This is a genomic window from Gordonia aichiensis NBRC 108223, assembly GCF_000332975.1.
GTDB classification, from domain to species: Bacteria; Actinomycetota; Actinomycetes; order Mycobacteriales; family Mycobacteriaceae; genus Gordonia; species Gordonia aichiensis.
Genome location: NZ_BANR01000004.1, coordinates 1 through 57,671, shown reverse-complemented (window position 1 = coordinate 57,671; position 57,671 = coordinate 1). Strand labels below are relative to the sequence as shown.

51 protein-coding genes, 1 tRNA gene, 1 other RNA gene and 1 pseudogene (1 of these 54 running past the window's edge) are annotated in these 57,671 nt (G+C 65.9%); 20 read left to right on the top strand and 34 right to left on the bottom strand.

Annotation, left to right across the window (positions count from 1 at the left end; all coding sequences use genetic code 11):
* Together GOACH_RS04890 and GOACH_RS04885 are read right to left on the bottom strand one after the other, a co-directional pair.
* Positions 1 to 737, bottom strand: partial view of an aspartate-semialdehyde dehydrogenase gene (locus GOACH_RS04890; RefSeq protein ID WP_005171457.1) — the 5' portion only. It extends 292 nt beyond the left edge of the window; only the first 737 of its 1,029 coding nucleotides appear in the window; the start codon lies at positions 735 to 737; its stop codon lies off the left edge, out of view.
* Positions 738 to 770: 33 nt separating this feature from the next.
* Complete coding sequence (locus GOACH_RS04885) at positions 771 to 2,036, bottom strand: aspartate kinase (RefSeq protein WP_005171455.1); 1,266 nt, start codon at positions 2,034 to 2,036, stop codon at positions 771 to 773.
* 321 nt (positions 2,037 to 2,357) lie between these two features.
* Here GOACH_RS04885 and GOACH_RS04880 point away from each other — a divergent pair, with 321 nt between their 5' ends.
* On the top strand, positions 2,358 to 3,629 hold the full coding sequence (locus GOACH_RS04880; protein WP_373279073.1) for a putative hexosyltransferase: 1,272 nt from the start codon (positions 2,358 to 2,360) through the stop codon (positions 3,627 to 3,629).
* A 541-nt stretch (positions 3,630 to 4,170) separates the two neighbouring features.
* Here the strand turns inward: GOACH_RS04880 and GOACH_RS04875 are convergent.
* Positions 4,171 to 4,845 (bottom strand): TetR/AcrR family transcriptional regulator, encoded by a 675-nt coding sequence (locus GOACH_RS04875; protein WP_005171451.1) that lies wholly within the window; start codon positions 4,843 to 4,845, stop codon positions 4,171 to 4,173.
* A 148-nt stretch (positions 4,846 to 4,993) separates the two neighbouring features.
* Here GOACH_RS04875 and GOACH_RS04870 point away from each other — a divergent pair, with 148 nt between their 5' ends.
* Both GOACH_RS04870 and GOACH_RS04865 read left to right on the top strand, forming a co-directional pair.
* Positions 4,994 to 6,535: an MFS transporter gene (locus GOACH_RS04870; RefSeq protein ID WP_005171448.1), complete on the top strand. Its 1,542-nt coding sequence runs from the start codon at positions 4,994 to 4,996 to the stop codon at positions 6,533 to 6,535.
* Positions 6,536 to 6,553: 18 nt separating this feature from the next.
* Complete coding sequence (locus GOACH_RS04865; RefSeq protein WP_005171445.1) at positions 6,554 to 7,117, top strand: nitroreductase family protein; 564 nt, start codon at positions 6,554 to 6,556, stop codon at positions 7,115 to 7,117.
* Between the two features lie 94 nt (positions 7,118 to 7,211).
* On the opposite strand, the gene GOACH_RS04860 is transcribed toward GOACH_RS04865, so the two are convergent.
* A complete protein-coding gene (locus GOACH_RS04860) occupies positions 7,212 to 7,646 on the bottom strand; it encodes a hypothetical protein (RefSeq protein ID WP_005171443.1) in 435 nt (144 codons plus the stop codon).
* A gap of 274 nt (positions 7,647 to 7,920) precedes the next feature.
* Here GOACH_RS04860 and GOACH_RS04855 point away from each other — a divergent pair, with 274 nt between their 5' ends.
* From GOACH_RS04855 to GOACH_RS04845, 3 genes are all read left to right on the top strand, one after another.
* The gene (locus GOACH_RS04855) at positions 7,921 to 9,531 is read left to right on the top strand and encodes an FUSC family protein (protein ID WP_005171440.1); all 1,611 of its coding nucleotides are present in this window, start codon (positions 7,921 to 7,923) and stop codon (positions 9,529 to 9,531) included.
* A gap of 204 nt (positions 9,532 to 9,735) precedes the next feature.
* Positions 9,736 to 11,586: a 2-isopropylmalate synthase gene (gene leuA / locus GOACH_RS04850; protein WP_040517779.1), complete on the top strand. Its 1,851-nt coding sequence runs from the start codon at positions 9,736 to 9,738 to the stop codon at positions 11,584 to 11,586.
* A 396-nt stretch (positions 11,587 to 11,982) separates the two neighbouring features.
* Entirely contained in the window at positions 11,983 to 13,359 is a 1,377-nt protein-coding gene (locus tag GOACH_RS04845; protein WP_245551820.1) for an FAD-dependent oxidoreductase, read from the top strand.
* 9 nt (positions 13,360 to 13,368) lie between these two features.
* Here the strand turns inward: GOACH_RS04845 and GOACH_RS04840 are convergent, their stop codons facing one another.
* Positions 13,369 to 14,244: a LysR family transcriptional regulator gene (locus tag GOACH_RS04840; protein WP_005171430.1), complete on the bottom strand. Its 876-nt coding sequence runs from the start codon at positions 14,242 to 14,244 to the stop codon at positions 13,369 to 13,371.
* A gap of 64 nt (positions 14,245 to 14,308) precedes the next feature.
* Between GOACH_RS04840 and GOACH_RS04835 the strand changes: the two are divergent.
* Positions 14,309 to 15,564 (top strand): annotated as a pseudogene (locus GOACH_RS04835) (MFS transporter).
* 10 nt (positions 15,565 to 15,574) lie between these two features.
* Here GOACH_RS04835 and GOACH_RS04830 read toward each other — a convergent pair.
* Positions 15,575 to 16,459: a LysR family transcriptional regulator gene (locus GOACH_RS04830; protein ID WP_005171421.1), complete on the bottom strand. Its 885-nt coding sequence runs from the start codon at positions 16,457 to 16,459 to the stop codon at positions 15,575 to 15,577.
* Positions 16,460 to 16,573: 114 nt separating this feature from the next.
* On the opposite strand from GOACH_RS04830, the gene GOACH_RS04825 reads away from it, so the two are divergent.
* Both GOACH_RS04825 and GOACH_RS04820 read left to right on the top strand, forming a co-directional pair.
* Positions 16,574 to 17,596: an LLM class flavin-dependent oxidoreductase gene (locus GOACH_RS04825; RefSeq protein WP_005171418.1), complete on the top strand. Its 1,023-nt coding sequence runs from the start codon at positions 16,574 to 16,576 to the stop codon at positions 17,594 to 17,596.
* A gap of 179 nt (positions 17,597 to 17,775) precedes the next feature.
* A complete protein-coding gene (locus tag GOACH_RS04820) occupies positions 17,776 to 18,765 on the top strand; it encodes an EamA family transporter (protein WP_005171416.1) in 990 nt (329 codons plus the stop codon).
* 23 nt (positions 18,766 to 18,788) lie between these two features.
* Here GOACH_RS04820 and GOACH_RS04815 read toward each other — a convergent pair whose 3' ends face one another.
* Positions 18,789 to 19,226 carry a DUF4333 domain-containing protein gene (locus GOACH_RS04815; RefSeq protein ID WP_005171413.1) on the bottom strand — a complete coding sequence of 146 codons (438 nt, stop codon included), beginning with the start codon at positions 19,224 to 19,226 and terminating at the stop codon, positions 18,789 to 18,791.
* 121 nt (positions 19,227 to 19,347) lie between these two features.
* Between GOACH_RS04815 and GOACH_RS04810 the strand changes: the two genes are divergently transcribed.
* Positions 19,348 to 19,878 (top strand): hypothetical protein, encoded by a 531-nt coding sequence (locus GOACH_RS04810; protein WP_005171410.1) that lies wholly within the window; start codon positions 19,348 to 19,350, stop codon positions 19,876 to 19,878.
* 96 nt (positions 19,879 to 19,974) lie between these two features.
* Entirely contained in the window at positions 19,975 to 21,669 is a 1,695-nt protein-coding gene (locus GOACH_RS04805; protein WP_005171408.1) for a MinD/ParA family ATP-binding protein, read from the top strand.
* 3 nt (positions 21,670 to 21,672) lie between these two features.
* Here the strand turns inward: GOACH_RS04805 and GOACH_RS04800 are convergent, their stop codons facing one another.
* Positions 21,673 to 22,086 carry a DUF732 domain-containing protein gene (locus tag GOACH_RS04800; protein WP_157227550.1) on the bottom strand — a complete coding sequence of 138 codons (414 nt, stop codon included), beginning with the start codon at positions 22,084 to 22,086 and terminating at the stop codon, positions 21,673 to 21,675.
* Positions 22,087 to 22,157: 71 nt separating this feature from the next.
* Entirely contained in the window at positions 22,158 to 23,216 is a 1,059-nt protein-coding gene (locus tag GOACH_RS04795) for an alpha/beta hydrolase (protein ID WP_005171403.1), read from the bottom strand.
* A gap of 81 nt (positions 23,217 to 23,297) precedes the next feature.
* On the opposite strand from GOACH_RS04795, the gene GOACH_RS04790 reads away from it, so the two are divergent.
* The gene (locus GOACH_RS04790) at positions 23,298 to 24,623 is read left to right on the top strand and encodes a MurT ligase domain-containing protein (RefSeq protein ID WP_005171400.1); all 1,326 of its coding nucleotides are present in this window, start codon (positions 23,298 to 23,300) and stop codon (positions 24,621 to 24,623) included.
* Positions 24,620 to 25,342 carry a type 1 glutamine amidotransferase gene (locus GOACH_RS04785; protein ID WP_040517777.1) on the top strand — a complete coding sequence of 241 codons (723 nt, stop codon included), beginning with the start codon at positions 24,620 to 24,622 and terminating at the stop codon, positions 25,340 to 25,342. Before GOACH_RS04790 ends, GOACH_RS04785 begins: the two co-directional genes overlap by 4 nt.
* Before the next feature lie 322 nt (positions 25,343 to 25,664).
* Here GOACH_RS04785 and GOACH_RS04780 read toward each other — a convergent pair whose 3' ends face one another.
* The 8 genes from GOACH_RS04780 to GOACH_RS04745 form a co-directional block, all read right to left on the bottom strand.
* Positions 25,665 to 26,384: a uracil-DNA glycosylase gene (locus GOACH_RS04780; protein WP_005171395.1), complete on the bottom strand. Its 720-nt coding sequence runs from the start codon at positions 26,382 to 26,384 to the stop codon at positions 25,665 to 25,667.
* 18 nt (positions 26,385 to 26,402) lie between these two features.
* A complete protein-coding gene (locus GOACH_RS04775; RefSeq protein ID WP_005171394.1) occupies positions 26,403 to 26,960 on the bottom strand; it encodes a uridine kinase family protein in 558 nt (185 codons plus the stop codon).
* Positions 26,951 to 28,549 carry an alpha/beta fold hydrolase gene (locus tag GOACH_RS04770; RefSeq protein ID WP_005171393.1) on the bottom strand — a complete coding sequence of 533 codons (1,599 nt, stop codon included), beginning with the start codon at positions 28,547 to 28,549 and terminating at the stop codon, positions 26,951 to 26,953. The genes GOACH_RS04775 and GOACH_RS04770 overlap by 10 nt, the downstream gene beginning before the upstream one ends.
* A gap of 69 nt (positions 28,550 to 28,618) precedes the next feature.
* Positions 28,619 to 29,230 (bottom strand): recombination mediator RecR, encoded by a 612-nt coding sequence (gene recR, locus GOACH_RS04765; RefSeq protein WP_005171392.1) that lies wholly within the window; start codon positions 29,228 to 29,230, stop codon positions 28,619 to 28,621.
* A 6-nt stretch (positions 29,231 to 29,236) separates the two neighbouring features.
* Positions 29,237 to 29,605 carry a YbaB/EbfC family nucleoid-associated protein gene (locus tag GOACH_RS04760; RefSeq protein ID WP_040517776.1) on the bottom strand — a complete coding sequence of 123 codons (369 nt, stop codon included), beginning with the start codon at positions 29,603 to 29,605 and terminating at the stop codon, positions 29,237 to 29,239.
* 23 nt (positions 29,606 to 29,628) lie between these two features.
* Positions 29,629 to 30,000 (bottom strand): hypothetical protein, encoded by a 372-nt coding sequence (locus GOACH_RS04755; protein WP_005171388.1) that lies wholly within the window; start codon positions 29,998 to 30,000, stop codon positions 29,629 to 29,631.
* Positions 30,001 to 30,141: 141 nt separating this feature from the next.
* A complete protein-coding gene (locus GOACH_RS04750) occupies positions 30,142 to 31,122 on the bottom strand; it encodes a pseudouridine synthase (RefSeq protein ID WP_005171385.1) in 981 nt (326 codons plus the stop codon).
* 26 nt (positions 31,123 to 31,148) lie between these two features.
* Positions 31,149 to 31,589 carry an SRPBCC family protein gene (locus GOACH_RS04745; protein ID WP_005171381.1) on the bottom strand — a complete coding sequence of 147 codons (441 nt, stop codon included), beginning with the start codon at positions 31,587 to 31,589 and terminating at the stop codon, positions 31,149 to 31,151.
* Positions 31,590 to 31,669: 80 nt separating this feature from the next.
* On the opposite strand from GOACH_RS04745, the gene GOACH_RS04740 reads away from it, so the two are divergent.
* On the top strand, positions 31,670 to 33,061 hold the full coding sequence (locus GOACH_RS04740) for an FAD-binding oxidoreductase (protein WP_005171378.1): 1,392 nt from the start codon (positions 31,670 to 31,672) through the stop codon (positions 33,059 to 33,061).
* On the top strand, positions 33,058 to 34,383 hold the full coding sequence (locus GOACH_RS04735) for a class I SAM-dependent methyltransferase (RefSeq protein WP_005171376.1): 1,326 nt from the start codon (positions 33,058 to 33,060) through the stop codon (positions 34,381 to 34,383). The genes GOACH_RS04740 and GOACH_RS04735 overlap by 4 nt, the downstream gene beginning before the upstream one ends.
* A gap of 121 nt (positions 34,384 to 34,504) precedes the next feature.
* Here the strand turns inward: GOACH_RS04735 and GOACH_RS04730 are convergent, their stop codons facing one another.
* The 8 genes from GOACH_RS04730 to GOACH_RS04700 form a co-directional block, all read right to left on the bottom strand.
* Positions 34,505 to 36,748 carry a DNA polymerase III subunit gamma and tau gene (locus tag GOACH_RS04730; RefSeq protein WP_005171373.1) on the bottom strand — a complete coding sequence of 748 codons (2,244 nt, stop codon included), beginning with the start codon at positions 36,746 to 36,748 and terminating at the stop codon, positions 34,505 to 34,507.
* Between the two features lie 179 nt (positions 36,749 to 36,927).
* Positions 36,928 to 38,496, bottom strand: a complete 1,569-nt coding sequence (locus GOACH_RS04725) for an acyl-CoA synthetase (protein ID WP_005171369.1) — start codon at positions 38,494 to 38,496, stop codon at positions 36,928 to 36,930.
* A 111-nt stretch (positions 38,497 to 38,607) separates the two neighbouring features.
* Positions 38,608 to 39,069 carry a hypothetical protein gene (locus GOACH_RS04720; protein ID WP_005171367.1) on the bottom strand — a complete coding sequence of 154 codons (462 nt, stop codon included), beginning with the start codon at positions 39,067 to 39,069 and terminating at the stop codon, positions 38,608 to 38,610.
* A gap of 82 nt (positions 39,070 to 39,151) precedes the next feature.
* Complete coding sequence (locus tag GOACH_RS04715) at positions 39,152 to 40,453, bottom strand: glycosyltransferase 87 family protein (RefSeq protein WP_005171366.1); 1,302 nt, start codon at positions 40,451 to 40,453, stop codon at positions 39,152 to 39,154.
* 29 nt (positions 40,454 to 40,482) lie between these two features.
* Positions 40,483 to 41,769 (bottom strand): aspartate aminotransferase type Ic, encoded by a 1,287-nt coding sequence (locus GOACH_RS04710; protein ID WP_005171364.1) that lies wholly within the window; start codon positions 41,767 to 41,769, stop codon positions 40,483 to 40,485.
* A 68-nt stretch (positions 41,770 to 41,837) separates the two neighbouring features.
* An RNA gene (ffs, locus tag GOACH_RS23270) (signal recognition particle sRNA small type) lies at positions 41,838 to 41,932 on the bottom strand.
* Positions 41,933 to 42,027: 95 nt separating this feature from the next.
* Positions 42,028 to 42,672 carry a hypothetical protein gene (locus GOACH_RS04705; protein ID WP_005171363.1) on the bottom strand — a complete coding sequence of 215 codons (645 nt, stop codon included), beginning with the start codon at positions 42,670 to 42,672 and terminating at the stop codon, positions 42,028 to 42,030.
* A 221-nt stretch (positions 42,673 to 42,893) separates the two neighbouring features.
* Positions 42,894 to 42,978, bottom strand: a tRNA-Ser gene (locus GOACH_RS04700).
* 112 nt (positions 42,979 to 43,090) lie between these two features.
* Here GOACH_RS04700 and GOACH_RS04695 point away from each other — a divergent pair.
* Positions 43,091 to 43,939, top strand: a complete 849-nt coding sequence (locus GOACH_RS04695; RefSeq protein ID WP_005171361.1) for an NmrA/HSCARG family protein — start codon at positions 43,091 to 43,093, stop codon at positions 43,937 to 43,939.
* A 78-nt stretch (positions 43,940 to 44,017) separates the two neighbouring features.
* Here GOACH_RS04695 and GOACH_RS04690 read toward each other — a convergent pair whose 3' ends face one another.
* The 3 genes from GOACH_RS04690 to GOACH_RS04680 are packed head-to-tail and all read right to left on the bottom strand — an operon-like array spanning position 44,018 to position 47,093.
* Complete coding sequence (locus GOACH_RS04690; protein WP_005171360.1) at positions 44,018 to 44,911, bottom strand: DUF5996 family protein; 894 nt, start codon at positions 44,909 to 44,911, stop codon at positions 44,018 to 44,020.
* Positions 44,912 to 44,950: 39 nt separating this feature from the next.
* Positions 44,951 to 46,036, bottom strand: a complete 1,086-nt coding sequence (locus GOACH_RS04685; protein ID WP_005171358.1) for a DNA polymerase domain-containing protein — start codon at positions 46,034 to 46,036, stop codon at positions 44,951 to 44,953.
* Position 46,037: 1 nt separating this feature from the next.
* Entirely contained in the window at positions 46,038 to 47,093 is a 1,056-nt protein-coding gene (locus tag GOACH_RS04680) for an ATP-dependent DNA ligase (RefSeq protein ID WP_005171357.1), read from the bottom strand.
* A 124-nt stretch (positions 47,094 to 47,217) separates the two neighbouring features.
* On the opposite strand from GOACH_RS04680, the gene gluQRS reads away from it, so the two are divergent.
* On the top strand, positions 47,218 to 48,153 hold the full coding sequence (gene gluQRS / locus GOACH_RS04675; RefSeq protein WP_005171355.1) for a tRNA glutamyl-Q(34) synthetase GluQRS: 936 nt from the start codon (positions 47,218 to 47,220) through the stop codon (positions 48,151 to 48,153).
* A 24-nt stretch (positions 48,154 to 48,177) separates the two neighbouring features.
* Here gluQRS and GOACH_RS04670 read toward each other — a convergent pair whose 3' ends face one another.
* The 3 genes from GOACH_RS04670 to tgt form a co-directional block, all read right to left on the bottom strand.
* Positions 48,178 to 49,203, bottom strand: coding sequence for a hemolysin family protein (locus GOACH_RS04670; protein ID WP_005171353.1), 1,026 nt, complete (start codon positions 49,201 to 49,203; stop codon positions 48,178 to 48,180).
* Positions 49,196 to 50,545, bottom strand: coding sequence for a hemolysin family protein (locus tag GOACH_RS04665; RefSeq protein ID WP_005171351.1), 1,350 nt, complete (start codon positions 50,543 to 50,545; stop codon positions 49,196 to 49,198). The genes GOACH_RS04670 and GOACH_RS04665 overlap by 8 nt, the downstream gene beginning before the upstream one ends.
* 236 nt (positions 50,546 to 50,781) lie before the next feature.
* Positions 50,782 to 52,035 carry a tRNA guanosine(34) transglycosylase Tgt gene (gene tgt, locus GOACH_RS04660; protein WP_040517859.1) on the bottom strand — a complete coding sequence of 418 codons (1,254 nt, stop codon included), beginning with the start codon at positions 52,033 to 52,035 and terminating at the stop codon, positions 50,782 to 50,784.
* 145 nt (positions 52,036 to 52,180) lie between these two features.
* Here tgt and GOACH_RS04655 point away from each other — a divergent pair, with 145 nt between their 5' ends.
* Entirely contained in the window at positions 52,181 to 52,633 is a 453-nt protein-coding gene (locus tag GOACH_RS04655; RefSeq protein ID WP_005171346.1) for a hypothetical protein, read from the top strand.
* Positions 52,634 to 52,683: 50 nt separating this feature from the next.
* Positions 52,684 to 53,466: a MerR family transcriptional regulator gene (locus GOACH_RS04650; RefSeq protein ID WP_005171342.1), complete on the top strand. Its 783-nt coding sequence runs from the start codon at positions 52,684 to 52,686 to the stop codon at positions 53,464 to 53,466.
* Between the two features lie 2 nt (positions 53,467 to 53,468).
* Here the strand turns inward: GOACH_RS04650 and GOACH_RS04645 are convergent, their stop codons facing one another.
* The gene (locus GOACH_RS04645) at positions 53,469 to 54,779 is read right to left on the bottom strand and encodes a UDP-N-acetylmuramoyl-tripeptide--D-alanyl-D-alanine ligase (protein WP_005171340.1); all 1,311 of its coding nucleotides are present in this window, start codon (positions 54,777 to 54,779) and stop codon (positions 53,469 to 53,471) included.
* Positions 54,780 to 54,864: 85 nt separating this feature from the next.
* On the opposite strand from GOACH_RS04645, the gene GOACH_RS04640 reads away from it, so the two are divergent.
* The gene (locus GOACH_RS04640; protein ID WP_005171337.1) at positions 54,865 to 55,941 is read left to right on the top strand and encodes a D-alanine--D-alanine ligase family protein; all 1,077 of its coding nucleotides are present in this window, start codon (positions 54,865 to 54,867) and stop codon (positions 55,939 to 55,941) included.
* Between the two features lie 432 nt (positions 55,942 to 56,373).
* Here the strand turns inward: GOACH_RS04640 and GOACH_RS04635 are convergent, their stop codons facing one another.
* Together GOACH_RS04635 and GOACH_RS23690 are read right to left on the bottom strand one after the other, a co-directional pair.
* Positions 56,374 to 56,889 (bottom strand): hypothetical protein, encoded by a 516-nt coding sequence (locus GOACH_RS04635; protein WP_005171335.1) that lies wholly within the window; start codon positions 56,887 to 56,889, stop codon positions 56,374 to 56,376.
* 7 nt (positions 56,890 to 56,896) lie between these two features.
* A complete protein-coding gene (locus GOACH_RS23690) occupies positions 56,897 to 57,043 on the bottom strand; it encodes a hypothetical protein (protein WP_157227548.1) in 147 nt (48 codons plus the stop codon).
* Positions 57,044 to 57,671: the final 628 nt, after the last annotated feature.

Here is a 57,671-nt window from a genome sequence, read left to right as displayed (position 1 = left end):
CACGTACCGCTGACCAACAGCTCCGGCAGGCCGAGAATCTTCCGAGATTCGTTGCGCAGCTTCTGATCCTCGTCGGTCTCCCCCGACCCGTCGTCGACCAGGGAACCGGCCAGCGGCAGGACGTCGAAGGCAATCGGCGCGACGTACTTGTTCGGCGCGGGGAAATCGACAGACGATCCGTCGTACACCAGCTTCTCGACGTCGTCGATCACCGCGCGCGACTGGCTGGCAAGTTCGTCGACGCCCGCCAGGCCGCTTCCCGACACCGCCTGATACGACGAGACGATCAAGCGCTGCAGGCCTGCGGCGTCGTGCAACGGCTTGAGGACGGGCATGGCTGCCATGGTGGTGCAGTTGGGGTTGGCGATGATGCCCTTCGGCGGGTTGTGCGCCAACTCGCCGTTGACCTCCGAAACCACCAGCGGCACATCGGGATCCTTGCGCCACGCCGACGAGTTGTCGATGACCCGCACGCCTGCGGCGGCGAATCGTGGCGCCTGCTCGCGCGACATCGTGGCACCGGCCGAGAACAGCGCGATGTCGAGTCCGCTCGGATCAGCGGTAGCCGCATCCTCTACGACGATCTCACCATCGCCCCACGGCAGCTTCTTGCCCGCCGACCGCGGCGAGGCGAAGAACCGAACCTCGTCGGCGGGAAAGTTCCGCTGCGCCAACAGAGTTCGCATGACGCCGCCGACCTGCCCGGTGGCTCCGACAACTCCGATACGTACGCCCATCAGTGACATCTCCCGTCGCTTCGCTCGCCCATGTCAGCGCCCCGTTCCTGCGTAGACAACGGCTTCTTCCTCGCCACCGAGATCGAACGCCTCGTGCAGTGCGCGCACGGCGTCGTCGAGCTCGGTATCGCGGCACAACACCGAGATTCGGATCTCCGACGTCGAGATGAGTTCGATGTTGATTCCGACGTTGCTCAGTGCCTCACAGAAGGTGGCCGTGACACCGGGATGACTCTTCATACCGGCTCCCACCAGCGAGACCTTACCGATGTGGTCGTCGTAGAGCACCTCGGTGAAACCGATCTCCTCCTGCAGCTTGGTGAGCTTCTCGACGCCCAGCGGGCCAAGCTCGCGCGGGAGGGTGAAGGTGATGTCGGTCTTGCCGGTCTCGACCTTGGAGATGTTCTGCAGCACCATGTCGATGTTGATCTCGGCGTCGGCGACCGCTCGGAACACCTTGGCGGCGTACCCCGGCTGGTCGTCGAGGCCGACGACGGTGATCTTGGCCTCGCTGCGGTCGTGTGCGACACCGGTGAGAATCGCTTCTTCCACGGGAATGTCCTCCATCGAGCCGGCAACGAGTGTGCCGGGTTTGGTCGAGTACGACGAGCGCACGTGAACGGGAACGTTGTATCTGCGGGCGTATTCCACGCAGCGCAGCATCAAGACCTTGGCGCCGCATGCGGCCATCTCGAGCATCTCCTCGAAAGAGACGGTCTCGAGGCGACGGGCGTCGGGCACGATCCGCGGGTCGGCGGTATAGACGCCGTCAACATCGGTGTAGATCTCGCAGACGTCGGCCTCCAGCGCTGCCGCGAGCGCGACTGCGGTGGTGTCGGAGCCGCCACGTCCGAGCGTGGTGATGTCCTTGGTGTCCTGGGAGACGCCCTGGAATCCGGCGACCAACACGATCTTGCCGTCGTCGAGTGCGCTGCGAACGCGGCCCGGGGTGACGTCGATGATCTTTGCCTTGCCGTGACTGCTGGTGGTGATCACACCCGCCTGCGAGCCGGTGAACGACTGCGCCTGCGCGCCGAGCGAACTGATGGCCATCGCGACGAGGGCGTTGGAGATGCGTTCACCCGAGGTGAGCAGCATGTCCATCTCGCGGGCCGGTGGGGCCGGGTTGACCTGTTGAGCGAGGTCGAGGAGTTCGTCGGTGGTGTCGCCCATCGCGGACACGACCACCACCACGTCGTTCCCCTGCTTCTTGGTCTCGACGATGCGCTCGGCGACACGGCGGATGCGCTCAGCTGTCGCAACCGATGATCCACCGTATTTCTGCACCACGAGTGCCACGTAGATAACCTCCCGGCAGGGTTCGACGTCGGGTTTTCTTCCTTGACTGCCGAGACAACCTTACCGACGGCGTTCCGACCGGCCACGGCGTGGTGGTGCGGGACGCCTCAGCCGTGCTGTAGACCACGCGAGTCACCTAACATCGCTGTGGTGACGAGCGAGACCGACGTCGGAGAGGCGAAGAGCCAACGCCGTGCCAGGAAGGCGGTTGTCGAGTCCCGCGCGACGCGCCGCGGCGGGTCGGCGGGTCGGGCCACGTCTTCGCCCGAGCGGACCACAGGTTCCTCCGCAGACTCGGCCGCCGAGTCGTCGGATCGTCGGATCGTCGAGTCACCCGGTGGGCGGGCGGGTGCGTCGAAGGAGAGTCGGGTCGAGACCGCCGAGCGAAGTCGCCACGACGACTCCCTGCCCTATTGGGTGTCGGCGGTCGGTGTGTTCATCGCGATCCGGATCGTCGGGCTGCTGGTGCTCGGGCGGTTCGCGCAACTGCGCGAGACAAGCGTCGGAAACGCGTTGTCGGCGTGGGATGGCAAGTGGATGCTCGCCATCGCCGAGCACGGCTACGGTGACGTGCCGTACTCGCTCACCGACGCTCGCGGCCTACACACCGCCGACACTGCGTACGCCTTCTTCCCGGGGTACCCGTACCTGGTCGGCTGGATCGCCAAGCTTCCGCTGGTCACTCCGTTCGGTGCGGCGATCTCACTCAACGTCGTGCTCGGCTGCCTGACCGCCGTCGGGGCCGCGCGGCTGGGAGCCGACTGCGTGCGCGCCATGGGCACCCGGTCGCCACTGACCCGCGGGACGGCGGTCGACCCGGAGCGCGTCGGCCTGTATCTCGTCGCGATCCTGGCCGCGACGCCGATGTCCGTCGTGCTCAACATGGCCTACACGGAGGCGTTGTTCTGCGCGCTCACGGTGTGGGCCTTGGTCGGGGTACTCGAACGCAACTGGATGCTCGCGGGAATCGCGGCGTGTCTCGCGGGGACCGTGCGACCGACCGCCGTCGTCATCATCGGCGTCGTCATGCTCGCCGCAGCGATGACGCTCGTGCGCGATCGCGATGCCCGCTCGTGGCGATCCCGTCACGGCAGTGGTGCGTACCTCTGGCTCGCCCTCGTCCTCAGTCCGCTCGGATATCTCGGCTACCTCGCGGTCGTCTGGGCCCATACTGGTTCACCCACCGGCTGGTTCCGCATTCAGACCGAGGGCTGGGACACCAGAATCGACGGCGGCGTCGTCACCTTCAACTTCGTCAACGACGCTCTGGTGAACTCCGGCGAGGTCGCCTCGGTCGCGACGGCGTGGATCATCATCACGACGCTCGTGATGGTCGTCGTTGCCTTCTGGTCCCGACTGCCGTGGCCGGTTCTGCTGTACGGAACATTGATCGTGGCGTCGATCGTGCTCTCGAGCGGGCTGATGATCAGCCGACCACGACTACTGCTCCCCGCGTTCGTCCTGCTGCTGCCGCTCGCCATCGCGCTGGCGCGGCAGAAGACCTCGGTCGCCATGGCCGTCGTCGTTCCGATGGTGATCGGCAGCGCCTGGTTCGGCGCCCACATGCTGACGGTGTACCCGCACGCGATGTGAGGCCGGGGTTCGGGGTTGAGCCGCACGCGGTGTGGCGTCGTAGTTCGGTTCGGGTGGGGGTCCGGGGCGTCGAGTTGTTTCCGCGGGTTTCAGCGGGGCGGGCGGGGCTTCTCCGCGGGTTTCAGCGGCCGTGCGGGGCTTCTCCGCGGGTTTCGGCGGGGCGGGCGGGGCTTCTCCGCGGGTTTCAGCGGGCGGGCGGGACTCTTCCGCGAGATTCAGCGGGCGAGCGGGACTCTTCCGCGAGATTCAGCGGGCGAGCGGGACTCTTCCGCGAGATTCAGCGGGCGAGCGGGACTCTTCCGCGAGATTCAGCGGCCGTGCGAGACTTTTCCCCTGGTATTGGTCATCTCCCCTAAAAACAACCAGCGCAAAGGCACAAAAGCCGCGGAAGAAACCCTTCCCCTACTTTTCGCCGCGCCACGCAGCCCTTCCCCCACTTTTCGCCGCGCCACGCAACCCTTCCCCTACTTTTCGCCGCGCCACGCAGCCCTTCCCCCACTTCCAGCGCCAGCAGGCCGTGCACCCCCGGCGCGGGCACCCGCTACGACGACGCCGCTCTCGCCTCGAAGCCCGCGCACAGGTAGTCGATGCCTGCGTCGAGCAACGCGCGCGGATCGTTCAACCGCGCGGCGTCGGGAGCCTCGGACAACGTCGACAGTCGGGTTAGCCGTGACTCGACTCGCCCGTCGATGAGTTCGGCCAGTCCACTCGAACGCTCGCCGGGTGTCGCATCGAGTAGCTGCTCACTGACCTGCACCAACGCGATTCCGTTGACGTAGTTCCACACTGCGAGCGCCATCTCGGTCGCGGTGGTGATGTCGACGCCGAGGTCGGTGAAACCCGCGGCGAGCCAGTCGAGACCTTCGAGTGCGTCGACGCCGAAGCTGTACCGGGGCGCGGAGTAGGCCAGCACCACCCAGGGATGCCGTCGGTAGAGCTCCCAGTCGACGTCGACCGCGATCGCAACCCGCTCCCGCCACGTCCACGGCCCAGGCTCGTCGACGGGGTACGGAAATCGACGACCGATCTCCTCGGCCATGGCCTCGAGCAGCGCGTCCTTGTCGGCAATGTGCCGGTAGAGCGACATCGCACCCACCCCGAGTTCCTCGGCGATGCGCCGCATCGACAGCGCGGGCAGTCCATCCCGATCGGCGACGTCGATAGCGGTGTCGACGATGACGGCGGACGTGAGCTTGGGCGCTCGATCGTCGGTCACCGTTTCTCCTCGTCTACGGGGAATAACTCACTTGCGTACAGCGTACTCATGACCGTACCGTCGATGCGTACGGCGTACGCGTGTGCCCTCACAGGCCGCTTGCCACGCCACTCGCATCCACCTGAACTGTCGAAGGAGAGCAGTAGTCATGTCCGTCCGCATCCGTCCGTCCGAGAAGCGCACCCGCGAACAACCGGGCGCCGATCGACGCGCGTGGTGGGGACTGGCCGTACTGACCCTCCCGGTCCTGCTGGTGTCGATGGACTTCTCGGTCCTCTACCTCGCGATTCCCGCGATCACCGACGCCCTCGATCCGAGCGCGGCGCAGCAGTTGTGGATCCTCGACATCTACGGCTTCCTCATCGCCGGCCTGCTCATCACGATGGGCAACGTCGGCGACCGCATCGGCCGCAGGCGCATACTGCTGGCTGGTGCCGGGCTGTTCGGTATCGCCTCGGTGATCGCCGCATTCGCCCCCACCGCAGGCATCCTGATCGCGGCGCGTGCCCTGATGGGCGTCGGCGGTGCGACGCTGATGCCGTCGAGCCTGTCACTGATCGCCAACATGTTCCCCGACGCCAAGTCCCGCGGTCGGGCGATCGGCGTGTGGACCGCGGCGTTCGCGGGCGGCTCTGCCATCGGACCGGTCGTCGGAGGCGTTCTGCTGCACCACTTCTGGTGGGGCGTCGTCTTCCTGATCAATGTGCCGGTGCTCGCCGTGCTGTTCCTGCTCGCGCCCAAACTCATTCCGGAGTATCGCGCAGGGACAGGTGACCCGTTCGACTTCGTCGGTGTCGGTCTCTCCCTGCTCGCGATCCTGCCGGTGGTGTACTCCATCAAGACCATGGCGTCCGAAGGCGTCACCGCTCCCGTTGCTGCCATCGGCGTTGTCGGCGTCGTGATGTTCGCGATCTTCCTCGTCCACCAGCGCAGCATCGCCGCACCGCTACTCGACCTCAAACTGTTCAAGAACGTGCAGTTCAGTGCAGCGGTGTCGGTGGCACTGGTCGGAATGATGGCGCTCGGCGGCATGTCGTATCTGACGGGCGTCTACCTGCAATCCGTGCGTGATTTCGACGTCCTCGACGCCGCTCTAGCCGGACTCCCGATGGCGATCGCCGTCGCGGTGTTCTCCATCGGGGCCACGCGGATCGCCGGCCGCGTCGGGATGCGCACCGCATTCGTCGGGTCTGTCGCACTGGGCGTTGTCGGCAACCTGGGGCTGCTCTGGTTGACGACGTCGAGTCCGCTCTGGGTCTACCTCGTGTTCACCTCGATCGCGGGTATCGGCTACGGCATTCAGTTCTCGCTGGTGTCCGACGTCGTCGTCGGATCGGTACCCGCGGAGCGCTCAGGTGCGGCGTCGGGCATCTCGGAGACCAGCTTCGAGCTCGGTACGGCGCTGGGGCTGGCACTGCTGGGCTCGCTCGCGACCCTGATGTTCCGCGAGCACAACGACGGCTGGTCATTCGGCGACACACTCGGCGAGACCTTGCACCGCTCGCACGACATGGGGCCTGCGGGCGCCGAACTGGCCGACGCCGCCAAGGAGGCGTTCGTCAGCGGTATCCATGCGGCGTCGCTCGCCGCGGTGATCGCACTCGGAGTACTCGGCGTGATCCTCGCGATGGTCATGCGCACACCACGAACCGTCAACCAGCTCGAACAGACGCAGTCACCGTCTGCCTGACGCAGTACCGTCGGCACGGTGCATGAACTGATCAGTCAACGCTGGAGCGCCCGAGGCTACGACCCGAACGCAACCGTGTCGGCCGACGAGGTCCGCGAGATCCTCGAGGCCGGCCGGTGGGCGCCCACCTGGGGCAGGATGCAGCCGGTGCGATTCGTCGTCGGACTACGTGGCGACGCGACGTTCGACGCCTTGACCGCCACACTCAACCGCGGCAACACAACGTGGGCCCCGACCGCGGGAGCCCTGATCCTGTTGTGCACCACCAACGATCCGTCGGATCCGAAACCCGACCTCTACGGCGGCGTCGACCTCGGCCTGGCGTTGGCGCAGATGATCCTGCAGTGTGGGGCACTCGGCCTCAACGGCCATCCGCTTGCCGGGTTCGACAAGGAGTCAGCGACAACAGCTTTCGACATCCCGGCCGACAAGAAGCCACTGGCGATGCTCGCCGTCGGCCATCTCGCCGACCCGTCGACGCTGGCTGCCGAGATCCGCGAGCGCGACGAGCGGCCACGCGAGCGGCTGCCCCTCGAGGAGATCGCGTTCAGCCGACGCTGGGGCGAGCCGTTCGAAGGCTGACGGATCGCGGTGGATACACGCGCTTCTGACAGATGCGCGCGGAGCTTTCCGTGCACGTGTCAGATGCACGTGTATCCACTCACCGTTCGCCGATTTAGCCGGAGCAGGTCTCCAACGCCTTCTTGATCGCGGCGCGATGCGCGACACGGTCCTTCTTGGCAAGGCCATGGTCGCGGAGGAAGTTCTTGATCTGCGCGCGCTCGGGATGCCTTTTGTGCATTTCCTCGCGGCGCTGCTTGCGCTGCTGCGGGGTCAGCACGATCGTCTTCTCGAACCGCTCCTTGGCACGCGGATGCGACTCGATGTCCTTCCACAGCGCCGGGTCCTCCTTGGCCAATGCCTTCTCCACTCCGGCGAGCGTGCACTTGGTACCGGGAACCGGCGTCGTCTGCGCCGGCGCCGGCTTGGCGGGATGAGCAGCAGGAGCAGCGTTGGCCACTCCGCCCGTGGCGATCGCGCCGGCGACGCCCACACCGGCCAACGCCAGGGTGATCCGACGCGTCGTCGCTCCGGTGAACAAACGTGACATGTGTCTCTACCTTTCTCGGCACCCACTCGCTATCGAGCGCGACGGCCGACGTTCCGACGGCCCCTCGAAGCAAACCCCCAAAAGCTAAGCGGTACCTGAGAATTCGCAGTGCGAACACCCAGTAATGCTCAGGCAAAGAGACTTTCAGCCGACGCCAAAGTACTATTTGCGCCCCTGCGATCCGACAGAACGGGCAGAACCCCCGTCGCCGAGTCGGTCGCCCGGCAAGGTGCGGCCACTCGCCCGCCCGCACACTCCGACCTACTGTTGAGCGGTGCACGTCCCGCAGCCGCCACCACGACCCCGGGCCACCCGCATACTCTTCGCGATCCCCGACATTCGCGGACGCTGGCCCGCGGCCATCCGAGCGGGTCTCGCGTTCGCGATACCGGCATGCGCCCTACTGGCAGCGGGCTACGAGCGTGACGCCCTACTCGCGGCACTCGGCGCATTCGCGGTCCTCTACGGCGAGAAGCGTCCTTACCGTGTGCGGTGGCGGGTGATCACGCTCGCAGCCCTCGTGTTGATCGCCGCCGCTGCCGCCTTCGGACTGCTCGGACACTTCGCGGGCCCCCGACCGGGCGCAGTGGTCTCGCTGCTGGTGGTCGTTGCTCTCGTGGCCTGGGCGTCGGCGTCGGTGTTCGCCGTCAACGCCATGCGTCTCGGGCCGCCGGGACCATTCTTCTTCGTACTCACAGCGTGCATCTCGTCGGTGGTGACCAGACACGGCGTCGACGTCGACGCGCTGGTCGTCGCGACCTGCGCGGGTGCGCTGGGCTCACTCGTTGTCGGCATGGCCCCCGCACTGTGGCGTCCGGACGGCCCGCAGACCGCGGCAACGCTCGCCGCAATCGAGACGATCGACGCCTACCTCGCCGACAATCAGTCCACCGACCCTGCGCGTCGGCACGGTGTGGCCATGTCGACACTCAATGCGTGGACCGTCCTGCACGACGCCGCTGCCACCGACACCCCTCTGGCACAACGACTCTGGACATCGCTGCATCAGTTCCACGTCGCGCCGCCGGGTCCGCTCTCGCCACCGATGCGACGGCCGCCGGTACGGCATCGCCTGGCCGCCGCGCTCCACCGCTACAGCCATGCACGCGTCACCACCACTCGCGTCGCGATCACAGCCTTTGTCGCGGGAGCGGCGTCGCTCGCCATCGGCCTGTCGCGGCCCGACTGGGCGATCCTCGGCACTGTGCTTGTCCTGCAACTGGGCCCCGACCGCATCCGCGGCGTGGTCCGTGCCACCCACCGGCTGGCCGGGACAATCGTCGGCCTGGTGATCTTCGTCGGACTCCACCACCTCGGTCTCACCACGGTGTGGCTCGTCGTGGTGATCACGGCGCTCAACGTCCTCATCGAACTGACAATCGTCGGCAGCTACGGCATCGCAGTCTCGTTCATCACCCCGCTTGCCATGCTGATGGGCACCCCCGACTCCGACATCACCATCCCCGTCCGAGATCGATTCCTGGAGACGCTGCTCGGCGTCGGACTGGCTGTCGCGGCTTTGCTGTGGCTGCTTCCCCGCGCGCATCGTCACACATGGGCGCGTGCCGACGCCGACGTCCTCGACAACGTCGACCATCTTCTCGACGACTCAGCCCACTCTCCGATCGGCTCCGACCACATGCTCGCCGTACGGCGCGATCTGCAGTGGTCACTGCTCGAAGCCGAGATGAGCGCAACCGACAGCGCCGGTGACGAACCCGAGTGGGCCGCGCAACGGTGGCCGCGGCACATTGCGCTCTGTCGCGTCGGCTACGAGGCCCTGGACTGGTGTTACCGCACCGATCCGTCATCACCGATCGCGCCGGGAATCCGCAGCACCCTGCGTACGCACCGCGCCGTCGTCCATGCCCCCGAGGACCCCTGACATGCGGGTTCACCGACTACTGCAGTCCGTCGGCCGATCGGACCACATTTGATCGACGCCGGACCCGGGGAGTACATTCACCTACATGCAGCGTGCACTCCTTCTCGGTTGCCGCGGCGGGGTCTGACGACCGGCCCTCCGTCGCGGGGCCCCATCACGCGCCGGTCACTCCCCACTCGAGACCTACTTCGGAGATTGACCACCATGGCACCAGCAGACACTTTCACCTCGGGCGCAAGCCGCATCGTAGAACCGGCGGGCCCGATCCCCGCAGGACAACCCTCGTGGAACCCGCAACGCAGTTCCGCGATGCCCGTCCACCGCTACCGGCAGTTCGCCGACGAGGTGGAGAAGATCTCGATCCCCGACCGCACCTGGCCCGACAAGGTCATCACCACGGCACCGATGTGGTGTGCCGTCGATCTGCGCGACGGTAACCAGGCCCTGATCGATCCCATGAGCCCCGCCCGCAAGCGCCGGATGTTCGAGCTGCTCGTCCGCATGGGCTACAAGGAGATCGAGGTCGGCTTCCCCTCGGCGAGCCAGACCGATTACGACTTCGTCCGCGAGATCATCGAGGACGGAGCCATTCCCGACGATGTCACCATCCAGGTACTCACCCAGTGCCGCGACGAACTGATCGAGCGCACCTTCGAGGCGTGCCGTGGGGCGTCGAATGTGATTGTGCACTTCTACAATTCGACGTCGGTACTCCAGCGGCGCGTGGTGTTCCGTGCCGACAAGTCGAAGATCACCGAGATCGCGACGCACGCAGCGCACAGGGTGCTCGAGGAGCAGCAGAAGTACCCCGACACCAATTGGCGCTACGAGTACTCGCCGGAGTCCTACACCGGCACCGAGTTGAGCTACGCCAAGGAGGTGTGCGACGCGGTCAGCGAGATCATCGCTCCCACACCGGAAAAGCCACTCATCATCAACCTGCCGGCCACCGTCGAGATGGCCACCCCCAACGTCTACGCCGACTCGATCGAGTGGATGAGCCGCAACCTCGAGCGTCGCGACTCGATCATCCTGAGCCTGCATCCGCACAACGATCGCGGAACTGCTGTTGCCGCAGCAGAACTCGGCTACCAGGCGGGTGCCGACCGCATCGAGGGATGCCTGTTCGGCAACGGTGAGCGCACCGGCAACGTCTGCCTGGTCACCCTGGGCATGAACATGTTCAGCCGCGGCGTCGATCCGCAGATCTCGTTCTCCGACATCGACGAGATCCGACGCACCGTCGAGTACTGCAATCAGCTCGGTGTTCCCGAGCGTCACCCCTACGGCGGCGACCTGGTCTACACCGCGTTCTCGGGCAGCCACCAGGATGCGATCAACAAGGGCCTCGACGCGATGAAGGTCGACGCCGACGCCGCCGACTCCGATGTCGACGACATCCTCTGGCAGGTGCCATACCTGCCGATCGATCCCAAGGACGTCGGGCGCAACTACGAGGCCGTCATTCGCGTCAACAGCCAGTCGGGCAAGGGTGGCGTCGCCTACATCATGAAGGCCGACCACGGCATGGACCTGCCGCGACGCCTGCAGATCGAGTTCAGCCGCGAGATCCAGAAGATCACTGACGGCGAGGGCGGCGAGGTCTCGCCCAAGGAGATGTGGGACGTCTTCGCCGACGAGTACCTGCACCCGATTCGCCCGCTCGAGCGCATGCGTCAGAAGGTCGACGCGTCCGAGGTCGACGGCGGCGACGACCACATCACGGCCGTGGTGAAGGTCGACGGCGCCGAGAAGGAGATCTCGGGAAGCGGCAACGGACCGCTTGCCGCGTTCGTCGACGCGCTCTCGACCGTCGGGTTCGATGTCCGCGTGCTCGACTACGCCGAGCACGCTCTGACCGCCGGTGGAGACGCGAGTGCTGCGGCCTACGTCGAGACCGAGGTCAACGGCGAAACCGTGTGGGGTGTCGGCGTCGCGTCGTCGATCACCACCGCGAGCCTTCGTGCCGTGGTCTCGGCGGTCAACCGCGCCTACCGCGTGACCGCACCCGCGCCCGAGGAAACCGACGCCGCGCCGCGTACCTGGGCACCGTAACCTCCCTCTCTCACCGATGAACTCACGGAGACGGTGGGTAACCCCCGCCGTCGACCGTGCCCGGCATGGGCCGGAACCCCTTGTGCGAACGGGCGATCCTCGTCTCGCGCGGGTTCCGGCCCATTCCGTCATTCGCGACGAATTCGCGGAGATCCCACCGAGAATGCGTCGCCCGTACCATTTGTGAAGCTCGCTACGTTAGGCCTGGTCAGCGCGACGTCGTGCGCGAACGAGCGGAGCATGGGAGGTATGCAGACAGTAGTTCTCCTGGTCTCTGTGCTCGTCGCTCTGCCGCTCATGGTTGCGGGGATCGGGATTGTCGTCGGTAAGGCCGTGTGCACCGACCACTGACCTCCCACGAGCGTCGGCTGACGCAGCGCGGGTAGCGTGACGCACGTGGAACGCATCGTCGTGGTCGGGGCGGACGCCGCCGGAATGAGCGCCGCTCACCAGGCGCTTCGAACAGCAGAGGTGACCGGCCGCGCCATCGAGGTGGTCGCGCTCGAGCAGACGTCGGACACCTCGTACTCGGCCTGCGGTATCCCCTACCTCGTCGGCGGCCTCGTCGATTCGGCCACCGACCTCATCGCACGGAGCGCGCAGCAGCACCGAGAGCTCGGCGTCGATCTCCGTATGGGGATGACGGTCACCGCCATCGATCGTCAGCGGAAGGTCGTCTCGGCGACGTCGGAGTTCGACGAATCGTCCGAGATCTCCTACGACCAACTCGTGTTGTGCACCGGCGCGCAGGCCATCATTCCCGCGTGGGCTCGCGACAGCACCGGCGCGTTGATCGAGGGCGTCCACCCGGCCAAAACCCTTGACGACGCACGCTATTGGCTCGACCTGATCGCTGGTTCAGGTCGTCGAGGAGTGGTGATCGGCGGCGGTTATATCGGCGTTGAAATGGCGGAAGCATTGGCCGAGCGTGGCTTCGACACGACCCTCGCCACGCGTACCAGGGTGATGAGCAAGCTCGACCCGGAGATGAGTGATCGCATCGAGGACGGCATGCGAGCCGCAGGCGTCACGGTCTTGACCGACACAGTCATCGCAAGCGCCGAATCCTCGAGCGGCCGGATTCGCTCTGTCACAACGGTTTCCGGGGAGAAGATCGACGCCGACGTCGTGGTGCTGGCACTGGGCGTCCGATCGACGACGGCGCTGGGTGCTGCTGCGGGATTACCGATCGGAGTCCACGGCGGATACCTTCCCGACGACCATCAACGCCTTGCCGACGGTGTTTGGGCAGCGGGCGATTGTTGCGAGTCGGTCGACAGGATGACCGGCGAGCGGATCTTCGCGCCGCTGGGCACACACGCCAACAAGCAGGGGCGGGTGTGCGGTTTCAATCTGGGCGGCGACGAGACCAAGCGCTTCGCCGGGGTCCTGGCAACGGCGATCACCCGATTCTCGACGGGCCCAACCTATCTGGAGATCTCGCGCACGGGCATGAACACCGAGGTCGCCGCACGATTCGGGCATGACGCCCTCACGCTCATCACGCACAGCGACACCGCAAGCGGCTACATGTCCGAGGCCACACCGATCACCGTGCTGCTCACCGCAGACGCCACGACTCGACGCATCCTGGGTGCGCAGATCGTCGGCGGAGCGCAATCAGGTAAGCGCATCGACACCATCGCGGCAGCGCTGTGGGGCGAGATGACCGTCGACGATCTCGCCGAGATGGATCTCGCCTATGCACCGCCGTTCGCGACGGTCTGGGAGGCAGTGCAATTGGCCGCCCGCCGGGTTGCCGAGCGGATGTGACACTGTACTTCACACCTCGACGGCACCGAGCGCCACGACGAAGTCACGGAACCGCGACGATACGTCGCTCAGTGGTCGACCACGAAACCAGGTCAGTCCGATCTCACGCGATTCTCCTGCGAGCGGGATGAGCTCGACGCCGGGGTGTCGCGCCGACTCCTCGACGGGAACCACCCCGACGCCGAGGCCCGCGGCGACAAGCCCGGACACCGTCGCCAGTTCCGACGACTCGAACGCGATCGACGGGGTGAGATCGTTTGCCGCACAGATCTCGTCGAAGATCCGTCGCATGCCGTAGCCGTGCTGCATCACGACGAACTCCTCGTCGGCAGCCTCGACGATGCCGATCTGATCACGTCCTGCGAAGCGGTGCTCGCGCGGAACAACCAGTGCAAGCTTCTGCTCCGCGACGCGCGCCCACGCCATATCGGTCCGCATCGGCCGGGGCGCGACGACAGCGAGATCGGCCTCGCCGTCGACGACGTGCCCGACGACCGTCGCCGCGGCATCCTGGGTCAGCGTGAATCGAGCTTCCGGATTCTCGCTACGGAAGCCGCTGATGAGTTCGGGCACCAGTCCGAGCCCGAAGGAGTGCAGGAACGCCAGCCGCACGGCGCCGCGTGCCGGGGCGCGCATGTCGTCGAGCTCGCGTCGCCCGGCCTCCAACTGCGACGCCGCACGCCGCGCGCGATCGAGGTAGGCCCGGCCGAATCGGTTGAGGACGAGTCGTCGACCATCACGATCGAAGAGCGCGACGCCGAGGTCGCGTTCGAGCCGGCCGAGGAACCGCGAGAGCGTCGGCTGCGAGGAATGCACGCGATCGGCTGCCGCGGTGAGGTTCTGCGTCTCGGCGATCGCGATGAACCAGCGGAGATCGTCATACATAGAAAGCACTCTACCTGCCGCTATTCATTTATGAATTAGTTAGTGCTGAAACATTCATTTCCACATAGCTGCTGCATCGGCAACAGTGGATTCAGTGACAACCACCGCCCTCCGCTCCGCAGCCACCGAGCCCGTCAAACACGTTCCCGGCTCCCCCGGTTATCGACGCGCGACGCTGTCGCTGTTCGCGGCGGGCATGACCACCTTCATGGCCCTGTACTACGTCCAAGGGCTGCTACCGCAGCTGTCGTCGCACTTCCACGTGTCCCCGACGACCTCGGCGCTCGCGGTCTCCCTGACGACCGGCCTGCTTGCCGTCGCGATCATCCCTGCGAGTGCGCTGTCGGAGCGGTATGGCCGGGTCCGGCTGATGGTCGGGTCCGCAGTCGCGGCGTCGGTCATCGGACTACTGCTCCCGTGGGCGCCGTCGATGGAGTTCCTTCTCGCCGGTCGCGCGCTGCAGGGCCTGCTGTGTGCCGGAGTACCCGCGGTGGCCATGGCGTATCTCGCCGAGGAGGTCGACGGCGGCTCGCTCGGTGGGGCGATGGGTAAGTATGTGGCGGGCACGACGATCGGCGGACTGGTCGGGCGCCTCATTCCAGGCTTTGCAGTCGACGTGGTGTCGTGGCAGTGGGCGCTGGAGGTCGCGGCAATCGTCTCGCTCGTGTTCGCCATCGCGTTCTGGCGCATGGTCCCTCGTTCGCAGTTCTTCACTCCGCAGCCCGTCTCGCTGCGCGCCACAGGACGCAACCTCGTTGGGCATCTGCGTGATCCGGGACTTGTGTCGTTGTTCGCACTGGCCTCGTGCTCATGGGCGGTTTCGTCACCGTCTACAACTTCGTCGGATACCGGTTGCTCGGTGCGCCTTTCGGACTCCCCGCGGGCGTCGTCGCGGCGATCTTCCTGATGTACCTCGCCGGGACCGTGTCATCGGCCTGGGGTGGCCGCCTCGCCGACCGCCTCGGACGACGTCGCGTACTGGTGTCTTCGACGTCGATGATGTTGGTTGGCTTGCTGATCACACTTCCCGACCACCTCTGGTCAGTGGTGATCGGGCTGTTCTTTTTCACCGCAGGGTTCTTCGCCGCACATTCCGTGGCAAGCGGTTGGGTGTCGGCGCGGGCGACCGAGCACCGCGCAGAGGCGTCGTCGCTGTATCTCTTCCACTACTACCTCGGCAGCTCGGTAGTCGGAGCGCTCGGCGGGCTTACCTACTCGGCCTTCGGCTGGGCCGGGATCACCGCCTATGTCGGGATACTGGCAGCCCTCGGCGTCCTGCTCGCAGCGATGCCTCGACGGCGCCGGGCTACCACGGCCTGACCCCGGAGGCTCACTCCGCAAGGTCGGCTGCCGCGTCCGCCAGGGCACCGACCACCGCCGCGACCGCTCGACGCGGTCGAGGTCTTGTCAGCGCTTCATAGACTCGTGCCGCTCGAACACCCTCCAGAACAAGTGGTTTCACACCGGGGTGCCGCGAGGCGTGCCGAGGCATCAACGCAATGCCGTGCCCCGCCGCGACGAGAGCCTCGATGGTGGTGAAGTCGAGCATCCGTTGCGTCACCCGCGGAGCCACGCCCGTGACCGCCGAGATCGAGAGCAGTACGTCGTCGACCGGGAATCCTCCCTCGACACTGATCCAGTCGTGATCGGCCAACTCCGCGACCGACACCGAATCCCGCTGTGCAAGAGACGACGTACGGGGGACGACGACATCGAGTGGCTCGCGCATGAGTTCCGTGACGCGCACCCGCGGCGAGGCCACCGCGGCCGTACGTTCGTCACGGTGCGTGACCACGACGTCGAAATCGGCCAGCGCGGGTGGCGCGTCCGGATAGCCGACGTCGAGGTGCGACGCATCGACCTCGATCTCGGTGGCGGCAGCACGGTCGAGGACCGCGGGCAGTAGCAGCGTCGAACCGGATGGGAACATCGCGAGCCGCACCCTCGACCGACCGGAGCGGTACGTGGCCATTTCCTCCTGCGCACGCTCAACCGCGGCAATCACCTCGTCGGCGCGCAGGACGAGCGCCTGTCCCGCGGCGGTCAGCCGTACCCGCCTGCCGTCCGCCTCCAGCAGTTCGACACCCGCTTCTTTGGTCAGGACCTTGAACTGCTGCGAAACCGCCGACGGCGTCATGTGCATCGCGTCAGCGACCGCGCCCACCGAACCACGGTCGGCAAACTCACGCAGCAACCGCAGGCGCTTGACATCCATGAAGCGATGCTACGACGACCGAGACAATCACCGACTCATGACTTAACGGTGCGCTGAGCGTCGACCACCCTGCCCTCAACGGAATAATCGGACCGCAGTCCGGTTGTATATCACATGACCAAGAAAATCGGCTTCCTGTCCTTTGGGCACTGGTCGGCGTCTCCTGGCTCGCAGGCCCAGACGGCGTCAGATGTCTTGCATCAATCCATCGACCTCGCCGTGGCCGCCGAAGAGCTCGGCGCCGACGGTGCGTACTTCCGCGTGCACCACTTCGCACGCCAACTCGGGTCACCGTTCCCGCTGCTCGCGGCGGTCGGCGCACGAACGAACAGCATCGAGATCGGCACCGGGGTGATCGACATGCGCTACGAGAACCCCATGTACATGGCGGAGGACGCCGGCGCCGCCGACCTCATCTCCGACGGCCGACTCCAACTCGGCATCAGCCGGGGATCCCCCGAGCAGGTGATCGAGGGCTACAAGTACTTCGGCTACGTCCCCGCCGAAGGTGAGACCGACGCCGACATGGCGCGTGCGCACACCGACGTGTTCTTGAAGGTGATCGAAGGAACCGCGTTCGCACAGCCCAACCCGCGGCCGATGTTTCCCAACCCGCCGGGATTGCTCCGCATCGAGCCGTACTCCGAGGGACTTCGCGACCGCATCTGGTGGGGCGCCGGTAGTCGCGCCACCGCCGAATGGACTGCCGAGAAGGGCATGAACCTCATGAGTTCGACGCTGCTGACCGAGGACACGGGCATCCCGTTCCACAAGTTGCAGGCCGAGCAGATCCAACGTTTCCGTGACGCGTGGGAGAAGGCAGGACATGACCGAGAACCACGGGTTTCGGTGAGCCGCAGCATCTTCCCGCTGACCACCGACATGGATCGCGCCTACTTCGGACATGATCGCGACGATCAGGACCAGGTCGGCCACCTCGAGGGCGGACTCGCCAGGTTCGGCCGCAGCTACGCGGCCGAGCCCGACAAGCTCATCGAGGAACTGCGCGAGGACGAGGCCATCGCCGCCGCCGACACGCTGCTGTTGACCATCCCGAACCAGCTCGGCGTCGACTACAACGCTCACGTGATGGAGTCGATTCTCAACGACGTCGCTCCTGAGCTCGGCTGGCGCTGACACATCGCTCGCTGACAGCACCACAGTTATCGTCGACGGCACCGACCCTCGGTGCCGTCGACGCTTTTCTGATTCCGTCTGCAACCCCGGCGCTGTCAGCGTGACAATGTAGCTCTGCTACATGCTCATATCAGTTAATTTCGATTGTTCTTCACGGATGTGCCGTTGACGATAGATGCATGACAACGCGTGATCGCTTGCTGGCACTGACTGTCGTGGTGTTGTGGGGATTGAACTTTATCGCGATCCGCCTCGGCCTCGACCACTTCCCGCCGTTCTTCTTCGCCGCGCTCCGCTTCGCCGTGATGGCGGTTCCGGTGGTGCTGTTCGTCCGTTTCCCCCGGATGCAGATCAAGTGGTTCCTGTTGTACGCGTTCGGGTTCGGCGTCGGGCAGTTCGCGTTTCTCTTTCTCGCGATGAACATCGGCATGCCGACCGGCCTGGCATCACTCGTGCTCCAGACATCGGCACCGTTCACGGTGCTGCTCGGCGTCGTGTTCCTGCGGGAGCGCCTCGTTCCCGTGCAAGTCATCGGCATTGTCATCGCAGTCGCAGGAATCGTGCTCATCGGTGTCGACAGAGCGGGCCACAGCACGCTCGGCATCGGAGTCGTGGTGCCGATCGTGCTCACCGTCCTGGCCGGACTCTCGTGGGCGTTCGGCAACATCGGGAATCGACTGGCACTGCCACCGAATTCGGGCGACGCACTGCGTATGACTTTGTGGATGACGGTGGTGCCGCCCATCCCGTTGTATCTGCTGAGTCTGGCCGTCGAGGGCCCCGCGGCGGGCTGGCACTCGATTGCAACCGTTGGTTCGGCATCGGGGCTCGTAGCACTGGGGGGTCTCGCGTATGTGGTGCTACTCGGAACCATCGCAGGGTCGGGCCTCTGGACATCGCTGATGCAGCGCTATCCGGCCAGCCGCGTCGCGCCGATGTCACTGCTGGTTCCGGTCGTCGGAATCACCGCTGCGTGGCTCTTCCTCGGTGAGCAACCCACCTACGTCGAACTCGGTGGGGCCGCCCTCGTCATTGCCGGGTGCGCGGCCGGTGTGCTGGCGACACCTCGATCACGCGCGCGCATTGCGCCGTCTCGCGCCTCCAGCGAGCCAGGCGCCACACCACTGCCACGAGCCCAGCTCACTGCCAGCGTGTCGGACATCGACTGACACCGGCGCGACGCCAAGGCGATTCAGTACGCCGGCTCGGGGATCGGGCTCTTTCCGACGCTCGCGGTGAACTCGACCTCACCGTTGCCCTGCACGTTGGTGGCTGTCACGTTGACCGGAAGCCAGCTGCTCCCGGCGCGCAGGGCACACGTCTGCGTTGCGCCCGGCTCGGCGACCAGCATTCCCTCGCATCGGACCTCATCTGGGGTGCGCCCGGTGCTCTTCGTGAGTTCTTCGGACACCGACTGCGCGAGGAGCTGCTTGCTCATCCCCGACTTACCGTCCACGTTTCCCTCCGGAGCAGTAGATGAGCTACCAGTGGTGCCGATCTGCGACGCGCTGGCCGTCGTGGTTGGCTCGGCCGTCGACGAATCGTCCGACGAGGAGCACCCCACCATCGATACGCACGCCACAGCGCAGAATCCCGTCAGGACTCCGACCTTCATTCCACCCTTGCGCATTCGTTCAATCCTCACCTTCTTGTATCTACACAGTCACCGGTAGTGGCTCCGGCCGCCGGCGATCGCTGGCCGGGCACACGCCTCGGGCTCCGGCACCGCGCCGAGACGCGGGGACAATACGATGTCCCGCGTGGACACACCCGAGAACTCATCGGCAGCCATCCAGCGACTGCTCAGCACTCAGCACGGGACACCGGGTGTCACCATCGAGCAGCTTGCCATCAACGAGATCGCGGCCCGCGTCAACGACGAAAGTGCGCTCATCACCTTCGACGACGACAGTCATCAGTTCACCATCTCCGATTTCGACGGCCTCGTCCAACGCGTCACCGGTGTCGGGGACGACTTCGCGGGCGGCTACAACCGAGTCGGCGACTTCGGCTTCGCACGCTCAGTCATCCTCGCCGGGCACGGAACCCAACTGTCCACAGCCATCGTGCGAGAGCCCGCCACCGGCAGGTGGGAGATCCAACCCACTGGGCCCCTCTCGCAGTACTTCTACGACAACCTCGTCCTCCGCGGGTGGCACCTGCACTCCGAGAACCACCCCGCACGCACGCTCAAACTCGTCATCGGCATCTGGGCCGCCATCATGGTCGGCGGGTCGCTGCTGGTGGCCGGCATTCTGAGCATAGTTCTGCTGGCGTCCTAGCCGACTGCGACGACACCACGGCGACCCGCCACGCGAGACGCCCTACTATCAGTGGGTCGAACCGCACACGCACGTCTTCGGACACCCGAGGGGATGATGAACGAGATGTCGCATGCCGAACACTCGCAACCGGCGTCGTTGCCGGCAAGCGACAACACCGATCATCGGATCGACCCCAGCATCGGCGGAAACCGTGACAAGGCCGAACAACAGCCCGGGGACACCGCTCAACCCGTTGTCGACAACCGGCTCGCGCCGCCCTGGACAACCCCGCAGCCTCCGGTGGCCGGGCCATCATCCTCGCCAGAGCCACAGTCGACGCCGCAACCACCTGCCGAGCGTGACTGGTATACGGGCAAGACCGGGGGAATCCAGCAGTCTCCAGGTGCTCATCCTGCAGGCATCGGCCAGTACACCACACCGCAGCAGCCACCATCCGGCCCTTCCGTCGCCGACCCGTACCAGTCGGGATTCGCAGCCCCGTACCCGCCCGGATCAGTGAACCCGCGGGCCGGTTATCCGGCACAGGGGCACTTCGGCACGCAACCACCTTCTGGCCAGTACCCGATCGCCGGGTCACAGCCCGCCGGGGGGTACCCGGGGCCGGCCGCACCTGGATACCCGCGTTCCGCACCGCCCATACCTTTCTCCGCACGCAGAGCCGGATGGCGTCGAGCGCTCAGCACGGTGTCGGGCGGTCTGATCAACCTGGGTCAGAGCAAGTCGCAGCAACAACTCGACGACATGATCGCGCGCATCCGCCGACCGATCGCGGGCGACTTCCGTCTGGCCGTACTCTCGCTGAAGGGTGGCGTCGGAAAGACCACCACCACAGTCGGACTCGGGTCGGCGTTCGCATCGCTACGCGGCGACCACGTGATCGCGGTCGACGCAAATCCCGACTTCGGCACTCTCGGGCGCCGCGTACCGCAGCAAACCGGCTCGACGGTCCGCTCGCTGCTCAATGATCCCAACATCGCGCGGTACGCCGACGTGCGGCGCCACACCTCGCAGTCCGCCAGCCACCTGGAAGTACTTGCGTCCGAACGTGATCCGGCTGTGTCCGAATCGTTCAGCGCCGATGACTACCTCAAGGTCATCGGAATCCTGGAGAACTACTACAACATCATCATGACCGACTGCGGAACCGGACTGATGCATTCGGCCATGGAAGGCGTCCTGAGTTCGGCAACCGCCATCGTCCTTGTCACGTCACCCGCAGTCGATGGGGCCGAAAGTGCTGCGGCCACACTTGATTGGCTCAACGCTCACGGTTACCAGCGACTCGTCCAGCAAGCCGTGGTGGTGATCTCGGCGTCGAAGCCGGGCAGCGCACCCATCGACCTGGACATGCTGACCCAGCACTTCCTGGGTCGTACACGCGCGGTTCAGATCATCCCGTTCGACGACCATCTCGCATCCGGCGCACAGATCGATCTCGATGAGATGAATCGCGATACCCGAAACGCTTTCCTGGAACTCGCTGCGACGGTGTCGGATTCGTTCAATCCGGGACAGCCCGGTCCCGGATTCCCCGGGTTCCAGGGGCCACCGCCAGAGTATCAACAGGGGCCGCCACCCGGCTACCAGGGACCGCCACCCGGATTCCAGGGGCCACCCCCGGGGTATCAAGGGCCGCCACCGGGCTACCAGGAGCAGCCGCCCGCGCCGCAGGGATATCCGGCGACGGGCCAGCCCGACGCGCGGCCCCCCCAGTATCCCGCTGTGCCGCAACACAATGATGAACCTGTGCCGCCGGGGGCCATCCCTCCGGCCGACTACCGATTCTAGAACTCAGTTGCTCGGCGTGACGCCGCTGAGTTTTCCGATCTGGTCCGGGCAGTAGGTCTGCGTCGCGAGTCCGACGACCTTGCCGGACTCGGTCTCGTCGAGGCCGTTGCCCACCTTGCCGATGGCATCGGTAAGGCCGTCGCCCGCAGTCAGGTTTGTGCAGACCTGCTTGCCCGCGCGGACCGCCGCTGCGTCACTGGGGAACTGCACGTTGAGTTGCTTGAGCCCCGCCAGGTAGAGCTGATCACCCTGGAGCGGGGCCGCAGCCGCAGTGTCAGGCGCGGACGGACTCGACTGCGTCGAATCCGGATCACTGCCGCCACCACATCCCGCGAGTCCGACGATCACCGCGGCCACCGCGGGAATCATCGCCCATCCCGTCGTCACGCTCACGCGCCCGTACTTCGACCTCGTCATGCCATCCCCCAAACGTCACCGTGTGCTCGGACCCCGAGCCCTCGACCACCTTACTGAGGTACGACGTCACGTCAGGCCAGGGTGTCGGACACCACGCTCGTGAACCGCGAGATCGCCTGATCCGCAACCGGACTGAACCCGGCCATGTTCGCGAAACCGTGGATCAGTGCGCCCTCTCGCTGCAACGTGACAGGCACTCGGGCAGCGCCGAGCGCATCGGCGTAGGCGATGCCCTCGTCACGCAGCGGATCGAACCCGGCAACCACCACGTGCGCCGGCGGCAGACCCGAGAGGTCAGATGCCAGTAGCGGAGAGACACGCGGATCGGCCAACTGCGACTGATCGGGTACGTAAGCCCCCGTGAACTGATCGATGCGCTCGGCCGTCAAGAAGTAGCCCTTGGCGAACTCGCGGACCGACGGGTACTCATTAACGGAATCGACCTTCGGATACAGCAGTAGCTGCAACGCGGGCGTGACCTCCTCACCACGAACCTGCTGGGACACGACCGCCGCGAGATTGCCACCCGCACTGTCCCCGGCCACGACGATCCGATCGCTCGATACCCCCCATCCCGGCGCGGCGTCGACGACACCCCTCCACGCCGCCAGAGCGTCGTCGACGGCAGCGGGAAACGGGTTCTCCGGCGCGAGTCGATACTCGACGGAGACGACGTCGGCGCCGGTGTCGACGGCGATCCTGCGCGCGAGGGCGTCATGGCTCGCGCGGCTCCCGGTGGTGAACCCTCCTCCGTGGAAGAACAGGACCAATCCCCGGGTGTCGACGCCCGCACGATAGCGCGTCACCGGAAGCGGGCCCGCCGGGCCGTCGAACTCCAGATCCTCCTCGACGGCGAGTACCGACGGCTTCTCGGCAACCAGCGCGCTGACCCGCTCGAGTCCGGCGCGTGCGCTGCCGATGGTCGCTCCGCCCATGTCGGCGTTGGGGAGTACCGCCGTAACCATCGCCGCTGCCAACATCTCGACACTGACGTGCTCGCCGTCGGCGTTGACCGGGCACCATCGGGACACCGCGCGCAACATCTGCGGTGGTACGTGGCCGAACGTCCGCAACAGCGACCGGACGGGACGTAGCGGCAGGAACAGGCTGGGATTGGTGGCGCGACTCACGGCCGCGAGACTACCCGCACGCGGGTCACTGCCGATCCGGGCGTCGAGGCGAGGTGGTGGCTGCTGTGACAGACTCTCCCCATGCCCGACCGCATACCCGCTCCGGGTGGTTCGACCACCCGTGTCCCTCTCCGTACGTCGCTGGCCCTGTCGGCTGCGTCGGCAGCCCGCTGGGCGTCGCGCGCCGCCGGGCGCGGCAAGGGATCGATGATCGGCGGATTGGTCGCCGAGAAGATCGACCCGAACATCATGGGACGTCTCGCAGCGGGAAAGCGGACCGCGCTCATCACCGGTACGAACGGTAAATCAACCACCACGCGTATGACCGCGGCTGCCCTCGCCGAACTCGGCGAGGTGGCCACCCAGGCCGACGGCGCCAACATGGATGCGGGAATCATCGCGACGCTGAGTCTGCAACGCTCGGCACCGGTCGCCGCGCTCGAGGTCGACGAACTGCACGTGCCGCACGTGAGCGATGCCGTCGACCCCGAGGTCGTCGTGATGCTCAACCTGTCGCGGGACCAACTCGACCGCGTCGGCGAGATCAACATGATCGAACGACGACTCCGCGAGGGCGTCGCGCGCCATCCCGAGACCGTCGTGATCGCCAACTGCGACGACGTTCTGGTCACCTCCGCCGCATTCGACGCCCCACACGTCGTCTGGGTGGCGGCCGGGGCGAGTTGGGTGGGCGACTCGGTGAGTTGTCCACGCACCGGCGAACCGATCGCTCGTAGCACGGGCGACCCCACGGATCCGTCGATCCAGAGCGGCGTCGACTGGTATTCGACCGGCGATCCCGACTTCCGTCGACCGACACCGCAGTGGTGGGTCGACGATGAAAAGATCTATGGCCCCGACGGATTCGAGGCACCCATGACGCTGAGCGTGCCCGGACGTGCCAACCGAGGCAACGCCGCCCAGGCCGTGGCAGCCGCGGTCGCGATGGGCGCCGACCCTGGCAAGGCTGTCGCCGCTGTCAGCACCGTCGGCGAGGTGGCCGGGCGCTATGGCATTCATCAGGTCGGCAGCCACTCCGTTCGCACTCTCCTGGCCAAGAACCCGGCGGGATGGCAGGAGGCGCTGTCGATGATCGACCAGGATGCCGACGGGCTCGTCATCGCCGTCAACGGGCAGGTCCCCGACGGAGAAGACCTCTCATGGCTGTGGGATGTGCGGTTCGAGGCGTTCGAGACGATGCAGGTCGTCGCTGCCGGCGAACGCGCTGCAGATCTCTCGGTACGGCTGCTCTATGCGGGCGCCGAACACACCACAATTCCCGACCCGATGAAGGCCATCGAGTCATGTCCGCCCGGCCGCGTCGAAGTGCTGGCCAACTACACGGCCTTCCGCGATCTCAATGTCGCGATCGAACGCGCCGAGCGTGCACGGAAGGGACAGCAATGAGCACCTCGACGCTGCGCATCGGCCTGGTGCTGCCCGACGTCATGGGGACCTACGGCGACGGCGGCAACGCGCTGATCCTCCGGCAGCGAGCACGTATGCGCGGCATCGACGCCGAGATCGTGCAGATCACCCTCGACGACGAGGTGCCCGACTCGCTCGACGTGTACACGCTCGGCGGCGCCGAAGACTATGCACAGCGACTCGCCACCCGCCACCTCACGCGGTACCCGGGTCTGCAGCGTGCCGCCGCCGCTGGCAAGCCCGTCCTGGCCATCTGCGCCGCGATCCAGGTGCTCGGGCACTGGTACGAGACGTCGGCGGGCGAACGTGTCGACGGCATCTCGCTGTTCGACCTGACCACGTCACCGCAGGCCACCCGCAGCATCGGCGAGGTCGTCACCCAACCGGTGATGGCCGGGCTGACCGACCAGCTCACCGGATTCGAGAACCACCGCGGCGGTAGCACGCTGGGATCCGACGCCGCTCCGCTCGCCAAGGTCACGCACGGCGTCGGCAACGGGGTCGGTGACGGCACCGAGGGCGTGGTACAGGGTTCGGTGATCGGCACCTACATGCACGGACCCGCACTGGCGCGTAACCCGCAGCTCGCCGACCTGCTCCTCGCGCGTGCGATGGGCGTCGAGGAGTTGGCACCGCTGGAGTTGCCTGAGGTGGACCGGCTACGGCGGGAACGCCTCGCCGCGGGCCGTCGGGGCTGAATGGCTCGTCGGGCCGACGTCGCTGATCGAGCCTACGTTGCTGGTCGAGACAGCCACGCCCGCCGGAATCGCGGGCACTTCTCGGGTCCGCAGAGAGCGCAGTCGGTGCCTGACCGGAAGTGCTCGTGCGCCGCACGGGGGTGGCCGCAACGACACTGCGAATCAGGGGCACGCCCGGCGACACGTCGTATCAGGTCGCTCATGGAGGCCGTCACTTCCGTTCTGCAGCACGCCGCTTCGTCGCGGACACGGTTGTTCAGGCAGATCGTATCCGTAAGTCAACGCGGCGCGAAACCAAGGCTGACCTCAGTGGCACACCAGGTCAGTCGCCGTCGACCACCGGCAGCCCCGCGTGGTGTCCCGCTGCGCGAAGTACCTCGCGCAGCATCGCGGGCGTCAACCTGCCGGTGAACGTATTGTGTTGACTCACGTGGTAACTCGCGAAGAGTGTCAGTTCACGGTTCCCTCGTCGAATCACGGCCTGCGCGCCGTGGCCGAACTTCGGCCTTGGGCGTGGCACCTGCCACCCGAGATCGGCGAATCCGGTCAGCGCCGCCCGCCACCCGAATGCGCCGAGCACGAAGACAGAGCGCAAAGTCGGTGCGAGCAGGTCGATTTCGTTGTGAAGCCAATGCGCACATCGGTCGCGCTCGGCCGGTGTCGGCTTGTTCTGCGGAGGCGCGCAATGCACGGGCGCGGTGATCCGCACACCGGTCAGTTCCAGGCCGTCATCGATCGAGACCGCGGTCGGCCTGTTGGCCAGCCCCACGTCGTAGAGCGCGCGATAGAGCACGTCGCCACTCTGGTCGCCGGTGAACATGCGGCCTGTGCGATTCGCGCCGTGCGCTGCCGGGGCGAGGCCGAGAATGAGCATCGACGCGTCAGCCGGGCCGAATCCCGGAATCGGCCTACCCCAGTAGGTTTGGTCGGCAAATGCTGCGCGCTTCTCGCGCGCCACCTGTTCGCGCCAGGCCACCAGTCGTGGACACGCCCGACACTCGATCAGTGCGGCATCGAGGGCTGCGATGCTCCGATAGGCCATGGGTTCACGCTACGCGCCTCAGTCCAACACCCGACACCGCTCGCGCGTCCGGTCGACGGCGAACCAGCCGCGCTCGAACTGCTGCCACTTTTCCAGGTGACGTCGGGATGCCTCGCCGTCGCGCGCAACCGCACGATCGAGTCGCTCGTCGGGATCGCCGCCGTCGAGCCACAGCGAGTATGTCAGCCGGTCGGCTATTCGACGTCGCGCCGCCGACACCCCTTCGATGATGAGCAGCGGCTCCCAGCGATACCAGACCCGCTTACCGATCCTCGGCTCGCCGTCGACCCACTCACGTGGACGATACCGATAATCGCGCCGCCGGGTAAAAGCATGCAGCACATCGGTTTCCATCTCTGGCCACCACGCGACCGGGTCGTCCCAGGTGGCGAAATCGTCGGTGCGGACCAAGACCACACCTGTGCTGCGGGCGCGCAGTTTCTCGACCAGGGCGTCGGCCACCGTCGTCTTTCCCGACCCTGACGGTCCGTCTATCGCAACGATTCCCGAGACCATTTCCGACGCGAGTTCGTCGAGCTGGGCGTCGAGCTCAGCAGTCAACGCACTCACGACCATGAACCCTGTACGCCCGCCGCGGTCCGAGCGCCCTGCGGCGGCAGGAGAGGAGTCACGATGGGCGCCTGCGGTGCGCTGCGCAGCCCAGTAGTCCCGGTGCTCAGGTATTCGACGATCGCGTCGTCGAGCGGCTTGTTCTTCCGACCGAACTGGCCGTGGTCTCCGCCGCCGACGGTGATCAGGTGACTGCGCATCGCGCGCTGCATGACCAACGCGCCGCCGTAGGGCGTCTGCGGGTCGTCGACGCTGTCGATCTGCAGAGGCTGTACGGCGAGACCCTTGTTGGCGACCTTTACCGGCCTCGTCACCGGAGGTGCACCCGCACAGGCCAATCCGGACTGGTAGAGAAGTCCGGCGCCGCTGAACAGGTCCGCGACGACGAGGTTGGCGTAGAGCGCCGCAGGTGTCAGCGCCGGTTGGGGAGCAACTTGGTTCTCGTTGCAGAGGATCAGCGACTGAAGATTCTGTCCGTTGGCGAGGATCTTCTCGTAAGTTTTCGGGGGTGTCTGCGGCTTTCGTAGTCCAGCGGTGAGCGCTGCCACATAGGGCCACGAATTGCGGTCTGGGGCAGCCTGCCGGGTCAACGAATACAACACCGATTTCGCCTGCAATCCGTTCGGAACAAGCAGCGTGGCAATAAGATTGGCAGCCTGCGCCCGAGCCTTGGCCGTCAGGTTCACGCCGTCGATGTACTGCCGGGCGAAAGCCTTGATGCCGGGTGGTACATCACCCACCTGCGCGGGCGGTCCGGCGAGCGACGGCGGGACACCCGCTTCACGAGTAACGCGATCGCTCCATTTCGTGTACACCGCCAACGGCGTCGATCCGAGGTGATAAACGTTGTCGTGCTGTGCAATCCACGCCATCATGGCGTTCACGCGAGCCTTGTAATGCGGCGTCTGCTCGGCAATGACGTCATTCCAGACCCAATCCGGATTCATCGACGAATCCAAGACCAGGCGATCGGTGCGGTCCGGAAACAGTGTCGCGTATGTACTCATCAGGAACGTCCCGTAGGACAGCCCATACAAGCTCACCTTGTTGACGCCCAGAGCTTTTCGCGTCTCTTCGATGTCGCGCGCAGTGGCCTCGGTCGTCAACGTTCTCGTGTACCCGGGCGCCTGTTTCTCACACCGATCTCGGATCGACTTGCCGTAACTGAGCACCGCCTCCAGCGACGTGTCCAGTCCACATTCGACGGGAGTTGCACCGAGCAGACCACGCGGCTGTACAGCGATCAGATCCCAGTTGTCACGCAGCGCTGCGGGCGGCGCGAGTGCGGTGAACAGGCCGATGGCATCGCCGCCAGGGCCGCCGGGATTACCGAACAGCACACCGCGCTTGTTCGCCTGATCCCGCGCAGGCAATCTGCTCACCGTGATCGCTATGGTCGGACCGCCAGGATTCGCATAGTCGCGGGGGACCCGGATCGTCGCGCACTGGGTTTCTTTCGACGCCCCGTGAATTGGGTCGCAGGCGCCCCATACGAGAGGCGCTGCGGCAGCAGGTGGCGCGGTGACCGACGCGAGCAGCCCTAACCCGAGGCTCGCGGCCACACAGATGGCGCCGAATATCCGCAGGCGCGACATGAAGCCGGACGATCGCTGTGCCAACGCTTCGCAAGCTCTCACGCCCCTATGTGTAGCAGAGGAGCCACGTCAGGCCAGTACTCGCCGCCCCGACAGTGCCCGGCCGAGCGTGAGCTCGTCGGCGAACTCTAGGTCGCCACCCATCGGGAGACCCGAAGCCAAGCGCGTCACCGACAACCCCGGGAAATCCTTGAGCATGCGCAGCAGGTAGGTCGCGGTGGCCTCGCCCTCGGTGTTGGGATCGGTGGCAACGATCACCTCGGTGACGTCGACGCCGTCCTCCTGATTGGCCAGACGTCGGAGCAACTCACGAATACGCAGCTGATCAGGCCCGATCCCCGACAGCGGGTCCAGCGCGCCGCCGAGCACGTGATAGCGGCCGTGGAACTCCTTGGTCCGCTCGATCGCGTGGACGTCCTTCGGCTCCTCCACGACGCAGATCTTGGTGGCGTCGCGACGGGCGTCGGCGCAGATGCGGCACAGCCGTTCGGCCGAGACGTTGCCGCATTCGGCACAGAACGTGACGTCGTCGCGGACGTGACCGAGCGCCGCGATGAGGCGGTCGATGTCCGACTTCTCGCCGGCGAGGAGATGGAAAGCGATGCGCTGCGCACCCTTCGGACCGAGTCCTGGCTGCTTGGCCAGCTCGTCGATCAGATCCTGGATGGGGCCCTCGTACATGAATCCTCAGCCGAGGCCCGGAAGTCCGCCGCCGAGGCCGCCTGCCAGCGGACCCATCTTGTCGCTCGTGAGCGCGTCACGCTTGGACGCGAGGTCCGACAGTGCCCCGAGGACCAGATCCTGCAGGGTGTCGACGTCGTCGGGGTCGACGACCTTGGGATCGATGGTCACCGCGGTGACCTCGCCGGTACCCTTGCCCGTCACCGTGACAAGCCCGTTGCCCGCCGAACCGGTGAGCTCGGTTGCCGCGATCTCCTCCTGCGCCGCAAGCAGCTTCTCCTGCATCTGCTGCGCCTGGGCGAGCAAACCCGCCATCGGATTCTCGCCGCCGTCACCGCCGCCGAACAGGGAACTGGGGTCAAAAGGTTGAGTCACGTTAACCAGGGTAGTCGGTGCGCTCACCGCAGCAGTCGCTCGACATGCTCGATGATCTCGTCGACGCTCTCGTCACCGACCGGCGCGAACTGGAAGGAGAGCACGTTGTCGCCGAACAGCCTGCCCGCCTTCGGGGTTAGGGCGAATTCGATCCGATCGTCGTCGACGCGACGCCACTCGACCACCCCGCCATAGACGGGCGCGCTGGCTCCCGTGGTGACGCAATAGCCTTCACGACCAGAGCTTCCACCGCCAGAGCTTCCACGGCCACCCGCTTCGGCGTCGACAACCAGGTCGCGCTGAATCTGGAAGCAGCCCATCGATTCGTCGTCGATGAAGACGACGGCCTCGCACCCGAGATCGGGATGTCGCTCGTAGGAGGCGTGGATGGTCACAAATCTCAGGGTAGCGGTGCATTCGCGGCCGATCGAGCCCGTGTCCGGCCGCTGCTACGTACACAACTCGTACCTGAGCGAGGGGCCGCGACAATAATTTCGATGGCTCCCCGCTGACGTCATGATTGTGTACGCGCTCGCTCACTCAGTCCGGATGGGCGCGTGTTCCGGCTGTCTACCGCTGACGAATCTGCGCGGCTCACCGGTCAGCGGATCGTCGAACTCCAAGCTGTGCGCGAGTAGGCGCAGCGGCCGGGTGAAGTCGCCACGATCAGGCAATTCGGCCAGGTCGGGGCGTACGTCGGGGTAGAGCGGATCGTCGACGATGGGCACACCGAGCAGGGCCATATGCAGGCGCAGTTGATGGGTGCGTCCGGTGTGCGGGCGCAGTCTGTAGAGGCCGTGGCCAGACCCGGCAGCCTCGAGGAGCTCGACGTCGCTGACCGCGTTGACCTCGCCGTCGACGACGAGTGCGCGCAGATCACCGGCGGTTTTCTCGATCCGGTTGGTCACCGTGACCGGGGTTCGCAGAGCGAGGTCGAGCGGCGCTATAGCGCGATACTCCTTGCGTGCCAGACGCGCAGCGAACAGATCCTGATACGCCGCGCGGACCTGCGGGCGGGCTGTGAACAACAGCACGCCGGACGTCAGCCGGTCGAGCCGGTGAGCGGGCGCGAGCGCGTCGTTGCCGAGTTCACGCCGCAGCCGCACCAACGCGGTCTGGGTGACGTGCCGCCCGCGCGGCATGGTCGCGAGGAACGGTGGTTTGTCGACGACGACGATGTTCTCGTCGCGGTACAGGATCGGAAGGTCGATGGGGATCTCGATCTCGTCGGGCAGATCCCGATACAGGTAGTACGACGTGTTGGCGCGGGCAGGAGCATCGAGGTCGGCGCGGTTGCCGTCTGCGTCGACGACGTCACCGGCGGCAGTCCGCCCCCGCAGGTCGTCGAGCGTCAGGTCGGCCAGCGACGGGCTGGCCAGCAGCGACTCCCCGACGGTCAGCTCCTCGCCATGGCGCACCACGACGCGCGTCGCGTCGACGCCGTCGCGCGGAGGGAGCGGTGAGGGCCGAGCGCGGCCGCGACGTCGTGGTGTCCGGGGATCGTCCTGCGGACTCATCGTGCGAGCCGGTCCGCAGAGCTGGGCTACTTCTCGACCCGCGCCTTGAGATTCGCGAGCAGCTGTGCCTGAATTCTTGCGAGACCCTTCGGCGCAAACGTCTTTTCGAAGAATCCGCCGATGCCGCTGGCGTTGGAGTTCCACGTGGTCGTGGTGGTCACCTTCGACCCGCTACCGGCAGGGGTGACCTTGTATGTCGTCACCATCGACGAGTTCTCGTCACGTTCGGTGATGGTGTCCGGGACCACGGTGACCGTCGCCTTGACGTCGCGCTGACGCTTGGAGGTCGCCTGCAGAATCCAGTGCACGACAGTGCCGTCGCCCTGACCACCACTGATCACGCGATAGTCGCGGTACTGCTCGGGAAGGATCGCCGGACGCGCGTCGACATAGTCGGCGAGCACTCCGATCACCTGGTCGGCACTTGCGGCGATGTCGATCGACTGACTGGCGGAAATCTCACCCACGACGGGCACTCCTTCATGGCAGGTTGGCGGGCGTGCAATTCAGGTCCTAGGCTAGCCAAGTGACTTCTGGACAGTTGGAGATGGGGGCACAGGCTTTCGACGACGGGGTTGCCACCCTTCTGGCCAGCTATCGGGCGATTCCGCCAGGAGCAACGGTCCGTCTGGCGAAAAAGACGTCGAACCTGTTTCGTGCGCGTGCAAAGAATCCACATCCAGGGCTTGATGTGTCGGGTCTCGACCGCGTCATTTCCGTCGATCCCGTGGCCAGGACCGCCGACGTCGCGGGCATGTGCACGTACGAAAATCTGGTCGCAGCGACGTTGCCCTACGGGCTCGCGCCCCTCGTGGTGCCGCAACTCAAGACGATCACACTCGGCGGGGCCGTCACGGGGCTGGGGATTGAGAGCACCTCCTTCCGCAACGGCCTTCCACACGAATCGGTTCTCGAGATCGACGTCCTCACCGGCGACGGCGAGATCATCACCGCCACACCCACCAACGAGAATGCCGACCTCTTCTTCGGATTCCCCAATTCCTATGGAACACTCGGGTATTCGGTTCGACTCAAGATCGAGCTCGAAGAGGTTCAGCCGTATGTGGCGTTGCGCCACATACGCTTTCACGATCTCCACACGTTGCAGACCACGATGAACACCATCGTCGACGAACGCAGCCATGACGGCGAGCGAGTCGATTACCTCGACGGTACGGTCTTCACGTCCGACGAGGCCTACCTGACCCTCGGACGACAGACCGACGAGTCGGGTCCGGTCAGCGACTACACCGGCATGGATATCTATTACCGGTCCATCCAGCACGAGTCGGGCATCAAGCGCGACCGCCTCACCATCCACGACTACCTCTGGCGGTGGGACACGGACTGGTTCTGGTGTTCGCGTGCGTTCGGCGCACAGAACCCGAAGGTTCGACGCGTCTGGCCCAAGAAGCTGTTGCGCAGCAGTTTCTACTGGAAGCTCATCGGATACGACCAGCGTTTCGACGTCGCCGACCGCCTCAACAAGCGCAAGGGATTACCCGCCAACGAGCGGGTGGTGCAAGACATCGAGGTGCCGATCGAGAACACCACCGCGTATCTCGACTGGTTCCTCGAGAACATCCCGATCGAGCCGGTGTGGTTATGCCCCTTGCGGTTACGCGAACCTGCACTACCCGTCGCCGACGTCAACCGTCCGTGGCCGCTGTACCCGCTCGAACCGCACCGCACCTACGTCAACGTCGGCTTCTGGTCGGCGGTGCCGGTCACGCCGGGCGACCCCGGCCACGCAAACAAGCTCATCGAGCGTAAGGTGGCCGATCTCGATGGCCACAAGTCCCTGTATTCGGAATCCTTCTACTCCCCCGACGAGTTCGACGAACTCTACGGCGGCGAACACTATCGACTCCTGAAGAAGCGATACGACCCCCGTGGCCGGCTTCTCGACCTCTATGCGAAAGCGGTGAAACGGCAATGACCACGTTCAAGGACAACGCGCCCGCATCTTCTCCCGACACGTCGCAGGGCAAGATGAGCCTCGCGCAGATCTTCGAGTCGCTCGTCGGCGGCAATCTCAGCATCCGGATCACCGCCTACGACGGCAGCTCGGCAGGGCCCGCCGACGCCGAGTACGGGCTGAATCTCAAGAATTCGCGCGGCACAACCTATCTCGTCACCGCGCCCGGCGACCTCGGTCTCGCGCGTGCTTACGTGTCAGGCGATCTGGAGCTGATCGGCGCCCACCCCGGCGATCCCTACGAGGCACTTCGCGCGCTGGCCGCCGACCTCGAATTCAAGCGACCGTCCCCCCTGACTCTGGCGCAGGTGGCCCGCTCGCTCGGGATCGAGCATTTCAAGCCGATCGCACCCCCGCCGCAGGAAGCGCTTCCGCGGTGGCGTCGATTCGCAGAGGGGTTGCGGCACAGCAAGTCCCGTGACGCCGAGGTCATCCATCACCACTACGACGTGTCGAACACCTTCTACGAGTGGGTCCTCGGGCCGTCGATGACCTACACCTGCGCGGTCTATCCCGACCTCGAGGCATCGTTGGAGACGGCCCAGGAGAACAAGTACCGCCTGATCTTCGACAAGCTGCGTCTCAATCCGGGCGATCGCCTGCTCGACATCGGTTGCGGCTGGGGCGGAATGGTGCGCTACGCAGCGTCGCGCGGGGTCAAGGCACTCGGTGTCACACTCTCCGCAGAACAGGCCGAGTGGGCCCAGAAGAAGATCGTCGACGAGGGACTCAGCGATCTCGCCGAGGTGCGGTTCAGCGATTACCGCGACGTGACCGAGAGCGACTTCGACGCCGTCTCGTCGATCGGACTCACCGAGCACATCGGCGTCCACAACTACCCGGCGTACTTCACCTTCATCCGCGACAAGCTCCGGGTCGGCGGAATGATGCTGAACCACTGCATCACCCGCCCCGACAACTTCAAGAACGCGCGCGCCGGGTCGTTCATCGACCGCTACGTCTTCCCCGACGGCGAACTCACCGGCTCGGGCAAGATCATCTCCAAGATCCAGGACATCGGCGGTCTCGAGGTGCTGCACGAGGAGGATTTCCGCCCGCACTACGCCATGACGCTGCGCGACTGGAACCGCAACCTCGTCGAGCATTGGGACGAGGCTGTCGACGAGGTCACCGAGGGCACCGCGCGGCTGTGGGGCCTGTACATGGCCGGATGTCGAATCGGATTCGAGCGCAACATCGTCCAGCTGCACCACGTGCTCGCCACGAAGCTCGACGACAAGGGCACCAGCGACCTCCCGCTGCGCCCGTGGTGGGACGCGTAGGCGCTACATCTCACCCCCCCGCCGGCGGCTATCCCGCTGCCGTCTGCGGTGAACACGGTGCCCTCGCACGGTGGTCCCGGCGGCGTCGACGACCATCCCGGCGGTGTCGGCGACTCTCGGCTCACTCCAGCGGACGGGCACCGAGTTCGGTCTGTAGTAACTCCATCGCCACCTTGTTCGGGTCGAATCGTCCCTCGGGAGCCGCGTTCTGGACTTCGGCGACCATCTCGGCGCGCTCGGACTCGGGAATGTCGTCGTCTTGACGGGGCGGCTCGGGCTCCTCTGGTTCGGGCGGAACGTCTTGTGTGGCGGCCGCTTGCGCCTGACCGTCGGATCCCGATCGCGCGCGGCTCGGTCGCGAGAAGGTCTGGGTTCGACGCTGCTGCCTATCGGATTGCGGCGCAGCACTCTTCGTCGATGCGTTGAGGTCGACAACCTTGTGTACTGTCGCGACGTCGAGTTCTGTCCCGAATACCTCGGCGAACGCCTCACGCATGATGCCGACCGCGTGCGGGGCCGACAACCGACCCACGAGTACCTCGATCGGATGCGCGAGCACGACGGTGTTGTCGCGGATCTCGTCGATCACCGCATTCGACAACATCGGTTCGAGGCTCTTCGAACGCTCGCGGACTGCGGCGCGTACCTCCTGGAACCGCTTACGTGCCGACTCGACGTCGAGGCCCGACGGAGGCTCGGGTTCTGGGTGCGGTTCGGGTTCGACGACCCGCGGTGCCGACGGACGGCCGTCGTCGGGAATGGGGGCCTCGAACTCGTCGACCGGCTCGTCCGGCAGCGGGATCTCGTCGTCGACGAACGCCGCCGACGGTGCAGACTCCTGCTCCGGTGCAGCTGGCCGTTCGGGCGCGGCCGCCGCGTTGGACACAGGCTCCGGCGTCTCGGGTGGGGCCGGGGTAGCCGCCTCCTCACGCTTGGGCATCGGACGCGTCGGCTCGGCCGGAGCATCGACGACGGGGCGCTCCTGCGCTGCCGGCGGGGGCGTCGGAGCAGTGGCGGGGACTGGAGGTGCCGATGGCGCGGAGGCGGTCGGGGCCGCGGACTGAACGGTCGGCGCCTCGTCGGCTGCTTTCCGCTGCGAGGGGCGCACGTACTTCGGCGGGTCGACCGGCGGGGGGGCGGGCGCTGCCGTGGGGGCACCCTCGGCTCGCGCAGACGCCGAAGGCGTTGCACCCCCGGCGTTTCCACCGGCCGGAGCCACACCCGACTCGAGCCGCTCCAACCGTTGGAGCAGCGCGGCATCGTCGGCCGAGACCGCGGGCAGCAACATCCGCGCGCACATCACCTCGAGGAGCAGCCGCGGTGACGTGGTGCCGCGCATCTCGCCGAGCGCCTCGTGCACGATCTCTGCGAACCGGGTGAGGCCACCGGGCCCGAGATGTTCGATCTGGCCCTGCATTCGCGCAAGCTGGTCGCCGGGCGCCTCGACCAGGCCACGCTCGGCGGCATCGGGAACCGCCTGCAGCAGAATGAGATCGCGGAGTCGTTCGAGGAGGTCGACGGCGAAGCGCCGGGGATCGTGGCCGGCGTCGACGACTTTCTCGACCGTAGCGAACAGCGCAGAGCCGTCGGAGGCGGCGAGTGCGTCGATGGCGTCGTCGATGAGGGCGATGTCGGTGACGCCGAGGAGCGCGAGGGCGCGGTCGTAGGTGACGCCGTCGTCGGATGCTCCGGCGAGCAACTGGTCGAGGATCGACAGCGAGTCACGGGGCGAGCCGCCGCCCGCACGGATGACCAGCGGGTAGACGTCGGGCGCGACGACGACGCCCTCTTTGGCACAGATGTCCTCGAGCAGCCCACGCATGACGGGCGGCGCGAGCAGGCGGAACGGGTAGTGGTGTGTGCGCGAGCGGATGGTCGGCAGGACCTTCTCCGGCTCGGTGGTGGCGAACACGAAGATCAGGTGCTCCGGCGGCTCCTCGACGATCTTGAGCAGCGCGTTGAAGCCCGCGTTGGTGACCATGTGCGCCTCGTCGACGATGAACACGCGGTAGCGCGACTCGGATGGGGCGTAGAAGGCGCGGTCGCGCAGCTCACGGGTGTCGTCGACGCCGCCGTGACTCGCGGCGTCGAGCTCGATGACGTCGAGGTTGCCCGGTCCGCCCGGCGCGAGTGCGACACACGAGGAGCAGACACCACACGGCGTCGACGTCGGGCCCTGCTCGCAGTTGAGCGAGCGCGCCAGGATGCGAGCCGACGACGTCTTGCCACACCCGCGCGGCCCGGAGAACAGGTACGCGTGGTTGATGCGGTTGCCGTCGAGAGCACGGCTCAGCGGATCGGTGACGTGCTCCTGACCGACGACTTCGGCGAAGGTTGCCGGACGATAGGTGCGATACAGAGCCACGCGTCGAGACTACCGGCGGACACCGACAGCGCGACCCGCTCCCCCACCCCTGTGCACAGCCCGCGCACATGCCGCGTTCGGCGCGGCGCTCCGGAGTCCGCGGACACCTGCGGCGCGCACGTACCACTACAGGTCACGGGCCCCACAGCCGTCACTGTCGGCGCGTGCGCCCCGCTGGCTCAGATGACCGGGGAGGCGGACGCGCTTTCTGCGCCCAGCTCGTCGCGCAGCTGGAACTTCAGCACCTTGCCGGACGGATTGCGCGGCAGGGCGTCGACGAACTCCAGGCGCAGCGGAAGCTTGTAGCGGGCCAGACGGTCGGCCGCGAACTCGCGCAGCTCCTCAAGCGTCACGGTCTCGCCGGGTGCCGTGGCGATGACAGCGGTCACCGCCTCGCCCCACTTGGCGTCGGGCAGTCCGACGATAGCGACCTCCGCGACCGCGGGATGGCTGTAGAGCACGCTCTCGACCTCAGCGGGATAGACGTTCTCGCCACCGCTGATCACCATGTCCTTGACCCTGTCGACGACGTAGACGTAGCCGTCGTCGTCTTCACGCCCGACGTCGCCGGTGTGGAACCAACCGTCGTCGTCGATTGCGGCGTCGGTGGCGCCCGGGTTGTTCCAGTAGCCGACCATCACTTGCGGGCCGCGGACGCAGATCTCGCCCGGCTGCCCCGCCGCGACCTCGGTGTTGGTGGCGTCGACAAGGCGGACATCCGACAGCGGCAACACCTTGTTGCCTGCCGCACCGATCTTCTTCTCCGATTCGTCGATGCCCATCACGAGGGCCAGTGGTGCTGTCTCGGTGAGACCGTAGCCCTGGGCGAAGGTGACGCCCCGGTCGGCATAGGCACGCATCAGCGGTTCGGGTACCGGCGCGCCCCCGCAGATGAAATACCGCAGCGACGACAGATCAGCGGTGGCGAAGGCAGGCACCTGGCTCATGAACAGGAACATCGCCGGCACACCGAACATCGTTGTGACGCGATACTTTTCGATGTCGGAGAGTGCCTGCGTCGGATCGAAAGCTCCCGACAGGATGACGTGGCCGCCCTTCTGAAGCGTCACGAGCGTCGTCACATTGAGGCCGCCGATGTGAAACAGCGGCGCTGCGGTGTAGGTGACGTCGGAGGAGACCGTGTCGAAACTCAGGAGCGCATTGATGTTGTTCCAGAACAGATTCCCGTGTGTCAGCATCGCCCCCTTCGGCCGACCGGTGGTGCCCGAGGTGTACATGATGACGGCGACGTCCTCGGGGGCGGCGAGCACCGGCTCCGCGATCGGCGTGCCGGCGGCGAGGAGCTCGTCGAAGCTCTCCCATCCCGATGCCTCCCCCACCGCGACGTACCGAGCGACCGACAGGTCGGAGCGCACCTCGTCGACGACGCTGGTGAGCGTGGCGTCGGCGATCAGCGTCGCCGCACCGCAGTCGTCGAGAATGTAGGCCAGTTCGGGCCCGGTGAGCCGGAAGTTGAGCGGGACGAATGTCGCACCTGCCCGCGCACAGGCGAACAGCGAGATCAAAAAGGCCGAGTGATTCGGTCCGAGGTAGGCCACCCGATCTCCCGACTCCACACCGCCGGCGACCAATCGGTCAGCGAGACAATCGATTCGGCGCTGAAACTGTGCGTAACTGAGCGTCTCGTCACCGTAGGTCACCGCCGGATGATCAGGTCCGATCGCGGCGCGTCGTGCCGTCCACGAGCCGAGATCCATCGAATCGGGTACCGCCACTCGTCCGGCCATCACAGACTCCCACCGTCGGTGCGGAGGCACGGTGCACTCCGCCGAGAATGGCATCAGCGTAGGACGACGACGTGTCCGAGTTCAGTGAATTGGCAATAACCGAAAAATCGACTACTTCAGGTCGGTCACGGCAGAGCATTCCGGCGCACGCAGAGTGAGCAGTCCGTGGTCGACGGCGTTGATGGTGATCTTCACCTTGCCCCGGCCCGGGATGCCGGAGATCTGGTAGCCGCTGTTGTCGCCGATCGAGTGGGTCCAGTGCCGGTAGTAGGTGTGCGTCGGCCCGCTCGGCAATTGCGTGACGGTGATCCTCGTGTCCGACGCGTACGGGAACAAGCTCTTGCTGTCCCCGAAAAGCCAGAACGTGTTGTCGCCTGCGTCCCGCTGCACGTTGACGCCGTGAAAAGACGGGAAGTCGAGGATATTGGGGTTGAGGCTGTAGCAGCGCATTCCGAGCTGGTCGTAGACCGTCTGGTCCGCTGCGGCAGTTCCCGCTGCGATCGTGCTGGCGGCGAGTGCCCCCGCACCGACGAATCCTGCGATCAGTCTGCGAAGCGTCAAACGTCGAATCATCGTGATCCCCTGGCGTCGGGCGGCCCCGGGCTGGGGTCCGCTACAGGTGACGTCGACGACGGCGAAGCGTCTGTTAGCTCAGCTAGCCAACCGTGTCCCGCACGTTATCGGACTCGGGCGCAACGGACACGCGAGGTCTCCGGTAGATGACGATGGTTGCGATGGCGGTACAGAGGAAAACCGCGTTGTAGGGGTAGACGGTGAACCATTCGAGCCAGACGATGCCGTGTTTGAAGAACAGTCCGATGAGATACGCGTCGGGAACCGTCCTGTTGACGAACCAGATCGGGTGCGCGAGGTAGGTTCGCCACGAGAAAGACACCAGGACGAGGCACACCAATGCCACGCACGCCATGACGCGGCGGAGCGGTGAGAGGTCGGTACGCAACACGAGATTCACGCAGATCACCATGATCGGCACGAACCACACCCAGTGGTGTCCCCACGACATCGGTGAGATCGCGCAGGCTGTCATTCCGACGATGCTCAACGCGAGCAGTTCCTGGCCGTTGCGATGCGCGAGGACCGCCGCATACATGCCGAGCGCGAGCGCAGCGACAGCGAGCACCAGCCACAGCAACGAGTTGGGCGCATCGGTGTGAATGAGGTTGGCGAGCCACCCACGGATCGACTGGTTGCCGACGGTCTGCGGTGCCCCAACCCGGTTCGAATCGAAGATCTTGTCGGTCCAGTACGCCCGGGACTCGTGGGGCAACACGAGAAATCCGAGGACGATGGTGCCGAGGAAGCCCGCAATGACCCCGAACATCGCCCGCCACCGACGCAGCACCGCGAGATACAGAATGAAGATCAACGGGGTCAGCTTGATGCCGGCGGCGATTCCGGTACCAATCCCCATGCCGCGACTGGCGTCGCCCCGAGGCCGGTCGATCCGCAGCAGATCGGCCAAGATGATGAGCAGCAGGAAGACGTTGATCTGGCCGTACCAGACCGTCGTGCGCACTGGTTCGAGCAGTAGCGCGACGGCGACCAACGACAGCGCGATGACGCGCAGCGGCCAACTCGCCTGTCTCCCCAGCGAGCGGAAGCACAACATGATCACCAGGTACAGCGCGACGAAAATCCCTGCGGTCCAGACGATTCGGGCCGTCTCGAACGACATCAGCGCGAACGGGATGAAGATGATGGCCGAGATGGGTGCGTAGGTATAGTCCATCTGCCCGAGGAGCTTGGCGTCGTACAGACTGCCGCCGTCGAGCACCGTCTGGGTTCCCGCGCGGTACACATCAAGGTCGAGCTGATTGTCGAAGAGTCCCCAGAACGGCGTGGTGAAGGGAACGATCACGTCCTGCAGCCACACAGCAAGCGCGGCGACAAGCAGGAAGCCGATGGCCACGGCCCAGCGCCGTGACACCCTCACCATGGCCGAACTGTCACGCGCGCGCCAACTCGTCAGGATTCGACGTCGGCGAGGAGCTTCTCCGTCGCGGCGAGCAGGACACAGGTGGCGACGCCATCCATCGCGACACGCAGGTCGTCGGTGCTGGGAAAGGTCGGCGCCAACCGGATGTTGCGGTCGTGGGGATCATGCTTGTACGGGTACGTCGACCCAGCGGCGGTCAGCGCGATTCCGGCCTGCTTCGCGAGCTCGATGGTTCGCTTGGCAGCGCCGTCGAGAACGTCGAGGCTGATGAAGTAACCACCCTCCGGCTCCGACCACGCCGCAACCTTCGGCTCTGCCAACCGGTCTTCGAGGATCTCGAGCACCAACCGGAACTTCGGCGCGAGGATCTCGCGGTGCTTGGCCATGTGCGCCCGCACGCCGTCGGCGTCGCGGAAGAAGCGGAGATGACGCAGCTGATTGACCTTGTCCGGGCCGATGGTCGTGAAGGCGAGGTTGTCGGTCATCCACGTGATGTTGGCCGCCGACGACCCGAAGAAGGCAACGCCAGCGCCCGCGAACGTGATCTTCGACGTCGAGCCGAACACGTACACCCGATTCGGGTGGCCCTCTTCGGCTGCGATGTCGACGATCGGCAGCGGCGTCGGCGGGGCGTCGACGAGCGTGTGCACCGCGTACGCGTTGTCCCAGAACACGCGGAAGTCGGGGGCTGCAGGCATCGCCATCAGGCGACGCGCCACCTCTTCGGTGTACGTCGCGCCCGTCGGGTTGGAGTACGTGGGCACCGCCCACAAGCCCTTGATCGAGGGATCGTCGGCCACCATCTGCGCGCACACGTCGACGTCGGGACCGTCGGGGAGCATCGGCACCGGGATCATCTCGATGCCGTAGTGCTCGGTGATCGCGAAGTGACGGTCGTATCCGGGCGCCGGGCACAGGAATTTGATGGTCTCGCCCGTCGTCGACCAAGGCTCCGGCGAGTCGGGGGTGCCTTTGAGCAGGGACGTCACCACTGCCTGGTGCATCAGGTCGAGGCTGGCATTGCCGAACGCGATCAGGTTGTCGGCGTCGACGGCGAGGAGCTCGGCAAAGATCGCACGTAGTTCGGGCAGGCCGGTGACCCCGCCGTAGTTGCGGCAATCGGTTCCGTCGGCATCGCGGTAGTCATCGGCGCCGGGCAGCGACAGCAACTCGTTGGAGAGGTCGAGCTGTTCCGGCGACGGCTTGCCGCGGGTCAGATCCAACGTGAGACCGGCCGACTGCAAGCCCTCATAGAGCTTCTTCAGGTCGTCCTGGGTGGCGCGAAGTTCGTCTGCACTCATCGAGTGGTAGTTCAACGGAAACCTCTCGCCGAACCGACGCCAGGCTCGATGGCGGCTTTCGGCACGCTTGCGGATCTGAACAATTAAGAGGACCCCGCGCACCCGAGAGAGCCCGTTGACCCTTGCTGCCTTCCGGCCCTGGGGGAGTTCACAGGATGCACGCCGCGCGGGATCCGTCGTCAATTGTAGCGACCCGTCGCGACAGTGCGACAGCGGGTCGATCAGCGCAGGAGCCGCGGCACCAGCGCGAGTCGCGCCGCGGTTCCCCCGCGATCAGCGCACCAGCCGCGGCACCAGCGCGAGTCGCGCCGCGTAGTCACGGGGAAGGTAGGCGGCGCGGTTGCGTGTCCAGTCCTGACCCGACTGCGGGTCGTAGGTCGACGGCATGGCGATGTCCGCGGGTGCGTAGGCGTCGAGTCCGTTGACACGCGTCGTGTAAACCGCGCGCCAGAGGTGGTCGGAGAACGCCACGACGCCCGCGACGTCCGTGTGTGCAGACCGTCCGCGCAGCGCAGCGACCTTGGCTGCGACACCATCGGTGGACAGGTAGACGAGGGTGCCGTCGGGCTTGCGGTCCGGCGGGATCTCGACGACGCCCGTCGCGTGGTACTTCGAGGTCAGTACCCGGGCAATGTTGGTCTGCGCGTAGATCGGAATGGTGCGGTTGCCGCGCGTGCGGACAACGGCCTCGGCGAGCGCCTCATTGACAGGTCCGGGTTCGCCAACGGTGCGGGTCGGGTCGACACCCGCCGCGATCCGGTTGCCGAAGCTATAGGCGATCACCACAGTGAAGTCGGTCGCCGCTCGGGTCGGTGTGTGCACGGGATCTATTCCACGCTGCGGCGGCGACGCGTGGGCCGGGGCGAAAGACATCACCGACGCCAGCACGAGAAGCAGTAGAGACATCACGACGCGCATCGAATGTCGCCTGCTCGGCTGACTCGGACGATGCGGACGCGGGCGGGACGGTTCCGGCCTGGTGAGGCGCGCTGCCATGAGATTCACTCCATCTCGTCGTCGGTACTCGGCGCGAGACACACTGCCCCCTGCAGGTGTCCGCCCGGTGAACGGGCGACGATCGGGGGCAGACGACACGAGCCCGATGCGCAATGATCTGTGCACCGGGCTCGTGTCTGCTGCGGAGGATGGGGGATTCGAACCCCCGAGGGCGTTAACCCAACCCGCGTTCCAGGCGAGCGCCATAGGCCACTAGGCGAATCCTCCAGGCTTGGCGATGATAACGGTCCCGCGACGGCATACCCAAATCTGAGGCCGACGCCGCGCAATGGCGCAGTAGCGTCGAAGGTGCCCCCACTTCACGGAAAGGCCAACCGACATGCCCTCACCAGAATCCCCCTACGTCGTACTCGGCGCGACCGGTAACCAGGGAAGTGCCGTCCTGCACGCCCTGCAGGATGCGGGCAAACCCGTCCGCGCGGTCGTCCGGTTCACCGACTCCGACAGATCACTGGAACTCGCCGACCGTGGCATCCCGCTGGCCGTCGCCGACATCGCCACCGGGAAGGGCCTCGACGACGCCTTTGCCGACGCTGCCGGTGTCTTCGCGTTGACGACGCCGTTCGAATCGGGCGCCGACGCCGAGGTCGGTCAGGGCGACAACATCATCGCCGCGGCGATGATCACAGGCGTGCCGCATCTGGTGTTCTCGTCGGTCGCCAGCGCGGACCGCAACACCGGCGTTCCGCACTTCGACTCCAAGTACGAGGTGGAGAAGAAGCTCGCGGCGTCGAGCATCCCGCACACGATCGTCGGACCCACCTACTTCTACGACAACCTGCTCGGCGGCCTCGACGCACTCAAGGCGGGCGTGATCCCGATGGGCATGCCCGCCGAGAAGCCGCTGCAACAACTCTCTCGCAGAGACCTGGGACGGTTCGTCGCAATGATCTTCGACGCTCCCGCCGACTTCGCAGGTCGACGCATCGACCTCGCCTCCGACGAGATCACCCCGGACGGAATGGCCGAGGCAGTCAGTGCGGCCACAGGTGAGCGTGTGCACGCCGAATCCTTTGATCCCGAACGTATCTCGTCGCCTGACATGCGCGCCATGTTCACCTTCCTCGCCACCGAGGGATACAGCGTCGACGTCGCAGCACTGCACGCCGCGTACCCGCAGATCGGGTGGGAATCGTTCTCCGACTGGGCGCAGCACGCGCTGGGCTGACGAGAATGTGGGTCTGATCGAAAGATGTGGCTGCTGCAGCACACACATTCAGAGAGTCGACCCACATTCACGCACCCTCTACGGCCACTCCCCCAGACGGGCTTCGGCGTCGAAGGTGGACTGCAGGAACTCGCGCAGGTGGGCGTCGGGATCGGCGGCAGTGCGAACCGCAGTGTAGGGCAGCAGGTATTCACCGAGCGCGGCGTCGTAGCCTGCGCCCTCGGGGCGGACAGGCGCATCGGCGGATCCGTCATACACCGGGTAGGAGTACGAGTAGAACGACCCCTCGTCGGCCCCGCCCGGCCAGAACCCGGCAGAAGACACCTCCTCGCAATACGACTCGATCATCACGTGCGCCGGGCAATTCGGCACCGCCCCGGAGAACTGCGGCGCAGGCCGTCCGGAGAAGCGCGTGACCGCGAGATCGAATGAGCCCCAGAAGAAGTGAACCGGACTGCACTTGCCGCGCCATTTACCACGGAACTCCGCGAACACTCGCGCGGTGCTCACCAGCTGCGTCCAGAATGCGTGGACGGCATCTGCGTCATAGGACGCATGCGTCGTGTCCTCCGGGAACGGGATCGCTTCGGCCACTTCGACAGGCCGATCGTAGATCGGGACATCGATACCGAGCGAGGTCAGTTGCGCCACATAGTCGGCGTAGAAGTCGGCGGTCGTGCGCGGTTCCAGACGCACCTGCCGTCGTTCTCCCTTAGTCGTGGTGATGTTCAGGACATGGTCGACGAAGTCGAAGACGACCTCGACGCCGTAGCCGTCGTACGGCATCAGGGAGGTGGTCAGTCCCACCGAGTTGACGTAGAGCGCGATGTTCCACCAGTGGTTCTCCGGCGGCGCCAGCGCGAGTCGCGTCTTGCCGACGATCTGGCTCCACATGTGCAGGGTGTCGCGCGTCTGCTCCCAGTCGGCGACCCGCAGCTCCGGCCACGACTCGAAGGTGGTGCGTGTTGTCATGTGCTACTCATTTCCTGTGTGCGGCGCCATCGTCGACGCTCAGGGCGGACCGATCCTGTTCCCCTCCTCGTCCCAGTGGGCTCCCACCTTCTTGCTGGGCTGCACCCGCGGCGGCTCACCCGGCATCTTCGGGTAGCTCGGCGGGTACGGCATGTCCCCCAGACCTTGTGCGTCATCCCGTTCGACCATCTCCAACAGTGGTTCGAGACCTCGACGGTGCGCTGCGATGTCTGCCATCGGATCACCGCGTCGCGCAACCAGTTCCGGGACCGTGGCGATTGTGCAGTCGTCCGGGTCGACGTCGGCGAGTTCGGTCCAGGTCACCGGAGTCGACACGCGTGCGATGGCGTTGCGTCGTACCGAATAGGGTGCTGCCATCGTGCGGTCACGCGCGTTCTGGTTGAAGTCGATGAAGATCCGTTCGCCGCGATCCTCCTTCCACCAGGAGGTGGTCACCGCGTCGGGGTCACGACGTTCGAGTTCGCGTGCGAGCGCGATGCCGCAGCGGCGGGTGGCGATGAAGTCCCAGCGCGGCTCGATGGGGACGAACACGTGAATTCCCCTGCCCCCCGAGGTTTTCGGGTAGCCGACATAGCCCAGTTCCTCGAGTAACGGCGCGAGGAGTTCGACGGCAACGCGTCGAACGTCGTCGTAGTCGGTACCGGGCTGTGGGTCGAGGTCGATCCGCAGCTGGTCGGGGTGGTCGTTGTCGGAGGCGATGGTCGGCCAGCTGTGGAACGTCACGGTCCCCAGATTGGCCGCCCACACGATCGACGCCGCGCTCGTCGGACACAGTGCGTCACCGGTGCGGCCCGACGGAAAGGTGATCCGCGTCGATCCGACGAAGTCGGGCCGCTTCTTCGGAAGGTGCTTCTGGTAGATCTCGTCGCCGTCGATGCCGTCGGGAAAGCGCTGCAGGAACGTCGGACGGTCACGTAGGGCGGTCAGGATCGCCCCGTCGGAGCCGTCGTCACGCATCTGGGCCATGCGCTGGTAGTAGCCCACGAGATCCCTCTTGCGGCCACCGTTCTCGCCCAGCTCGGGGAAGTAGATCTTGTCGGGATTGCTCATCCGGACGGCTACGCCGTCGACGTCGAGTTCCTCTGCGGGCGAGCGCGATGCCATCTCAGCTCTCCCCCTCGAGCACGTCGTGGAGATCGTAGGTCAGCGGAACCTCGAGTTGGTCGTACCCGCAGCTCTGCGGGTCCCGGTCGGGGCGCCAGCGCAGAAACTTCACGGTGTGCCGGAAACGATGGTTCTCCATCTGGTCGTAGGCGACCTCGGCAACCAACTCGGGCCGGATCGGAATCCACTCGCCAGACTTCTCCGACCTCCACCGCGTCGGCTCGCCCGGTGCGGGCTTGTCGGGATCGGTGCGCATCGGCGAGAACATCTCTTCGAGTTCGAGGCGCTTCTTGTCCGTGAACGCTCCCGCACCACCAACCATGTGAAGGTCTCCCGAATCGTTGTAGAGGCCCAACAGCATCGAGCCGAGCCCGGTGCCGCTCTTGTGTACCCGGTAGCCGATGACCACGCAGTCGGCGGTCCGTTTGTGCTTGATCTTCAGCATCTCGCGCTTGCCCTGCAGATAGTGGGCGTCGAGGCGTTTGGCGACCACACCGTCGAGTCCCGCGCCCTCGAACGCCGAGAACCAGGTGCGTGCGGTCTCAGCGTCGGTGGTGACACGGCTGACATGGAATCGACGATCGGCGCCACTCGGTCCGACAGCCTTGACGAGGGTCTCGCGCCGAAGCGCGAACGGTTCGTCGACGACGCCGGTGTCGCCCAATGCAAGCGCGTCGAATCCGATGAAGATCGCCGGTGTCTTCTCGGCAAGCATCTGCACACGTGAATCAGCGGGATGAATGCGCTGCGCGAGGGAGTCCCAGTCGAGGCGGTGAACCCCGTCGATGACGGAGGGGACACCGATCTCGCCGTCGAGCACCACCTTCTCGGGCAGCTCGGCACGCGCGGCGTCGACGATCTCCGGGAAGTACCGGGCGAGGTCTTTGCCGCCGCGAGAACCGATGTAGACCTCGTCGCCGTCACGAAAGACCAACGCGCGAAAGCCATCCCACTTGGGTTCGTATGACCACGTCGGCTCGTCGTCTGGTTGTTCCGGCACGGCTGTGACAGCCTTGGCGAGCATCGGCGCGACGGGAGGCATGACCGGTAGGTCCACGTCCCCATACTCCCTATTCCGCGACGATCCCGCAATGATGATGCGCCGCCGACCCGGCCACTCCCTGACTCGACGAAGACCGGATCGATCGACCCGTCGACCATCGGCGGTAGTGTCGTCGTCGATGTCAGCGCACCAGTCCCCCGTCGACCCGGCGCTTCCGGCCGGGCGGTATGCGCCGTCGCCGTCGGGCGATCTGCATGTGGGGAATCTACGCACCGCTGTCCTCGCGTGGCTGTTCGCGCGCACCTCCCAGCGCCGGTTTCTGCTCCGGATGGAGAATCTGGACCGCACCGCGGTCGGCTCCGACCAACGACAGATCGACGATCTGCACGCACTCGGGATCGACTGGGATCCGCCGGTCGTCTACCAGTCTGACCGCGTGCAGCGATACCAATCGGTGATCGACGAACTGACAGCACGCGGTCAGACCTTCGAGTGCTTCTGCACGAGACGGGAGATCCTCGAGGCGCCGTCCGCGCCGCATTCACCGCCGGGTGCGTACCCGGGAACCTGTCGACACCTCACCGACGCGCAGCGCGATGAGAAGCGGGCGTCCGGGCGCCCGCCCGCGATCCGGATCATCGCGGATGTCGACGAGTTCAGCGTGCTCGATGTCCTGCACGGTGAATACACCGGAGCCGTCGACGATTTCGTCATCCAGCGCGGCGACGGCACCCCGGCCTACAACCTCGCAGCGGTCGTCGACGACGCCGAGCAGGGCGTCGACCAGGTGGTGCGGGGCGACGATCTCCTGTCGTCGGCGCCCCGCCAGGCCTATCTGACGACACTCCTCGGGCATGCTCCCCCGGTGTATGCACATGTTCCGATGGTGCTCAACGACAAGAACATTCGACTGTCGAAGCGCGACGGAGCCGTGACACTCGCCGACCTCGCGACCCGTGGGATCGACACCGCCACGGTTCTCGACCACATCGCGGTGTCGCTGAACCTGGCCGATCCCGGCGAGCGGGTCACCCTCGTCGACCTGGCGCGACGATTCGACCCGACCCGGCTGCCGACAGAGCCCTGGATTCTCACCGACGACGAATGGCGTTGACTACCCGTCGACTTCGCGTGGCCCTCAGGACGCGGAGACCAGCAGCCTCGCGAGCAGATCGTCGAGCGTCAGGACACCGAGGACCTCGTCGTCGGCGGAGACCAGCGCGATGTGTGACCGGCGGTCTCGCATCCGCGCCATACCCTCGTAGGCCGGCAACCCAGCCGGCAGGATCAGTATGTCGCGTGCGAGATCGGCGGCCGTGACATCGGCGGCGGCGTCGAGGCTGTCGCGGACGTGGACCACTCCGATCACAGAGCCGGTGGTGAGGTTTTCATCGACGCCACCGCGCACGACGAGGAGTCGGGAGTGTCCGGTCCGACGCGAAACCTGCTGGATGCCAGCGGGAGACGCCTCCGCTGACACTGCGTCGAGCGCGCTGTCGCCGACGACGTCGCCGACGGTGAGTGCCTCGGTCGCGAGTGCCGCACTGAGCCGATGGTGATACTCGTCGTCGAGCATCCCGGTCTCGGCGGAATGGTCGACGAGCTGTCGCAACGTCGCGGAGTCCTGTCCCGACGACATCTGATCGACCGGCTCAACACCCACTCTGCGCAGACACCAGTTGGCCAGTCGGTTCAACATGACCAGCACCGGCCGCACCGCCCACATGAAGGCGCGCATCGGAATCGCGAGCAGTACCGCAGACTTCTCTGGATGCGCAATGGCCCACGACTTGGGCGCCATCTCGCCGACCACGAGGTGCAAGAAGGTCACGATGATGAGCGCCAGCACGAATCCGACGACATCGGCGATCCACAGCGGCGCGCCGAGCGCTTCGATTCCGGGAGTGATCCAGTGGTGCACAGCAGGTTTGGTGACCGCACCGAGCGCAAGCGTGCATACGGTGATACCCAACTGCGAACCGGCCAGCAGCACCGACAGTTCCGACGAGCTGCGCAGCGCGGCTCGCGCGGCACGGCTGGTCTGCGCAGCGTCTTCAATGCGGTGACGGCGTGCGGCGAGCAACGCGAATTCGACGGCGACGAAGAACGCACTCGCCGCGATCAATACGATCGTGGCGGCGAGAACGACCCAGGGGTTACTCATCGGCGTCGCCCTCCTCGGCGATGGCGAGATGCACTTGTGCTGGGACGCGGCGGCGGACCTGCGTCACGGTAGCGGTCACCGTCGGAGTGGATGCGCCGAAAGCCGTGTCGGCGAGCGGTACTTCGACGCTGTCGCCGACCTCGGGGAGGTCACCCGACGCCGCAATGACCAGTCCGCTCAGCGTTTCGTAATCCCCATCGGCCACGTCATGGCCGATCAGTCGCGACACCTCGTCGAGGTGGGTGTCACCGCGGGCGAGCCAACCGTCGTCGGCCCGCTGGATCGGCTCCGACGATGTCGCGTCGTGTTCGTCGTCGATCTCGCCGGTGATCTCCTCGGCGATGTCCTCCACGGTGATGATGCCCGCGATGCCACCGTATTCGTCGATCACCACCGCCATTTCGTCGTCGGTTGCCGGATCGAGACGGTCGAGCACCGCCGGGAGCGGCAGCGTGGTCGGAACGATGGCCGCAGGCCGTACGAGATCCGCTGCGCTGAGGCCTGTCTCGTCGATATGTTCCAGCAGATCGTGCAGGTGCACGATCCCGACCACGTCGTCGGACGTATCCCCGATGACGGGATATCTCGTATGCCCGGCCGCCATCAGCGAGCGGATCTCGGGCAGCGGGGTATCGGCGGCGACGAAGTCGACGAGTGGCCGAGGAACCATCGCGTGTTCTGCTGTGCGCGTGGGAAAGTCGAGCACGCGATCGAGGAGCGTCGACAATTCGGCAGGGAGCTCTCCGAGCTCGCGCGACTCGGCGACGATGTGTTCGAGGTCCCGCGGTGAGGCGGAGTGTTCGACGTCGTGCACCGGCTCGATGCGCAGCGCCTTGAGCAGGAGGTTCGACGCGGCGTCGAACAGCGTGATGACCGGCCCGAAGACCTTGAGATAGACCGACGTCGAGAGTGCGAGTCGGCGTGCGACCGGCTCGGGTCGTGCGATCGCGAGGTTCTTGGGGAACAGCTCGCCGAAGACCATCTGCACGACCGTCGAGAAGAGCACGGCGAGCACGGTGCCGATCGCCACTCCGAGCGCAACGGGGATTCCCACGTCGCCGAGTAGTTCGCCGACGCCACTGCCGATCAATGGTTCGGCGACGTAACCGACGAGCAGGCCGGTGACCGTGATGCCGAGCTGTGCACCCGAGAGCATGAAGGACGTGCGGCGGGTGACCTTGAGGGCATTGGCCGCCGATGCGTCACCGTCGGCGGCGAGCGCCTTGAGGCGTGAGCGGTCGACGGCCATGTAGGCGAACTCTTGTGCGACGAAGTACCCGGTCAGGGCGGTGATGGCGAAGACGACCAGGATGCCGAGCACGATTCCGAGGACGATCATCATGCGAGCACCTCGTCGCGGACCGTCGGAATGGGCACCGACCGGTCAGAAGTGGTGAATGCCCCCGGACGGGGGCCGGATCGTCGAGGTCTCCGTTTTTTGCGCCGAGCGCGATTCATCGTGTCTTTCTGCTGCGGGGATGGACGAATACGTCCAGGATACGCGAATCGAACGAACCGGACTCCGCGTTGGTTCCCGGCGGCCTCCAACCAGTGGTGCCCGGCTCGGCCGGTCTGGGATCAGTTGTCGCGGTTGCCCGCGTAGTAACGGCCGAGGAACTCGTCGCGGTAGGCGTAGTAGTCACCGGATTCGATGGCCCGCCTGGCACCGTCGACCATCTGCACGACGAAAGCGACGTTGTGCAGCGTCGCCAGTGTCGCGGCCAGCCCCTCTTTCGCTTTGAAGAGGTGATGCAGATAGGCGCGCGAGTACTGCGAGGTGTAGTTGGTGATCTCGGGATCCAGCGACCGGAAATCGCTGCGGTAGCGCGCGTTGGTGATGTTGTAGCGGCCGTCGAGCGAATAGATGGCGCCGTTGCGGGCGACGCGGGTCGGCGACACGCAGTCGAAGGTGTCGGCGCCGTTCTCGATGGCGGTGAAGATGTCGTCGGGCTCGCTGATCCCGAGGAGATGCTTCGGCTTGTCCTCCGGCAGTTCGGAATTGACCCAGCCGACGATCGTGCCGAGCTTGGCCTTCTCCAGTGCACCACCGATGCCGAAGCCCCCGAAGCCCTTTCCGCCTGCATCCTGGTCGCGGCGCGAGAGCTCGGTGAGGTCTCGTGCGGCTTTGCGACGGAGGTCCTCGTACTGTGCACCCTGCAGTACTCCCCACAGCGATTGCTGTGGCCGATGGCCACGCTCGACGGAGAGCCGATTGTGCTCAGCGAGACACCGAATCGCCCACTGCCTGGTTCGCTCGAGCGAATCCTCCTGATAGCCACGGGTGTTCATCAACGTCGTCAATTCATCGAAAGCGAAGATGATGTCGGCGCCGAGCTGGTGCTGGATCTGCATCGACAGTTCAGGGGTGAATCGATGGGACGATCCGTCGAGGTGCGACTTGAAGGTGACGCCGTCGTCGTCGACCCGCGAAAGTCGTTCGCGCCCTTCGGCGATCTTCTCGTCGTCCTGTTCTCCGGTCACGTCCATCGAGATGACCTTCTTGAAACCGGCGCCGAGCGACATGACCTGGAATCCGCCGCTGTCGGTGTACGTCGGTCCCGACCAGTTCATGAACGCGCCGAGTCCGCCCGCGGCGTCGACGATCTCCGGCCCCGGTTGCAGGTACAGGTGATAGGCGTTGGCGAGCACCGCTTGCGCCCCGAGCGCTTCGACCGCCTCGGGCAACACGGTCTTGACCGTCGCCTTGGTCCCCACCGGCACGAAGGCAGGCGTGTGGATATCGCCGTGGGGCGTCGTGATGACTCCCGTGCGACCCAGCGAATCGTCGAGCCGCGTGCCCACCGCATAGGAGTGGTCCGGGCGCAGATGCAGGCCGGTCGGATTGGTGTCAGCGGTGCCGGGGATGTCGGTGTCGGACGGGGTCACTGCCCGATCTTCGCAGGTGAAGCGGTCTGAGCTCAAACCAGCGTCCTACGAGCCTCCCCGGAGCCGACGACCGATTCGCTACGGTGAGTCTATGATGCGCGGAACGAATCTGAAGGTACCCACCCGGCTCGTGCTGGCTTGCTGCGGAGCACTGGGAGCCGCATCGCTGGTGCTGACCGGCTGCGGCTCCGAAGAGCAAGCGGACACCACGAGCGAGGCATCGGCACCGGCGACCGATTCGACCAGTCCCGCGGTCGTCGGTGGACCCCGCCCAGCGTCACCGACCACGTCCATACCCGAGGAGACCGCCGCAGGAACCAAGGTGTGCGACAAGATCTCCGGACCCGACGGCGCACTGCGCGTGCAGATCCTCGCCGGTGACCTGAGTTGCTCCGACGCGATGACGCTGGCGAAGTCGTACGGTCCGAAGATCGCCAGCGGTGAGCCGCAGGACGTGGACGGCTGGTCGTGCGCGCCTGCCACCGGGAACGGGCTGCTCGCCGCATGCGAGAAGGGCTCGGATCGGGTCGGCTTCGCGCCGTAGCGTGCACGCGACTTGACCCTCACGCGACGTCAGGCAGCAAGGTCATCGGTGTGAGCGAAGGAAATGCCCCGACGCCTGGAGACCTCACCGTCGGTGTGGTCGCCGGGCTCGTCGGCGTCAGTGTCCGCACGTTGCACCACTACGACCAGATCGGACTGGTCACGCCGTCGGGTCGGACACTCGCCGGCTATCGCGTGTACGACGACGCCGACGTCGAACGGCTCCACCAGGTGCTGACGTACCGGGAGTTGGGCTTTCCGCTCGAGCAGATAGCAACCCTGCTCGACGATCCGGACGCCGATGCGCTGAGCCATCTGAAGACCCAGCGTGATCTGCTCACCGAGAGGATCGCCCGCTTGCACCGGATGGTTGCAGCAGTGGAGGACATGATGACGGCGAAGAAGACTGGCATTGCGCTCTCGGCGGCCGAGCAGACCGAGATCTTCGGTGACGACTGGCTCGGCGAGGAGTACGCGGAGGAAGCGCAGGAACGCTGGGGCGGTACGGACCAGTGGAAGCAGAGTCAGCAGCGGACCACGCAGTACAGCAAGGACGACTGGCGACAGATCAAGGCGGAGGCGGACGCGCTCGAATCACGGCTCGCCGAAGCGATGCGGCGCGGCGTCGAACCCGGATCCGCCGAGGCGAACGAGCTCGCCGAAACGCACCGCGCGGGTATCGAGAAGTTCTACGACTGCAGCTACGAGATGCAGGTCTGTCTCGGCGACATGTACGTCGACGACGCTCGGTTCGCGAAGCATTACGACGACGTGGCGCCCGGTCTCGCAGTGTTCTTGCGTGACGTGATCCGTGCGAACGCGAACGGTCGGTAGGTTCAGCCCAGCTTCTCGGCGACCCGTTCGAGCGCGGCGACGCGACTGCCCTTGACCAGCACCGCGTCGCCACTGCCGAGCTCGTCGAGGGCGGCAACCGCGGCGTCGATGTCGGCGACGTGGGTGGCGGTCGGGCCGTATGTCGGCTCTCCGACGGCGATCACCTGCACGCCCAGTGAGTCGGCCTGCAGCGCGATGGCCTCGTGTTCGGCGGCGGAATCGTGCCCGAGTTCGGCCATCGTGCCCAGCACGGCGAAGCGTCGTCGAGCGTCCAGTGCGGCCAGGGAACGCAGCGCTGCCGACATCGACGTCGGATTGGCGTTGTAGGTGTCATTGAGCACCACGACGCCGTTGTCCGTGGTGGAAAGCTCCATTCGGAGACCCGACAGCGAGGCCCCGAGGAGACCGGCGGCCATGGACTCCACGGGTACGCCGAGCCCACCCGCTGCGGCCGCGGCTGCGAGCGCGTTCGACACCTGGTGCTCTCCGCGCGCCGCCAACCTCACCTCTGTGCTGCCCCAGGGCGTGTGCAGTCGGAAGGAGGCGCGGAGCTGATCGTCGACGACGATGTCGGACGCCACGACGTCGGCCGACGGCGTCAACCCGTAGGTGAGTACCTGCGCCGAGGTCCTCGACGCCATCGCGGCGACATGTTTGTGATCGGCGTTGAGCACGGCGATACCGTCGGCCGGAAGTGCTTCCACCAGTTCACCCTTGGCACGCGCGACGGCCTCGATGCTGCCGAAGAGTTCGAGGTGCACACCCTCGACCCGCGTGATGATGCCGACAGTCGGGCGCGCGATGGAACAGAGCAGTTCGATGTGTCCGACGCCGCGCGCGCCCATCTCGACGACTGCGGCCTCGGTGTCATCTGGCGCGTTGAACAGGGTCAGCGGAAGACCGAGTTCGTTGTTGAACGATTTCTCGCTGGCCGCAGTCCGGAATGTCGTCGAGAGGAGTCCGGCAAGCAGATCCTTGGTCGACGTCTTACCCACCGATCCGGTGATCCCGACGACCCGCTCGGGAAGTCGACGCCGCGCTGCCCGACCGACGTCGGCGAGGGCGAGTGCGGTGTCGTCGACGGTGATGGCGGGAGCGTCGACGCCGTCGACGGCCCCCCTAGAGGTGAGGTATGCGGCCGCTCCAGCAGAGATCGCGCCACCCACGAAGTCATGGCCGTCGCGAGCGGCGACGATCGGGACGAACAGTTGTCCGGACCGCACCGCGCGCGAATCGATCGTCGCGCCGTCGATCGTCACGTCGTCTCCGACGAGGCGACCGCCGATCTCGTCCGCCAGCTCACTTGCCTGCATGTGCACGCCTCAACGCTAGAGGAAGGCGCGAAACACCATGCACGCCGGGGAGAGCCCGACGAGCCGTCGACGTATCGTGTGACCCATGTCGACTCCCCTGCTGCGCCTGGTTGTTCTCTACGGCGGTGTATCCGCCGAGCACGATGTGTCCCGGGTGACCGCAGCGCACGTGCTGGCAGCCGCCGACCCGGCCAAGTACAGCCTCGTCCCGATCGGTATCGCGAAGAACGGCAGTTGGGTACGCAACGACAAGGTGATCGCCTCGCTGGCCGACAACACCCCACTGCCAGACGCCCTCGACATCGCGGGCACCGTCGTCGACCCGCTGCGCGAGCTGCAGGCCCACTCCGAGGAATCGATCACCGTCGTCCTCCCGCTGCTGCACGGCCCGCACGGCGAGGACGGCACCATCCAGGGGATGCTCGAGCTGTTCAAGCTGCCCTACGTCGGCGCGGGCGTACTCAGCTCCGCCGCCTGCATGGACAAGGGCATGGCCAAGGTCATCGCCGCGCAGGCCGGAATTCCGCAGTGCCGCTGGATCGAGTACCGCGACGGCGTCGACGACCCGCGCACCGTGGCGTTCAGGGCCATCGAGGAACTCGGCCTCCCGGTGTTCGTCAAACCGGCCAACCTCGGGTCGTCGGTGGGAATCACCAAGGCACACAACGCCGCCGAACTCGACGAGGCGATCAACCTCGCCCTGCGCTACGACGACGTCGTGGTGATCGAGGAGTTCGTCTCCGGGCGAGAGGTCGAGGTGGCGGTGCTCGGAAACGAGACTCCCGAGACGTCGGTGCCCGGCGAGATCATCTCCGGCAGTGAGTTCTACGACTACGAGGACAAGTACGTCACCGGTGCCGCCAAGCTGGTGATCCCGGCGCCGCTGAGTGAGGAGGCGGCGCGTGAGGTCCGTGAACTCGCCGCGACGACGTTCCTCGCGATGCGATGCGCGGGCATGGCACGCGTCGACTTCTTCTACGAGGAGTTCGGCCGCGGCTGGCTGCTCAACGAGGTGAACACCATCCCGGGCTTCACCCCGGGGTCGATGTACCCCAAGCTGTGGGAGGCCAGCGGCATCGCATATCCGGACCTGATCGACCGACTGGTCACCCTCGCGCTGGAAGCTCACCGTCGGCGCGTGGGGTTCTCGACGGAGCACTGAGGAGCGGCCCCCGGGCCTGCGTGCGGGGGTGTTGACCGCGGGGCGGTGAACGCGCGGGTGGTGACCATGGGCGCGGTGACCGCGCGTCGTCAACCGTTGCTGCTGCAGCGCAGAAACCAGGGGGAAGGCTCCTTCCGCGGGCTTCGTACCCCTCCCCGCGAAACTTCCCGCGGAAACGTCGAGAACCAGCGGAAAGAACCCTTCCGCGACTTTTTACGCGCCCACCAACTGACCCCGGACAGCGAAACACCCCCTCACCTGTACAGATGAGGGGGTGTTTCTGGCGGTGGCGGAGGGATTTGAACCCTAATTGACCCTCGTGGTCAGGGTCGGATATGCGCCCTCACCTGCGGTTTGAGGTCTCTCGACGTCACCCCAGATCACCCGGTTTCGTGGGCAAGTGTGGGCAGAATGTGGGCAGAAGTAGTGGGCTCATAGTGGCGCGCCCTCGTTGAACTCGTCGAAGTTCAGAAACATGCGTTTAGTACCGGGAATCTGCTTGAACCCCGACCTCACATAGAAGTCATGGACCTTAGGGTGGTCGGCAGGATCGACGACGAAGAACACGCCTCCGATCAATCTCACCGCCTCATATGCCGTCATGTATGCGTCCGCAAGGAGGTCCACGCCCGAGCCCCGCAGCTGTTGATTCAGCGCCAGTTTGCCCAGCAACACACCAGGAGCAGACATATCCGGATAGTGACGCGGACGGAGTTTTTTGAAGAACGGCTGATCGTCGTCGGTCTCGGACACCACTGTTTGGAGAAGCGTGAAGTATGCGACGACAATGTCTTCCTCGTCAGCCCATACGTGCGTCCGAGAGCGTCCGAGTTCTTGATCCTTTAGCGCCTGCTTATCAAGCCAACGATCCAACGATCCGACTCCACAGTCCAGGTAACCGGTCCTGTGTTCCGAATGCAGTGGAGTGGCAGCGAAACCTTCGGCCACTCTTGGCCTACTTGCCCGCGTTCTTCCTGCGCTCGACGGCGCTTCGCAGCGACTGGGCGGGCTTCGCCTGAGTCGTGCGCATCTGCTGGATCTGTCCACGACGGACCCGCGTTACATCGCTCGTAGCGGGGGTTTTGCGCGATGTTACAGCCATGCCGCGAAGCATACACGCAGCGACTTCAGACAAGCTGTCGAATGGCCCGGAGTGGCGTCCACTCACCGGCAAAACAGAGGAAACGGCGCACGCAGAATCGGGCGGGACTCACGGCTGAAACGCCCATACCGGGGAAGGGGGTCAGTGCCACAAAACATGCCCGTGTCTGCGACTCCGCGGTGAGTCGCCATTTTCACACACAGGGGGCAGGTGCAGGTGTGGCATTTGCCCCACCATGCGCCCCGCGTACGTGAGGGACTGAACCCCTGACCGACTTTTCGGTGGCGTCACCGAAAAATGCGCCCCGTACGTGAGGGACTGAACGTCGGTAGGAGATCGGAATCTTCGGAAGTTTTCGATGCGCCCCGTTCGTGGGGATTGATCCATGCATGGTCATCGTGACCACGGTTGCCGGAGCAGATTGCGCGGGTGCGGCGGGCGGAAATCCCAGCGGCGAACGGGGTTGGAGCGAAAAATCGGCACAGTGGGTCTGGTGCCACCATCACCGCCCGACTCAAGCGCGACGGCCCTGAACTCGTGCGACCTTATGCCTACGCTCCCACCACTTTCGTGACGCCACGAAAGTGGTGGAACGGAGCCAGGGCGGTGGCTCGAAGCTCGCGGACGT

Coding starts and splice junctions, on each gene's coding strand:
- GOACH_RS04740 (WP_005171378.1), top strand. CDS start 31,670: ATGGGGGCACAGGCTTTCGACGACGGGGTTGCCACCCTTCTGGCCAGC.
- GOACH_RS04790 (WP_005171400.1), top strand. CDS start 23,298: ATGCCCGACCGCATACCCGCTCCGGGTGGTTCGACCACCCGTGTCCCT.
- GOACH_RS04715 (WP_005171366.1), bottom strand. CDS start 40,453: ATGGTGAGGGTGTCACGGCGCTGGGCCGTGGCCATCGGCTTCCTGCTT.
- GOACH_RS04720 (WP_005171367.1), bottom strand. CDS start 39,069: ATGATTCGACGTTTGACGCTTCGCAGACTGATCGCAGGATTCGTCGGT.
- GOACH_RS04725 (WP_005171369.1), bottom strand. CDS start 38,496: ATGGCCGGACGAGTGGCGGTACCCGATTCGATGGATCTCGGCTCGTGG.
- GOACH_RS04690 (WP_005171360.1), bottom strand. CDS start 44,911: ATGACAACACGCACCACCTTCGAGTCGTGGCCGGAGCTGCGGGTCGCC.
- GOACH_RS04735 (WP_005171376.1), top strand. CDS start 33,058: ATGACCACGTTCAAGGACAACGCGCCCGCATCTTCTCCCGACACGTCG.
- recR (WP_005171392.1), bottom strand. CDS start 29,230: ATGTACGAGGGCCCCATCCAGGATCTGATCGACGAGCTGGCCAAGCAG.
- GOACH_RS04825 (WP_005171418.1), top strand. CDS start 16,574: ATGACCAAGAAAATCGGCTTCCTGTCCTTTGGGCACTGGTCGGCGTCT.
- GOACH_RS23690 (WP_157227548.1), bottom strand. CDS start 57,043: ATGGCTGTAACATCGCGCAAAACCCCCGCTACGAGCGATGTAACGCGG.
- GOACH_RS04860 (WP_005171443.1), bottom strand. CDS start 7,646: ATGTCACGTTTGTTCACCGGAGCGACGACGCGTCGGATCACCCTGGCG.
- GOACH_RS04670 (WP_005171353.1), bottom strand. CDS start 49,203: ATGAGTAACCCCTGGGTCGTTCTCGCCGCCACGATCGTATTGATCGCG.
- GOACH_RS04785 (WP_040517777.1), top strand. CDS start 24,620: ATGAGCACCTCGACGCTGCGCATCGGCCTGGTGCTGCCCGACGTCATG.
- GOACH_RS04780 (WP_005171395.1), bottom strand. CDS start 26,384: ATGGCCTATCGGAGCATCGCAGCCCTCGATGCCGCACTGATCGAGTGT.
- GOACH_RS04770 (WP_005171393.1), bottom strand. CDS start 28,549: ATGTCGCGCCTGCGGATATTCGGCGCCATCTGTGTGGCCGCGAGCCTC.
- gluQRS (WP_005171355.1), top strand. CDS start 47,218: ATGTCAGCGCACCAGTCCCCCGTCGACCCGGCGCTTCCGGCCGGGCGG.
- GOACH_RS04665 (WP_005171351.1), bottom strand. CDS start 50,545: ATGATGATCGTCCTCGGAATCGTGCTCGGCATCCTGGTCGTCTTCGCC.
- GOACH_RS04685 (WP_005171358.1), bottom strand. CDS start 46,036: ATGGCATCGCGCTCGCCCGCAGAGGAACTCGACGTCGACGGCGTAGCC.
- leuA (WP_040517779.1), top strand. CDS start 9,736: ATGGCACCAGCAGACACTTTCACCTCGGGCGCAAGCCGCATCGTAGAA.
- GOACH_RS04775 (WP_005171394.1), bottom strand. CDS start 26,960: ATGGTCGTGAGTGCGTTGACTGCTGAGCTCGACGCCCAGCTCGACGAA.
- GOACH_RS04695 (WP_005171361.1), top strand. CDS start 43,091: ATGCCCTCACCAGAATCCCCCTACGTCGTACTCGGCGCGACCGGTAAC.
- GOACH_RS04830 (WP_005171421.1), bottom strand. CDS start 16,459: ATGGATGTCAAGCGCCTGCGGTTGCTGCGTGAGTTTGCCGACCGTGGT.
- GOACH_RS04705 (WP_005171363.1), bottom strand. CDS start 42,672: ATGCGCGTCGTGATGTCTCTACTGCTTCTCGTGCTGGCGTCGGTGATG.
- GOACH_RS04800 (WP_157227550.1), bottom strand. CDS start 22,086: ATGACGAGGTCGAAGTACGGGCGCGTGAGCGTGACGACGGGATGGGCG.
- GOACH_RS04815 (WP_005171413.1), bottom strand. CDS start 19,226: ATGCGCAAGGGTGGAATGAAGGTCGGAGTCCTGACGGGATTCTGCGCT.
- GOACH_RS04640 (WP_005171337.1), top strand. CDS start 54,865: ATGTCGACTCCCCTGCTGCGCCTGGTTGTTCTCTACGGCGGTGTATCC.
- GOACH_RS04750 (WP_005171385.1), bottom strand. CDS start 31,122: ATGAGTCCGCAGGACGATCCCCGGACACCACGACGTCGCGGCCGCGCT.
- GOACH_RS04645 (WP_005171340.1), bottom strand. CDS start 54,779: ATGCAGGCAAGTGAGCTGGCGGACGAGATCGGCGGTCGCCTCGTCGGA.
- GOACH_RS04805 (WP_005171408.1), top strand. CDS start 19,975: ATGAACGAGATGTCGCATGCCGAACACTCGCAACCGGCGTCGTTGCCG.
- GOACH_RS04870 (WP_005171448.1), top strand. CDS start 4,994: ATGTCCGTCCGCATCCGTCCGTCCGAGAAGCGCACCCGCGAACAACCG.
- GOACH_RS04840 (WP_005171430.1), bottom strand. CDS start 14,244: ATGTATGACGATCTCCGCTGGTTCATCGCGATCGCCGAGACGCAGAAC.
- GOACH_RS04655 (WP_005171346.1), top strand. CDS start 52,181: ATGATGCGCGGAACGAATCTGAAGGTACCCACCCGGCTCGTGCTGGCT.
- GOACH_RS04810 (WP_005171410.1), top strand. CDS start 19,348: ATGTCCCGCGTGGACACACCCGAGAACTCATCGGCAGCCATCCAGCGA.
- GOACH_RS04820 (WP_005171416.1), top strand. CDS start 17,776: ATGACAACGCGTGATCGCTTGCTGGCACTGACTGTCGTGGTGTTGTGG.